Raw genomic sequence first — 57,671 nt, 5'->3', positions numbered from 1 at the left:
GAATTGGTTCCGCGCACGTTGGAGCAGGATGTGTTCAAACTGACAGAGAAAATCGCGGAACGAAAGTTGGAAGACGCCTTTCATATCTGGCATGATTTGCTGTTCCAGAAAGAAGAACCCGTGCGAATCTTGGCGCTGGTCATTCGTCAATTCCGCCTGATGTTTCAAGTGAAGACGTTGGCGGGAAAAGGGATGAGTGAACGTGAGATGGCGCAACAGCTGAAAGTGCACCCCTATCCGGTGAAATTGGCTTCGCGCCAAGCGAGGGCTTTCAGTGAAAAGCAGTTGCGTTCTTTGCTAGCGATGGCCATTGCGGCTGACCAGGAGATCAAATCGGGAAAAGTGGACAAGGAATTGGCTGTCGAACGATTGCTGTTCCGATTGCATATGTCCGCTTGAAAGGAGCAATCAATGATGCAAGACCAACAACGACAAGCTTTGCGCAAACGGCAATGGCTGTATCTCAACGGACTGCTTGTTGCCGTGTTACTTTTGTTGGGACTGTTGCTGGCGTTCAATGTCACCGCCCCGCAGTTTTTCTTAGTGGTGGGGTTGCTCTTTTTGGTGACGCCTGTCAGCATCTGGGTGTTTAAAGAAAGCAACCCCTTGTTGCGAGCGCTCCCCGGCATGGGAGAATTGTCACAATATGAACATGAGAAGCTGGGGGAAAGCTGGGGGAATTATCAGTTCTCCACTGCTTTGTTGCAAACGGCCTGTAGTTTGTTTTTCTTTGTACAGGCCTTCATCCGCGAAGGAGGGGCCCCATTTCGCGAAGGGATACCGATTTGGTATTTCATTGTCGTTCCGGTGATCATACTTTTGATTATCAACTTAAACCATCGCTCGCACATTAAGCGGATGGATGGGAAGACGCCGGAACAACTGCATACTTACGCTGAAGAAAAAAAGTTATTTTCCATTGTGTTTGCATCCGTGACCTTGGGGATGACATTGATCGGCACCTGTGTGGTCATGTTATTAAGTTGATGTTAAATACAAAAAGCCCGGCTCGCTATTTGCAAGCCGGGCTTTTTACGAATCAATCCTGTTCTTCTTCAACAGGGTGTTTCATGATACGGCGGGTGGCTTCATAAGCGGAGGTGAAGGAAAGCTCGGACAGTTGCCCTTTTCCTTGACACCAGTCACCTGCAAAATAAGCGTTGGCCAGGCTGTGGAATTTGACCGGCATCAGCCGCTGGTCATCAATGCATTTGATTTCCTGTACCGTCGCTTTTTTGGACACGCGTTTAGCTACAAGACGGTCGCGCCAGCCGGGGAAGTGCTTGTCATAAATGGATTCGATGATGGCTACTTTCTCATCGGCTTTGTTTTGGGCGATCTCCTCATCATTCAGATAGGCGACAGCTTGCATCAATTGTCCGCCCTCAGGTACACAGGTCGTGTCATAGTATGAAATGTCTGTGATGAATACCTTTTGCGCTTTTTGATAAATGTAAGTAAACGGGCTGGAAATCCGTTCGGAAAGGCCGACGTCGTACACGACCACACTGGTGGGGGAGTAACGAACATATTCTTCGAAATACTTTTGCAAAGGCGTTTCCGCAAACAATTGGCTACATTCTTTGGGCGGTATGCAGAATAGATAATGATCTGCGGTGTACACCGTGTCTTCTTTGCCGTAGATGGCTGTGATTTCCTTGCCGTCCAAGTCGATCCGGCTCACTTTTTCTTTGGTGATGATGCGTCCGCCGTTTTTTTCGATGATGTCGGCGAAAGCCTGCACGATCGCTTGCCAGCCGCCGCCGATGTAAGAAACGGCCCGTTGGGTCGCGAACAGGCGCCGGTAGTAATCGAAAAACAACGTCGAAGGAATGCGTTCCGGTTCATTGGTGAAAAAGTTGGATGAAGCGATGGTCAAAAGCAAATCGCGGACTTGTGGCGTTTCTTTTTGTAAATACTCACCAATAGGGATGCCTTCTTCTCCGCGATTGATGGAGGACATTGTTTTGAACACTTCATAAGCAAACCGCAATTTGTTTTGTGAATCCAGCACTTTGGTACGGTAAAGCCCTTCCAATGTTGCCGGCATCGGCGTTGTATACGATCCCATGTCATAAAAGGCTTTGGATGGGGAAAAATCTTTCCAATCGACATTCAATCCAATTTCATGTTCAAATTTGCGCAAAATGGACTTGTCGCGGGCGTAAATGGCATGCGCTCCAAAGTTGAAATTAAATCCTTTCAACGGAATGGTAATCGCCCGGCCACCCAATTTGGGCGCTTTTTCCAACAAGGTCACATCGTATCCATTGTGTGCGAGCCGAGCGGCGGCGCTTAAGCCGGCCAAACCTCCACCCACCACAATCGCTTTTTCAGACACGTAGAAACACTCTCCTCCAGTAAACGGTTACAAAGCGGAAAAAATTGAGATATCGATCACTTTCCTATTTTATCAAGTTTAAAACACTTAGAGTAGGCTTTTATTTGAGTTCGGAAATTTCTTGCTAGTGCGTTTGATTTCCGGTCCGGAAGGGATGTTGATAAGGATGTGAAGAAGGGGTACATTAGGGCGTGATGGATAAACAAATGGAGTTATATGGAAGACAAGGGAAGGGATACGATGAAGAGAAAATTGGTGAGTGCTTGTTTTGCCGGTATCCATTGCCGGTATGATGGCAAGCACAATCGGGTGGAGCAGATTCAGGAACTCATTAAGCGGGGGGAGGCGGTGCCCGTCTGTCCTGAGCAGCTCGGCGGGTTGTCCACTCCACGCAAACCAGCGGAAATCGTTGGTGGTGATGGGCATGATGTGTTGGATGGAAAGGCAAAAGTGGTCACCGTGGACGGAGAAGATGTGACCGAAGCGTTTGTGCGGGGAGCTTATGAGGCGTTACGCGTAGCCCAAATGCTGGGGGTGGAGGAGGCGATCTTGAAAGAGAAAAGCCCCTCATGCGGCAATTGCATCGTATATGACGGCACCTTTCAAGGCGTGAAGAAAGCAGGACAAGGAGTGACAGCGGCATTGCTTAAGCGCCACGGGATTAACGTCGTGTCTGAGGAGGAGTGGAAACAAGAGTCATAAGCAAGCTTTAATGGAAAACGCGTCCCGCGACATTATGGCGTCTTGCAAAAAAAATGGGCCCCCCGAAGAAGGAGGGCTTACCTTGTCAGGCTGTGGGCGAGGGGACGTTTTTCTGCCCAAGCTGTTCTTTGATCTTTTTATATTGGAACAGCATGGCGACGCGCCACGGCAACAACATGCCAAAGGCGAGAATGAAGAAAACGCCGCCTGTCTGGAAGATGCTGATATGATGTTCGATGTAGTTGTGCAAGGCGAGGCGCACCACAAACAATCCGCTCAAAATGACGACGAAGGTGCGAGACTGCTTCAGGTAGATGTCGTCCCCTTTAATTTCAAATGCGGATGTTTTGATGAGCGGCAACGAGAAGAACAAGGCTCCCGCCAAAAAGGACAGGATCGCCCACGAGAGAGGGATGCGGCATTCTGGAAACACGAACATCAGGAAACCGGTGCTCATCCCCAGGGGCGGTATGATGATTTTTTTTGCTGAGGTCGGCTTTTTGGAAGCTCTCAACCGCATGATAAAAAAAGTCGAAGCCATGGCGAACCCAATGATCGGCGCGATGGTTGTGAGTTGAATCGGTAAAATTTGTCCCATATCCGTCCCTCCTGATTCTAGAAAAAAACTAGCACATTCCCGGCCCTTTGTAAATAAGGGCTCGCTTGACTTTTTGGCAATATTGAAGCAAAATGAATATCATTAAGTATCCTATGCGAATGGGAAAATTTTCATACTGGCACAACGGCGATGATAAAGGAGAGTAGTATAGGAGCGGCCGCATAAGAGAGTTGGCGGGAGGTGCGAGCCAACCGGTCCCCCATATGAATGGGCTTTGGAGCCGTTTTCCTGAACGCGGGGGCATATGATAGATTCCGTCAGTAAGGAAACCCGGGTTATTCCGTTATGAATGAATGAGGTGTGCCCGAAGTATATGTTTTTCGGGCAAATAAGGGTGGTACCGCGAGTTCAAGCTCGTCCCTTACGGGGGCGGGCTTTTTTATTTTCTCAAAAGGAGTGTGTCAAGATGGAACGCGTATTATCAGGCATCCAACCGACTGGCGCCGTGACCCTGGGGAACTATATCGGGGCGATGCAACGGTTTGTCCAAATGCAGGAGGAGGCCGACTGTTATTTCTGTGTGGTGAATATGCACGCCCTCACCATTCCGCAAGACCCCGAATTGCTGAAGCAAAGAACCATTGATTTGGTGGCTATTTATCTGGCGACCGGGCTTGATCCGGCCAAGTCCACCATATTTGTCCAATCTCAGGTTCCAGCCCATGCAGAAGCGGCTTGGTTGTTGCAATGCGTTGCCCGCGTCGGCGAACTGAATCGGATGGTGCAATTTAAAGAGAAGGGCAAAGGGTCCGAATCCGTTTTGGCTGGACTTTACACCTATCCCGTTCTGATGGCGGCTGACATTTTGCTTTACAACCCCAAGCGGGTGCCGGTCGGTGAAGACCAAAAACAACACTTGGAATTAACGCGCGAAATTGCTGAGCGTTTCAACCGTGATTACGCGGAGATTTTCACGTTGCCCGAACCGTACATCGGCGAAGTGGGTGCCCGGATTATGGGGCTGGACAATCCGACCAAAAAGATGAGCAAAAGCGCCGATAGTGAGTTCAACTATATCACACTGCTGGATGAACCGAAGAAGATTGAGAAAAAGCTGAAGCGCGCCGTAACCGATTCAGAGAATGTCATCCGCTTCGATCCGGTTGCGAAGCCAGGGATCAGCAACTTGCTCAACATCTACAGCAGCCTGTCAGGCAAGTCGATCAAAGAATTAGAGAAACAGTATGAAGGATTGGGGTATGGTCAGTTTAAGAAGGATCTGGTAGAAGTGACGATCGATCATCTCGCGCCGATCCAGTCTCGTTTCCATGAAATCCGCAACTCCGGCGAAGTGGAGCAAGTGCTAAAACAAGGCCGGGAGAAGGCGGCGGCGGTGGCTGATGAAACATTAAAACGCATCAAAGACGCCATGGGCATTATCTAAATGAAAAGATCTCGTCCCAAAACCTGGGGCGAGATCTTTTTAAATAAAAGCGACCCAACAAAGCGGGTCGTTCATAAGCTGCATTACGCTTGCAATGCTTGCAGTTTTTTTACGAGGCGGGATTTTTTGCGAGCTGCAGCGTTCTTATGGATCAGGCCTTTGGTTACGGCTTTGTCCAAAGTGCGAGCAGCCTCTTTGTACAGAACGGTTGCTTTTTCGTTGTCTTGTTGTTCAACGGCAACCAAGAACTTTTTCACAGCCGTACGCATAGCAGACTTTTGGGAAGCGTTGCGCTGACGGCGAATTTCGTTGGTTTTAGCGCGTTTGATTGCGGACTTAATGTTAGCCAATACATTCACCTCCTGTGGGATTCTGATCTCCGCATCCCATTTATGCAACATGCAATATTCTAGCATGAGCTATGGCAAAAAGCAATAACACAAGCCAGAGGAATAAATAAATCAACAAAAAGCAAACTATTAGCGGATTGTCGGGGAGGTGTCCCGAACAAAGGTGGCATCCACCCATGGATGCAACGGGGAGGAAGATTCATTCATGAACGCAGAGCGCACTGAACACCAAATCGATTTGTCTGGCTACTCCATCCGCACAGACCTTGCACGGGAAGCGCATCAGATGGCGGTAGATGAGCGGGGGGGCACAAGCGACATCCCCGGCGTACGGATTGAAGAGAACACCGAAGAAGGCATCACCACCAGCTGGATCTGGATCGATGACCAAGCGGGCAGTGAAGCGATCGGCAAAGTGCCTGGCACTTATCTGACGTTGGAAGTGCCGGCACTGAGAAGCAGAGATTCCATGCTGGAAAAGCGCGTAAGTGAACACTTTGCCCAGCAATTCAGCCGTTTTTTGGATGAGGTTGGCATTGGCCTTGACGACTCCGGCCTGATCGTCGGCCTCGGCAACTGGAATGTCACGGCTGATGCCCTCGGGCCGCTTGTGGTCAAACACACCCTCGTCACCCGCCACCTGTTTGAGCTGGCGCCAGAATCTGTCGCTGAAGGGTATCGGCCGATCAGCGCACTCTCGCCGGGCGTGCTGGGCATCACGGGGATCGAGACGAGCGAGATCGTGCGCGGCGTGGTGGAAAAGACGAAACCGGACTTCGTCATCGCCTTTGATTCATTGGCGTCAAGAGCGCTCAGCCGCGTGAACACCACCATCCAAGTAGCTGACACCGGTATACATCCTGGCTCAGGGGTGGGCAACAAGCGCAAAGCACTCACCAAAGAAACACTGGGTGTACCGGTGATTGCGATTGGAGTTCCGACAGTTATAATATTGCTGGTATGGAAACGATCCATTTATTCAAAAGGATTGCTAGGACGTTTCCTGTTCCCATCAAAAAACAGGTGTTAATAAAAGTTGGTTGAGTTGTTCAGTCAGAGGGATTTTAAAAACTAGTGACAGTTTACTTTGACATCATATAAATGCATTATATCAAGATGAAAAACTTAAAACTGATAAGTCTTTTATTGATTATGGGCCTGGCAAGGAGGTGCCGGGCTTTATTTTTTCAAATCGTTTTGATGGTACTTTTACATAATAGAGTATAAATTGCTTAAAATAGGATAAAATATATAATCTGTTTATAAAAAAATAAATTAAAAGATAGATAAAAATAATTGATTTATTATTTATAACTTATTAAATTATATATTGTGGTTGTGACTATTTTGTGTCACGAAACAACTAGCATGTGAAGAAAGAAGGGATATGTTTGCAATTTTTTTATGCTGAACGATACGCGCGAATTCGTAGCATTGTATCGATTACCATTGCATTGACATTGATCTTCACTCTCTGGCCACAAGCAACATTTGATGTATTGGCTGCTCCCGCACCCAAGCCAGTTGAATTGGAACACATGCGGACTGCCACTTCCAAAACTTATATATCTCCAGACAAAAAGACATATACTTTGGAAGAATATTTGGAACCTATTCACTATAAAAAGGGAGATAAATGGGTAGAAATTGATAACGAGATAAAAGAGATAAAAGAAGTCAAATTCAAAAAAGCGGCCGCCGCAGATGATGCTGAACTTTCCCTCGCAAATGGAGGAAACCAATTTCAAGTGGGGTTTGCTCCACGTAGCCGGGGCAAGAAAGTTGTTCGTTTGCAATTGGGACAAGCCCACATCGATTTCGGGTTGGTTGATGGTGCCAATGTAGCTGCGAAAAAAGATAAGAACAAAGTGACATATCCCTCGGTTTATCCATATACGGATCTGAGCTATTATGTCACCAATACAGGTTTTAAAGAAGCCTGGGTGTTGCAAAAATATACTGGACAGTCTACTTATACATTATCTTTAAAAACGAAAAATGTGGATGTCAAACAAGAGAAAGACGGTTCCCTTTCATTTTTGGACAACAAGGGTAACACGGTGTTCGCCATTCCTCGACCTTTCATGGTGGATGCCAATGACGAACAGTCCTTTGGTGCCCGGTATGAATTGCGTAAGGAGAAAAACCAAACATTTATAGATTTGAAAGTGGATACCGCTTGGTTAAAGGATGAAAAGCGGGCATATCCAGTAGTGATCGATCCATCTGTTTCGGTGCAAGGTGCACTTAAGACATACGATGCCACAGTCACAAATTCCACTAATGGTAAAAATGTTAACTTTGGCACTTCTTCATATTTGCTCACAGGAACCTATACTGATCCGACTTATGGTACGGGAGAATATCGTTCGTATCTCAAGTTCGCATTATCTCCATTATTGAGTGGGGCTAATATTTCTTCAGCGACGCTTACATTGCATCAATACGCAACCACTCATGCAGAGCAAGTCAATGTTTATCCAGTCACCTCGGATTGGAACTCAACTGATATCAAGGGAAGCAACCAACCGTCATCTGGTACAACACCTATCTCCACGAAATCGGTTGGAGCTGTGGGAGCTTATGATTTTGATATCACTTCACTAACAAAACAATGGTATGCAGGCACCAGCTCCAACTATGGTGTGATGTTACGCCTGAATTCGGAAAGCAATAACCGAAAAGGATTCCGTTCCAGTGACTATCTCGACCCTGATCCAAACAACTCGCAAAAGCCCAAGCTGACCATTACTTATACCATTGATCCGATAGGTGTAGAAAGTTTCTGGACGACGGCTGCCTCTAATGTGAATACTTATAACGGTAACTATTATTTGCAAGATACGGATGTCAGTATCAATGGTCGCGGTCCAAGTTTGTCAGTGGAACGAGCTTATAACAGCCGTTCAAACAAAAGTGGTATTTTTGGCTATGGTTGGATTTCCAATCTAGAACAAAGTCTATCCATGGATTCCGATGGTCCTGTCGCTTATACTGATGCCGATGGCACCACACATACGTTTATACCGGAATATGGATCGGGCGGAGTATCAACGGGTACGTATAAAGCGCCTGATGGAGTCAACTTGGAATTAGTGAAAAACAGTAACGGTACCTTTACCCTGATCACATCGGATCAGACAAAATACAATTTTAACTCAGCCAAAAAGTTGGCCTCGATTGTTGATAGTAACAATAACACGACAACGATCGCTTATACCGATAACCTGCCCACATCCATTACTGATGCGTCAGGTAGACAAATCACACTGGCTTATGATACCAACAACCGAGTCAGCAAAGTGACTGATCCAGCGAACCGCTCAGTGGAGTACACCTATGACGCGAACGGCAATTTGACTGGCATCACACACAAGGATGCAACAGGTTCGGTGGTGTCAACAGAGGCATATGGCTATGATGATAACCACAATTTGATATCGATCACCGATCCAAACAATCATACGAAAACAATCAGTTATGATACGGACAGTGACCGGGTGAATGCTGTTTCTTATCCCATCACAGTGAATGGTGCGAAACAAACGGCGAAAACAACATTTAGTTATGATGCAGTCAACAACACCACCACTGTCACTGATCCAAAAGGAACGAAAACGATTTATACTCATAACGCGTATGGAAACGTGATCCAATCGACGGAAGATCCGACTGGATTCAATATTAAGAACACGTTTGAATATGACGACAAAAACCAATTGATCAGCCAAAAAGACGGAAACGCCAACGCCGCCAACGGCACGGCCACTTACAATTATTCGTATGATGAGAAAGGAAATCTAACCAGCATTAGTACGCCGCTCAACAACACGAGCAGCACCACTTATGACAGCAAGAACAATCCGGTGACGGAAACGGATGCCAACGGTAACACCACAACCAATGAATATGATGACAAAAATAATTTGACGGCTTCCACTGACCCAGTCGAAAAATCAACTGCGACCAAATACAATGCCTATGGCAACGTCTTGTCCGAAACATCGGCGATGAGCCCAGGCAACAATTTGGCTATCAATGGAAGTTTTGAATTGGATCGCAACAGTGATAATTGGCCGGACAATTGGAGCAAAGTGCCGAGTGGATCAGTTGATATCTCTTGGGATAGCACGGGCCTTACAACTGATGGTATCACTTTGGGGAATAAAAGCATCAAAATTTCCAATGTCTCTGGGGCTACGGCCATTGCCAGTGATAAAGTTGCTTATGATCCCAATAAAACCTATGTACTGAGTGGATATGTAAAAACGAGTGGTGCCCAGGGACGAGGTAGCATCTATGCGTTTGCGTTCAACTCTAAAACTGGAGCGTCCACAGCTATCGCGGGTGCCGGCATTACAGGTACGCAAGAAGCAACCCGTATCCACTTGTCTCTCGATCCGGGAACATTGACAGGATATGACCAGTTGCAAATACGCGGGTATATCAGCGGAATCAATGGTCAATATGGTGGAACGTACTGGTTTGATGGCTTGCAAATCGAAGAAGGGCATTACGGTGCCTATAACGTATTGGAAAACAGCGACTTTGAACGGGATCTCGATCCCGCTGGCGACAATATTCCAGATCGCTGGTATTTGCAAGGAGACACAGCGGCAGGGGACGGCCTAGATACCACAGAAACATATAGTGGTGCACGTTCAGTGAAGCTGGTTGGGGATTCGGCAAAATACAAAACGGTGTACCAAGATGTCAACTTAAAGGGTGGAGCGGGTTCGATCTTAACTGTATCCGGCTTTTCCAAAACGGAAAATCCGAACCCAAATGGCATTTACGGATACATTATCAATACCTATGATTCCAGTGTGGGAACTGATGTAGTGGAGAAGTTTACATTTAACTTTGATCGCTCAAAGTCTCACGATTGGCAACATATTGCCAGCGAGATAAAAACGACCAAATCCTTCGATCGAATCAGGGTGTACTATGAGTACAGCAATCAAACGGGAACAGCTTGGTTTGATACCGCCAAAGTGGTACCAGATGCCATTACCACCTACCATGGCTATGACAGCAACAACAACTATGAAACGTCAACTACCGATCCTGAGCAACGGGTCACACAACGCACTTATGATACGGTTGGCAACACGACCAGTGAAAAGGTTGGATTGGACACGACGCAGTTCACTTACGATGCGCTGGATCGCCTGACCAAGGTGACTGATGCGAAAAATCACACCACCGAATACCAATACGATGCGGCGGGCAACAAAACCAAGGTCATCAACGCCAAAAACAAGGAAACGACCTATACCTACAACGAATTAAATCAAATAAAAAGTGTTACCGACGCTAATAACAAAACGACAACGTATGACTACGATCTGAATGGAAATCAAACCAAGATCACTTATCCGAACGGTAACATTGTTTCGTACAGCTACGACAGTGTCAACCGAAAAGATGCTATTTCCTACAATGGTACGCAAACATACACTTTTAACTATGATGCCAACAACAACGTCACTAATGAAACCGATGTGGCTAGCGGCATTTCGACTGATTATGCTTATGATGCTGACAACCGCCTGAAACAAGTGAAAGAGCCAAATGGCAATCTAACGGATTATACCTATGATGCCAATGGAAACATCACCCAACAAAAGCTGTCCGCTGGATCTACAGAGATTACACAAGGCTATGGGTATAATGGGAACAATCAACTAACCAAAATCACATCCAATGGTACCAACCAAGCATGGTTCAACTATAACGAGCAAGACCAAGTGGCTCGCCGTAAAACGGCTGACGGCAACATGACCTTCAACCGGTATAATGGTGCGGGAGATTTGATAGCACGTGACATTTTTGACAAAAACGGAAACCAGATTGACAGCTTTACCTATACTTACGATAACAAAGGAAATATTACATCGGTCACGTCCAAAGCGGGCACGACCTCGTATGTGTACGATGAACTGGATCAATTGACCAAAGAAACTCGTCCAGATGGCACGACTTATGAATACACCTATGATGCTGTGGGTAATCGTCTGACCAAAAAAGTAACGTCCCCAAACGGAACGGCGACGACTACCACTTATGCTTATGATGATGCAGATCAGCTTACTTCCGTCAACGGCACAACCTATACCTACGACGCTATCGGCAATTTGCTAAGCGATGGCAACAAGACGTATGTCTATGACGCGGAGAACCGATTGACCGCAGTCAAAGACAGCGCAGGTAATACGATCGCTTCGTTCACCTACCGTGCGGATGGCATGCGGAGGACGAAAACGACGGCATCGGGTACCATTACGTTCCATTATGATCAAAACAACAATGTGGCGTATGAAACAGATCAAAGTGGAGCGATTGTAGCGAGCTACACCTATGGTCCAGAGAATGAACCTGTTAGCATGTCCCGTGGTGGAAAGACGTATTTCTATCAGTTGAACGGGCATGGGGATGTGGTAGCACTCACGGATCAAACAGGTGCTGTTGTAAACACTTATACCTATGATGCATTTGGTACCCTCGCCAACCAAACGGGTACGGTTGAAAATCCCTATACCTATGCCGGTTATCGGTATGACAAGGAAACGGGATTGTATTACTTGCAAAGCAGGTACTATAATCCAGAGACGGGAAGATTTTTGACGAGGGATACATTTGAGGGGACGGAAAATGATCCGTTTAGTCTGAATAAATATACTTACGCCTATAATAATCCAATCAATTTGGTCGATTCAAACGGAAAGAATCCCCTTATTCCATGGATTATTCGGGCGGCAACTCAGATTTTACGATGGTTAGGGGTATCGCTGCGTGTTTCCAAGCATTTGGGTCAAAGAGCATATCAAAGGAAGATTGGTCCAAGAGAAATTGCTAATACTGTAAAATACGGAAAGAAATATTATGATCCAAAAGAAAAATCGATTGTTTATTGGCGTAAGGGTATAGCGGTTTGTAGAAAAGGGAGTACGTTAACAACTTGTTACCGTCAACCTAAACCCAAAAGCCGTTGGAAATAATGTAGCTTCTGCCTATCTAGAAATGACCCCTTGAACGTATTAACGATCAAGGGGATTTTTTTATCGTGCTAAGCTACAGGTAAAAAACACTAGATTGTGTGGATATGTTAATGTGATTAGTTTTTCTATTTTTCTTTAATAATTGATTCGTAAGGATGATATTGGATTACATATGTGTTAGTTAGTTCTGCGCTTAATTTTTTTGTTAAGTTTTCACCACTTGCATTTAACCATTCTGAAAAAGATTGTGTTATTCCGTTGTAATTATGAGATGCTAGATGGTTACTAAAAGTACTGTTCCATTCATATAGTTCTGCTTTTAGTTCTTCTGATATTGGAAGTTCATCAAGATCTAAGTTTGCTTTACATTTATTACACCAAATCGGATCAGCAGATACTTCTGCTTCAACAAGTATTTCAAAGGTTTCATCACAGAAACACACATCTTTCATTGTAAATTGCCTCCAGCTATTAGGTGCTTAATCATTATCCATTAGATTTTACTAATATAAAATAAATTCTGCAACAAAATCGGAATATACTATTCTTGTTAATTTAGTAAATTGAATTATAAAATAAAGGTGCATTTTAAGGATTTATGCCTGTCTCATTTTTTTCCTTCAATCTACCCGCTTGTTTTGCCGGCAATGGAGGTTATATCATTGGACTGGATCCGTTTATTTATCGGTGTTTTAATAATTACTTGGCTTATTTATCGATGTTTTTTCAAAAAAATTCGTACTTTCAATGATATCTTAGAACGATCCCATAATTATGAGTTTCTTCTTCGAAATAAGAAATTAGCCATTCAAATATTGCAGGCGGGTTTGCAACGGGATGTACATGAGTTGGAGCGGGCAGTATTAAATTACAATATAGGAAGGCTTTATTATGATAAGGGGGAAATAGATCAGGCCATCGGTTATTTTGATAAAGCCTATCCTATTTTGATTCAGGCGGAAGGGATAAAGGTGAAAGATCAATTTATCAAAGTTATCAAGGCATATTTGCAAAAAGGGATGAATGACAAAGCAAATGAGGTTTATCAATATTGTATGAGACATTCTTTATCTAAACGAAGATATCAAAGACTGAGAAAGAAATATCCGCAGTTATTTGAAGGCCAAGGATGAAAAATGTGTAATGGGTGTCTTGTTGAACGTCCCATGATTGTGCAGCTCCATCGGGCGTCAAAGTAAAATTGAATGCCTTTTAATAAGGTGGTATGGTACAGTACTTGCCACCTTATTAAACAAAGGGGATTTAAGACGATGATCAATGAACTGAAAGAGAAGTTTAATGATAACTACCGAAAGGTAATTCTGTTTCTTTTTTATTAATTATATTTTCATGTCATTTGTTTTGTTGTGTATATATTTTAATAGTATCGAATATGCGTTACTTTTATGCTTGATTAATGGGATAAATATTGTTTGGCTTGAACATAAGTGGAAGGTAAACGTTAAACTAAAAGGGACGATCTATAGAAGGTTTGTAGATTATTATCCTTTATGTTTTATTTATATAATTATTTTCGTATTTTTAACTGCAGAGTATTTGGAGTCAACGACTAAGGGAGAAAAAGAAAATGAGTAGAAAAGAAAAAATAGAAGTAAATGTAAGTGCAATAGGATGTGTGCTAGTAGCAGGATTATTATTTATTTTAACGGATTATGTTCATGATGAGCTAAAGTCGTTATTACAAGTAGGGTTTGTTTGGGTTGTTCCATGGGTACCGTATCTGGTTAAATTTTTATTTTCACAGAATAAAAAGGATTATTTATCGAGGAACAAAAAGTTGTTTTTAGGTTTTTTTATATTCGACTGTGTGCTTAGTGTTTTGGCGTATAAATATATGCCTATTTCATATTGATGCTCATGCAAAAAGGGATATGCTCTTTGAGTATATTCCTTTTCATTATAGGAAGGGGAATGAAGAGCGGGATATTCCCTATAGACGTAAATAAAGGTGATCAAGGGCTTAAGCCCGATTTGTTAGGTGTGGAGGAAGAATTTATCCTGCATGAAATGGATGAAAGAGGAGAAGAGAATACCATGTTGGAAGTAGCACTTGCAATTGTGGTCATTATATTAACGCAAGAGCTCGTTTATGCGACTTTGTTTAGAGATTCCGATTTTTACATCGATGTTAGTTGATATGTTTATGGACATGATGAAAACGATCTCCGAACATCGTTATGCTATTGCTATGCTTTATTTATTTTTATTTGTGGGAGGAATTTTGTTAAGTTCCATGGTTATTATTTGCGAAATAGTAGGTGTATCTAGATTGAAAAAAATCATTCATTTGTTTATTAACACTAAACAAGGGGATGAGACAAATGGGAGAAAGCCGTATACTTGAAGCTTTAAAGCGTTCGCTTTATAAAGGGATGATTGTTTCTGTTTATTCCGATCGGAATCAGCCGGGAAATTTCTCTGCTGGATTTATAGATGCGATCTCCGATGAGCAGTTTGTTATGAAACATGTAACTCCTGAGGGCACAAATGATGGTTATATCATAAGAAGAATCGAAGATGTCTTCAGAGTAGATGTTCATGGAGAGTATGAACAAAGGATGGAACTACTGTACACGCTTCAAAAGCAGAGGCATGAGGATTTCTTAAATGGTGCAGCCTCCAGTGAGTAGATATAATAATCCATTAGATTTTACTGGAGCGTTGATAAATAGGCCAGTAGCTTCATAATCGTTTTCTGCTTTGCTTCTCATGTCTATCAGCCCTATGGAATGGCTATCGTCTGGATAGGAAATAATGTTGATCAGAAGTGGAAAGGGCTGACATGACCATGACTGATTACAACATTAGAATAGTCCATGCAAAGAACAAGTTGTCATCTGTTGAGATTGAGCGCAGGGTGGATGATTTCCAAAAAGTTTTTATCCAGGTCGCTTCCAGGTATTACAGCCAGAAGGCGAAAAATCAGCTGGAAAGGGGAGAAGATTAAATCTCTCCTTTTTTCTTTGTTTGCGCCCGTGTTCTCAATCGATGTATAATACCAGCAATAATATGACAGTAGGATAGAAAAGGAGATAGACAGAATGGGGGAAAAGCTACGAGTTGCTTTGTTTATGAGGGCGAGTACGAACAAGCAAACTAGCCAGGGGAAAAAGAAAGCAGCTTCCAGGACTGGGAAAATGTCCGCCAGACCCATTTCAGATGAGAATGATCTGCCCCTGCAAAAAGAGAAATGCATGGAATATATCGCAAATAAGCCCGATTGGATATTTACAGGGCTGGAGTATGTGGAGGCGGGTGTGTCTGGGTTTCACACACATGTCAGCAAGAGAACGGGTTTAAATCGGGCGTTTGAGGATGCCAAAAAAGGCTTGTATGACATTTTGTTGGTGTACAAGCTGGACCGAATCGGCAGACGATCTACCGAAAGTTTAAACCATGCTATCCGGTTTCTGCGGCATTGCCGCATATGGGTCGTGGACAAGGACAGGGAGTTTACCAATAACGGAGATGCGGATGAGATTTTAAACTTCATTGAGTTTTGGTCAGCCAAGAAAGCGTCCATGGACACCAAAGTGCGTGTTACTGACATGATGAAATTGATTCACAAGGAAGGGTTTTGGACTGGGGGCAACCCACCCTATGGCTATATCAATCATCCTGAAATGTCCAATATGTTGCAGATCAATCCCAAAGAGGCGGAAGTGGTGAAAGAAATATATCGGCTTTACACCTCTGAAGGGTATGGCATGTTAAAAATCGCGGGTATTTTAAACGAAAAAGGGTTAAAAACGAGAACCGGCAGAGAGTGGAAAGCAGAAGGGATTCGTAAAATTCTCCGCAACACCATTTACAAGGGGTATTTATCCTATGGAAAAACCAAAAAAGTAGAAGGAGAGTTTGGTTCCTATCAAAAGTACACCAAAGAAGGAGAAGAGCTTGTATCCGAGCGGTACTGGGCAGAGTATGAGATTGTTCCTGCCGAGGTGTGGGAGAGAGCACAGAAAATGAAAAAAGCCCGGGTAGATGTCGCGTCACATTTTGGTGGTAACACTCCCGTCAGAAAAGGAACGGGCAAAGGCCTGCTCGTGGGTGTGTTAACTTGTGAATGTGGGAGCAGCATGACTTATGGCAGCCGGAGGGACTGGCTTGACCATAAGAGAACCAAAAGAGGCGAATTGTATGGCATTTACAGGTGCCTGAAAAGGCTTAAAGCAGGGGTTCAGGCATGCGGAGCAAAGAAAGGTTCACACAGGGCGGAGAAGATCGAGTCTGCGGTGATTGAGAAAGTAAAAGAATATCTGAAGGAAATGGTAAACTCCAATGTGTTGGTGGAGATTCAAAAACAGACTTTAAACGCCTCCAAGGAGATTGAAGAGAAGCTAGCACAGTCGAAGCAAGACATGGAGCAATGGCAAAGGGCAAAAGAAAACGCCAATAACCATCTGTTGAAGATTTTGATGGGTGAGGAATCCCCTTTTTCTGAAGCCCAGCTTAAGGAGTTGTATGAGAAAGCTGTAAAAGAGTTGGAAAGCGCGCAAAGGCTGTATGAAGAGATGAAGGCACTGAAAGATGCCAATGGGCTTTCAGAGATTGACGTGCTCAAGTTGCAAGATCTGTTGTTGGATTGGGGAGCGCTGTTTGACCAAGCCACCACGGAAGAAAAAAGACAAATGTTGGGGAGCATTGTGGATTATGTTACGGTCCGCGAGGAGACGATAGAGGTAGCGATTCACTTTGATGTGGTCAAGTTTTTTGAGGCGGTGAGTTGCGCACGAGAAACGGCTGCGGCGTTTGCTCATGCCGGCACAGATTCATACCGGCAAAATAATGGCAGTAGGAGTTCCTACGGTAGTTGATGCAGTGACCATCGCCCATGACACGATCGATTATGTATTGTCCCATTTGGGACGGGAAATGCATGGGGTGCGCGGCAATCCGCTGGACCCGCATAACCGGCCGAGTGTGCGGGACTTGCAAAACTACCAAGTACCGCCGGAAACGCAGACGCGCATGATGGGGATGTTTGGATCGCTTGATCCCGAAGACAAGCGGCAACTGATTCACGAGGTGTTGTCACCGCTCGGGCAAAATCTGATCGTCACCCCAAAAGAAGTGGATTCTTTCATCGGTAACATGGCCAAGCTGTTGGCAAACGGATTAAACTGCGCCTTGCACGGGGCGGTGACCATGGATAACGTTGCTTCGCATGTGAGTTGAGCGTGGCAATGTGGAAGATGGGTCATGAACGGCTGTTTTGCGCCGGCATGGCCCTTTTCTTTTTGCCGAAGGATGGCGCTCTCTTTTCTATCAGCCTTTGAAATGAAGCGTGCTAGGTTCTACTTCGATTTCGTCTCTCATAAGTTGTGGAAGAGATGAATTGATAGAAGGTGGACCTGGTGAAAAAACGGTATCACAGCTTTATCACCGTCAACATGTCGCAACCCAGGACGAGGCAGACGTTCGTCCTGCTCTGTTTGGCTGTCGCCTTTACTTTCGCTTTGGCGGGAGCGCTTGCCATGGGACAAGCCAAAAGCCGATTGGCTTCTGCAGAATTTAGCCGCATCACCTCCCATATCTCGTCCAAAACGCTGTTGATGGCGATGAGTGAAAATATCCCGTATCTGCAAGAAAAGATGCAGGAAGCCGGAATGGAAGAGATCGCGTCTCGAATGGCTTTGGAATTAGCTACTAGCATTGATCTGAGAGACCCGCGCACGTATTTGGGAAAGGAGCTTCCCATGTATGACTTGTTTGACAGTGAAATCGATGTGGCGAGCAGCGATTTTGATTACACCTCGATTCCGATTGAATCCCCGCCGCCTCCGGAATTGGAGCAAGAGATCATCAAAGCGATGGAAGACCCTGATGAAGATGTGAATGAACGTCCCACCGGTTCGATCAAAAATAAACAAGTGTTGATTTACAATACGCATTTTTGGGAGTCTTATCTTCCGGAGTTAGGAAAGAAAGATCCCCGCTTGGCTTCGGACGTACGCAAAAATATTACCACTGTATCCAAGCATATGGCCAACCAACTGGAGAGGATGGGCGTAGGGGCGGTAACTGTCAATCGAAAATACACATGGAATTCCGGTGCGTATGTTCAATCGCGAAAAATGGTGAAGGAAGCCATGGCGCAACATGAGGATGTCACTTATTTGATTGACTTACATCGTGATGCCCAACGGCGCCCCAAAACGACCAAAGTGGTGAATGGGAAAGCTTATGCCCGGCTCGCTTTTGTGGTGGGCAGGGAAAGCAAGAACTATGAAGAAAATCTGCGGCTGGCGCGCGAGTTGTACAAACGGCTGAACGAGGTGGTTCCCGGAATTTGCAGCACGGTGATTATTAAAAAGCGCGAAAAAGGGAACAACGGAGAGTATAACCAATCGTTGTCACCCAACAGCCTGCTCGTTGAGGTTGGGGGGGTGGATAATACGTTTGAAGAAGCGAACCGTTCGGTAGAGGTGTTGGCCCGCGTCATCGCGGAACGAATCGGCAAGGCCAAACCTGTCTCGAACGGGCGGTGAGGTGAGTGAAGTGCGCGTCATGCTGCAATGTTGTTGTCTCATCATCATGCTTATGGTTGGCATCGGTATCGGCATTAGCCATGCGGAAAAAAATATGCAGGCGATGCAAGGGACGGAGGGAGCGCCGCGTGCGATACAGATTACCCCAACAGCGCAGGGACGGATTGAAATCGCTGTTTTGGGGCAAACAGTAGAGACCGAACACCCCGCATCGGTGGCCACTCAGGAGAAAGTCGTTGCGCAGGTGCGGCAGGGCACCAATCTTATGGCGGCCATGGGCAATGAAGTAGGCGCGGGGATCAGGCAATTTACACGCGAATTGGCTGCGTGGATGTTTCGTTGGGCTGAGTGACAGCCTTATTTTTTTTGCCCGTTTATGGTTAACTGGTAGGTGAACAGGAAATGCATTGAAGAGCGGGGGGCAGATTGTTATAATTAAGCAATGCAGTCTTGCTATGCACGCAGGAGGGAAATGAACGGGAATGGATAAGAGAGAACGACAAGCAATCATCCGCAATTTTTCGATTATCGCACATATCGACCATGGCAAGTCCACCTTGGCCGACCGGATCCTTGAGAAGACCGGAGCACTTAGCGAGCGGGAAATGCAAGATCAGTTCTTGGACAAAATGGATTTGGAACGAGAACGCGGCATCACCATCAAATTGCAATCCGTGCGCCTGCCGTATAAGGCCAAAGACGGGAAAGAATACATTTTGAACCTGATTGACACACCGGGGCACGTGGACTTCACGTATGAAGTGTCCCGCAGTTTGCAGGCGTGCGAAGGAGCGCTCTTGGTGGTGGACGCATCCCAAGGCGTGGAAGCGCAAACGCTGGCCAACGTTTACCTGGCGTTGGAGAACGATCTGGAGATCATTCCCGTCATTAATAAAATCGACCTGCCCAGCGCAGACCCCGAACGGGTGAAGAAAGAAGTGGAAGACGTCATCGGTCTTGATGCCAGCGATGCAGTGCTCGCTTCGGCCAAAGCGGGGATCGGGATTGAGGAGATTTTGGAGCAGGTGGTGGAAAAGGTGCCCGCGCCAGAAGGCGATCCAGATGCTCCGCTCAGAGCCCTGATTTTTGACTCCGTTTACGATCCCTACAAAGGAGTTATCATCTACATGCGGGTGGTGGACGGTACGATCAAAAAAGGTATGCGCATGCGGATGATGGCCACGGAAAAGGAATACGACATCACCGAAGTGGGCGCGTTTGCTCCTCATCCGGTGATCATGAACGAGTTATCGGCGGGCGAGGTTGGCTTTGTGGTGGCTAACATCAAAAACGTACGCGACACCCGTGTCGGCGATACGATTACAGATGCCAACAATCCTGCCGATGAGCCTTTGCCCGGATACCGGCGGATCAATCCGATGGTATTTTGCGGGCTGTATCCAGTGGAGTCCTCAGCGTACGATGATCTGCGGGAGGCGTTAGAAAAGCTGGAACTAAACGATGCTTCACTCACCTATGAACCAGAGACGTCAACAGCGCTCGGCTTTGGTTTCCGTTGCGGATTTTTGGGGCTGTTGCACATGGAGATCATCCAGGAGCGGATCGAGCGGGAGTTCGGCATTCCATTGATTACGACTGCGCCGAGCGTAGTGTACAAAGTATATCAAACGGACGGCAAGGTGCTGGAGATTGAGAACCCGACCCTGATGCCGGAAATGCAGAAGATCGATCGCGTTGAAGAGCCTTATGTGAAAGCATCGATCATGGTGCCTAACGATTATGTCGGCACGGTGATGGAGATTTGCCAGAACAAGCGTGGCAACTACCTCGACATGAATTATCTTGATACCAACCGGGTGACGCTAACCTATGAATTGCCGTTGGCTGAAATCGTCTACGACTTCTTCGATCAATTGAAATCAAGCACCAAGGGATATGCCTCCTTCGATTATGAATTGATCGGTTATAAGGCTTCCAATTTGGTGAAGATGGATATTCTCTTAAATGGAGAAGTGGTGGATGCGCTGTCTTTCATCGTCCATCGTGATCGCGCATACCAACGCGGACGTGCGCTGACCGAGAAGTTGCGCAAACTGATTCCACGCCAGATGTTTGAAGTGCCGATCCAAGCGGCGATTGGCAACAAAGTCATCGCCAGGGAGACGATCAGCGCGATGCGCAAAAACGTGTTGGCCAAATGTTACGGTGGGGACATCAGCCGAAAACGGAAACTGCTGGAGAAGCAGAAGGAAGGGAAGAAGCGCATGAAAGCGGTGGGAAGTGTGGAAGTCCCACAAGAAGCGTTCATGGCGGTTCTCAAGATCGATGACAACAAGTGAGGGTAAGCCGCAGGCGGGAAATGAGTCCGCTTGCGGCTTTTTTGAGCAATCATTTCAATAAGGAGGAGAAACTTTATGGCTCCCCAAGCCGTCTATATACATGTCCCGTTTTGCACGCACAAGTGCCATTACTGCGATTTCACAGCCTATGCTGTGGGAGGACAACCTGTGGACGATTATGTGTCCGCACTGGATAAAGAGATGGCCCTGACAGTGGCCAACACCCCTCCGGGAATTATCCGGTCCATCTTCATCGGCGGAGGGACGCCAACGGTGTTGACGCCCAAACAGATGGAGCGCCTTTTGGCAAGTGTCCGGCGCCATTTTCCCAACTGGGATGAAAACATCGAATTTACCATTGAAGCCAATCCGGGAACAACCAGCCCTGAATTGCTTCGGGTGATGAGAGAAGGCGGGATTAACCGGATCAGCTTTGGTGCGCAAACGTTCCGTCCGGATTTGCTGGAACGAATCGGCCGGGTCCATGGGGTGGAAGAGATTAAACGCGGCGTGGAGTTGGCACGGCAGGCCGGCTATAATAATCTGTCGCTCGATTTGATGTTTGGTTTGCCAACGCAGACCGTCGATGACATGGAAACAACACTCAAAGAAGCGGTCGCATTGGCGCCAGAACACTTTTCTTGCTACAGCTTAAAAGTGGAAGAAGGGACATTGTTCCATCATTTACAAGAGCGCAAAGAGCTGCCGTTGCCATCGGAGGATGCGGAGTTGGCCATGTACCAATTGACCCGCTCCTATTTGGCCGAACAAGGGTATGCGCAGTATGAAGTGAGCAACTTTGCCAAACCAGGCTATGAAAGCCGCCACAATCGGACTTATTGGCTGAATGAAGAGTATTACGGCCTGGGAACAGGCGCGCACGGCTATGTGCTTAAACGGCGCCACGCCAATATCAAAGGTGTCAAAGAATATATTCAACGGTTGCAGGACAACCAACTTCCCATCCAAGAGAGTTATCAAGTGACTCGCGAGGAAGAGATGGAGAATTTCATGATCTTGGGCTTACGGTTGATGGAAGGAGTGAGCCGGGAGAAGTTTGCGCGCTTGTACGGGATGGAGTTGGAGCGAGCATTTGGCCAGGTTCTGACACCACTGATGAACAAAGGATTGCTTGAGCGGAGCGGAGATCGCTACCGTTTAACGGAAAAAGGATTGATTTTTGGCAATGAAGTGTTTGTCGACTTCATTGGTGGGATTGAATTATAAACGGATAGATTGACATCATTTCGCCCCTTTGGTAATTTAAAATTAGTATTTTAGCACTCGACCATAAGGAGTGCTAACAAAGGGGGGAGGCAGATGTTATCCGAGCGCCAAAAACGGATTCTCTGGGCTATTATTGATGATTACATTATCTCAGCAGAACCTGTCGGCTCACGTACCGTTTCCAAAAAGAAAGGGGTCAATGTGAGTGCGGCGACCATCCGCAATGAGATGGCCGATTTGGAAGAGATGGGTTTTTTGGAGCAACCACATACATCTGCCGGTCGCATACCTTCGCAGAAAGGGTATCGTTTCTATGTCGATCATCTGTTGAAACCATATATGTGGTCGAAAGATGATCTGATGGCATTGCATGATTTTTATGCTTATAAAGTGGATCATGTGGAGCAAGCCATTAAGCACATGAATTCCATTCTCGCTTACTTGACCAATTGCATGACATTTATCCTGGGCCCCAACTTGTCAGAGAGTCGGCTTAAGCACCTGCACATCATACCACTGTACGACAGGCTGGCGGTGTCCATCTTGGTGACTGATACGGGCCATGTGTATCAACAACGGCTCTTGTTGCCAGAGGACATTCCATGGTCGACGCTGGAGAAGTTGGTTAATCTCCTGAATCACCGCTTAAGCGGTGCCTTGATCTCTCGTTTGGATCAGATCGTGGCGCAAGAGTTGACGGATGAATTGCAACGGCATGTCGATCACTTTGAGAAGTTGTCTGACCTCACCAATCAACTATTGCACACGGAACAGGAAGACCGGGTTTACACGAGCGGGACGACGCGCATCTTGGAACAGCCAGAGTTTCGCGATGTGGATAAAATGAAGTCGATCTTGGATCTCGTGGAAGCCAACGATGGGTTAGTTCAACTGTTGAAGCATAAGACGGACGGGGTGCAAGTGCGAATTGGTTATGAGAATGATTTGAAAGCTGTGCAAGATTGTAGCGTTATCTCCGCTTCTTATATGATAAACGGCAAACCGGTTGGAACCATCGGGGTGCTCGGCCCGACTCGGATGGATTACGGGCGCGTCATTGGAATTCTTGATTTTTTGGCAAAAGATTTCTCCAGACGGTTGAGCACGCTCTATGAAAAAGAATAAACTAAGCATATTAGGATGCATCACGCGTATAAGGGGTTGCCAAAAGTGACGCCCCCTGCGCCAAAGTGAAAGGAAGGAGAAATCCGGTGCCGGATAAAGTCCACTTACACCAAGACGAAGAAAAACCGTTCCTGTCAGCGCTTCAAGCTAATGCCCAAGCTGTAAAATCTGTCTCGCAAGCGGTTGCGCCCACGCTGGGCCCCAAAGGTCTTGACACGATGCTTGTCAATTCCAAAAATGAAGTGGTTGTGACCAATGACGGGGTGACCATCTTAGATCGGATGGCGATTAATCATCCAGCAGCCAAAATGATCGTCAATGTGGCCAAAGCGCAACAGGCCGAAGTGGGTGACGGAACGACAACCGCCACCCTGCTTGCGTCCGCGCTTGTTGATGAAGGGCTGAAGCAGGTATTGCGGGGCGTCCCTGTGACTAAAGTGATTACCGGGATTCAGCGCGGAACCCGCTTCGCCCTGATTAAGATGCAGGAACGGGCCCGCATGATTTATGAGATGGATGACGAATGGTTGCAACGGATCGCGTTCACCGCTAGCCGCGAAAATGAGGACATCACTTTGGCCGTCATGGAAGCGGCGCATTTGATGGGGCGCGAGAAGTTGTTGGAAAAAGGATTTAAACTATCCAGTTGCGTGGTTGCCCATCCACGCATCGAAAGTAAGGTGTTCGCTGGGATCGTTGTCAGCAAACCGCGGATGAATTCCCAGATGCCGCGGACACGGCAAAACGCGCGGGTGTTGGTGCTGGCCGACGCATTGGAGCCGGAGGCATTCTCTGACGATGTGCGGACGGATGAAGCGTTCAGCCGCAAGGAACGCCTGCGGGAAGAATTTTATGTCATGCTGGAGCACTTGATTCATTTAAATGTAGGCCTTATCGTTACGGAAGGGGCCGTCGATCCCCATGCGGAAGAAGTTCTTGCAGACGCGGGAGTGATCGTGGCGGCCGAGGTGGCGAAAGAAGAGCTGAACAAAGTGTCTGAATATACTGGAGCACGCCAAATCAAACGGAGCGGTCTGAAGAAAAGTCCGGAGGAGATTGAAGCCCTGCTCGGTCTATGCACTGAAGTGGAAGATGATGAAGCGCTGTCCAGAATCCGTATCAGCGGCGGACAAGGTACTCCGTTCGCCACGATATTGGTCGGAGCAGCGACAGATGAAGTGGTCGAAGAACGCGAACGGATTTGCAAAGATGCAGCTTCTGCGGTGCAAGCGGCCATTCATGGTGGATTTGTCCCGGGCGGCGGTGCCGTGGAATTGGCGATTGCCCGGGATGTTGAGCATTTCCGTAACACAGTGCAGGGGATGGAACGGTTTGGCGTGTCGGCGGTGTCCGAAGCGTTGCAACGCCCGATGAGCCAGGTCGTCGCCAACGCTGGGTTTAACCCCTTGGAAAAAATCGAGGCAGTCAAAGCGTTGCAATTGAAACGCCAGTCTGATTCCTTGGGAATCGATTGCGATCGGGGGATCGTTGCGGATATGATTGAGATGGGGGTAGTCGACCCTCTTCCGGTCAAAGCGCATGCGCTTAAAACGGCTGGCGAAGTGGCTGTTGCGATTTTGCGCATCCACACGATCGTGCAAATGAAAGAAGACCCTGTTTTCTAACATAGGAGGACCTGTCAATGATGAAGCATGAAAATGAAGAGCTTCAGCATCCAACTGGAAGCCAGGAACCCTCGAATGAAGGTCCATTCGAGGAGCAGGAAAGTATACATACCGGCGCCGAGGCATCCTCGCCCGAAAAATCCCTTGAGCAAGAGCTGGAAGAGGCCAAGTTGCTGGCGGAGAAATGGAAAAGCCAAGCGGAACAACACCGTGAGCTTTATCTGCGCGCTCTCGCCGACTTGGAGAATTTCCGCCGCCGCGCCCGCAAGGATAAGGAAGATGCCGTGAAATACGCGGTGGTTCCTTTCTTGGAAAGTATCTTGCCTGTACTTGACAACTTTGAACGCGCCTTGGATGCGGCCGATCAAAGTAAAGACGCGAAAATGTTGCAAGAAGGAATTGAGATGGTATATCGTCAATTCTTAAATGTTCTGTCCGAAGCCGGTTTGACGATGATCGAAACTGAAGGAAAGCCATTCAACCCGCATGAACATAACGCGGTCATGCAAGTCGAGGCGGAGCATTTGGCGCCGGGTATGATTGTAGAGGAGCTGCAAGCGGGTTACCGTTATAAAGACCGTGTGATCCGCCCGTCAATGGTTAAAGTGAGCCAATAAAAATACTACTTACGCAAAGGTTGAAGTAGGAGGTTAACAGTCAATGGGTAAAGTGATTGGAATTGACTTAGGGACAACCAACTCATGTGTAGCATTTATGGACGGCAATGAAGCTGTCGTCATCCCAAACGCAGAAGGCGGACGAACCACCCCTTCAGTGGTTGGGTTTTCCAAAACGGGTGAACGGTTGGTAGGGGAAGCCGCCAAGCGCCAAGCTATTACCAATCCAGAGAAAACCATCATTTCTATCAAACGCTATATCGGTACGAACCACAAAGTGGACATTGATGATAAATCATACAGCCCACAAGAGATTTCCGCAATGATTTTGCAAAAGCTGAAAGCTGATGCGGAAGCTTACCTGGGCGAACCGGTGACGCAAGCGGTCATTACCGTTCCAGCTTACTTCAACGACAGCCAGCGTCAGGCGACCAAAGATGCAGGTCGGATCGCTGGTTTGGAAGTACTGCGTATCATCAACGAGCCGACAGCAGCGGCGTTGGCATACGGTATGGAAAAGACGGAAGACCAAAAAATTCTTGTCTTCGACTTGGGTGGCGGTACCTTCGACGTATCGATTCTGGAACTGGGCGATGGCGTGTTTGAAGTGTTGTCGACCAGCGGGGACAACCAATTGGGTGGTGACGATTTTGACCAAGTCATCATCGATTACCTCGTACAAGAGTTCAAAAAGGAAAACGGCATTGACATCAGCCATGACAAAATGGCAATGCAACGCCTGAAAGACGCAGCGGAAAAAGCGAAAAAAGACTTGTCCGGTGTGTTGACCACAACCATCTCCCTGCCGTTTTTGACCGCTGACGCGACCGGTCCGAAACACTTGGAAGTTTCATTGACTCGCGCTAAATTTGAAGAATTGAGCGCTGATCTGATTGAACGTACCATGGTTCCAACCCGTCAAGCATTGAGCGATGCCGGACTCACACCAAACGACATTGACAGAGTGATTCTGGTTGGTGGATCGACTCGGATTCCTGCCGTGCAAGAAGCGATCAAACGCCTGATCGGTAAAGAGCCGAGCAAAGGGGTAAACCCGGATGAGGTCGTAGCGATGGGTGCAGCGATCCAAGGTGGTGTCTTGTCCGGTGACGTGAAAGACATCGTTCTGTTGGACGTAACTCCGCTGTCACTCGGGATCGAAACCTTGGGCGGCGTATTCACCAAATTGATCGAGCGTAACACGACGATCCCGACCGAGAAATCGCAAATTTTCTCCACCGCGGCTGATAACCAAACTTCCGTGGACATTCACGTTCTGCAAGGTGAACGTCCAATGGCAGCTGACAACAAGCCGCTCGGCCGGTTCCAGCTGACTGACATTCCGCCGGCACCACGCGGTGTTCCGCAAATCGAAGTGACCTTCAAAATCGACGCCAACGGGATTGTGCACGTTTCGGCAAAAGACAAAGCAACAGGTAAAAGCCAAGCGATCACGATCCAATCTTCGGGCGGTTTGAGCGATGAAGAGATCGAACGCATGGTGAAAGAAGCGGAATTGCACGCTGAAGAAGACAAAAAGCGCCAAGAGGCAGTCGAGCTTCGCAACAAAGCGGATCAACTGATCTTCACCACTGAGAAAACGATCAAAGATCTCGGCGACAAAGTGGGAGCAGCTGAACTGGAGCAAGCAAACAAAGCGAAAGATGACCTGAAAAAAGCTCTTGAAGACAATAATCAAGAAGAAATCAAAAAAGGTATTGAAGTCTTGGAGCAAGCTGTGCAACAATTATCTGTAAAACTGTATGAAAAAATGCAACAAGAAGCAAACCAAGGCACAGGAGCACAAGCTTCTGCAAGCAAAAAAGACGACAATGTCGTCGACGCCGAGTACGAAGAAGTGAAAGACGAAGAGAAATAAAGAGGAGAAGGGAAGAGTTCTCCTCGACTGGAAAGTCAATGTCGAGGCTCTGCCTTGGCTTGGCTTTCCATTTTTTGTGGATATCGTAGTTTAGATGGGTTGAGGTAGAAGAGGAGGTGACCCGGTGAGCAAACGTGACTTTTATGAAGTTCTGGGTGTTAGCCGCAATGCTTCTGATGATGAGATTCGCAAGGCCTACCGAAAATTGGCACGCAAGTATCACCCAGACGTGAACAAAGATACGGATGCAGAACAAAAGTTTAAAGAAGTGAAAGAAGCATATGAAGTATTGAGCGATCCGCAGAAAAAAGCAAATTACGATCGCTACGGTCATGCTGATCCCACCGGTGGTTTCGGCGGCGGTGGCGGTGCGGGTGCCGGATTTGACGCTGACTTTGGGTTTGGGGACATTTTTGATATGTTTTTTGGTGGAGGAAGACGCAATAATCCCAATGCCCCACGTCAAGGCGCTGATCTGGAATACCGCCTGCAGATCGAATTCAAAGATGCCGTTTACGGTAAAACAGTGGATGTCGTCATTCCGCGTACCGAAACATGCGATCAGTGCCACGGTTCGGGAGCCAAGCCGGGAACCAAGCCGGAAACCTGTTCCGTCTGTCAAGGAAGCGGACAAACCGAAGTGGTGCAAAACACACCATTCGGCCGCGTAGTCAATCGCCGAATCTGCCACGCTTGTAATGGGACGGGCCAATTGATCCGGGAGAAGTGCACCAATTGTTCCGGCCAAGGGCAAGTGAAGAAGAAGAAAAAGATCAACGTCAAAATTCCGGCTGGTATCCATGAAGGGGCGCAATTGCGGGTAAGCGGTGAAGGCGAACCGGGAGTGAACGGTGGACCGCCGGGGGACCTCTACATCACGATTTATGTCAAACCGCATGAGTTTTTCAAGCGGGATGGCGATGATCTGACATGCGAACTGCCAATCACCTTCGGCCAAGCTGCTTTGGGCGATGAGGTGATCGTGCCGACCTTGAACGGGCGTGCACGCTTGAAGGTTCCGGCGGGTACGCAGACCGGTACGGAGTTCCGCCTGCAAGGAAAAGGGGTACCGCGTTTACGCGGATATGGCGAAGGCGATCTGCGCGTCAAAGTGCGCGTAGTCACACCAACCAAGCTGACCGAAGAGCAGAAAGAAGCCCTGCGCAAGTTCAGCCGGCTTTGCGGTGAATACATCAACCAAGAGCAGTCCAACAACTTCTTCGATAAGATGAAACAAGCGTTTCGCGGCGAATAATGAAGGTAAACGGGCATCTTTGCCCGTTTTTCTTTATCATGTGGAGGGATTGAGTTGAATTGGATCGAGATATGTGTCCATACCAGCCAAGAGGCGACGGAGGCGGTTAGCTATATTTTGCAAGACCTCGGCGGCGATGGGGTTTCCATCGAAGACCCTGAAGTGCTTCACCGCGAGTGGGACAACTGGTATGGGGAGATCATTGAATTGTCTCCAGACGATTATCCGCAAGAGGGTGTGCGCGTGAAAGCCTATCTATCATCGTTGGTTTGCCCGGATGCGGACGCATTTGTCGCGCAGGTGAAACAACGGTTAGAGGATTTACGCTCTGCTGGATTCGATGTGGGACCAGCCGCTGTCACGACACAAGAAGTGAATGAATCCGCGTGGGCGGATGAATGGAAAAAATATTACAAGCCAATCCGGGTGACCGACCGCATTGTTATCAAACCCCATTGGGAAACCCATGAACCGACATCCGCGGATGAGCATGTCATCGAGCTTGATCCTGGTATGGCATTCGGCACCGGTACCCACCCGACTACTGTTCTGTCCATCTGTTTGCTGGAGAAATACCTTCAGCCGCAACAGCGAGTTATTGACGTGGGATGCGGAAGTGGGGTGTTGAGCATTGTTGCGGGTAAACTGGGAGCCGGACCGGTTATGGCCTTGGATTTGGATCCGGTGGCGGTGGAAAAAGCGCAGGAGAACATCGCCATCAACGGATTGTCGGCACAAGTGACCGCTAAAGAGGGGGATTTGCTCAAGGGCGTGGCCGATACGGCTGAAGTAGTAGTAGCCAACATCCTGGCGGAAATCATATTGAAGTTTGTTCATGATTTACCGCGTGTTTTGGTTCCTGGCGGAGTGTTTATCGCTTCCGGTATTATTGAGGAGAAACGGGAACTCGTGGAAGAAGCGCTCACCATGATGGGACTTGAAGTAATGGAAACCATTCACCAAGATGGCTGGGTAGCCATTGCGGCAAAAAAATGGTAGACTGGTAGGAGTGTCAAATGCAAAGATATTTCATTGCTCAAGAACAAATCGTGGAGACATCCATTCGACTGGTCGGAGATGATGTCCATCACATAAAAAACGTGATGCGCAACAAACCGGGTGACCGAATCATCTGTTGCGCTGGACAGGGCTTAGACTATCTGGCGGAGATTGAATCCATCGATGGTGACCAGATCATAGCCCGTATCGTTGAGCGGACGCCTTCGCGGGGAGAGCCCCGGACGAAAGTCCTGATTGCACAATCCTTGCCCAAAGGGGACAAGTTGGAGTGGATTTTGCAAAAAGGAACGGAGTTGGGTGCTTCCGCCTTTTTGCCGTTTTCGTCGGAGCGGAGTATTGTGAAAATCGACGCTCGCAAAATCGGCAAGAAACGGGAACGGTGGGAGCGGATCGTGAAAGAGGCAGCTGAACAAGCCCATCGGGGCAAGCTGCCGACAGTGGCCACCCCAATGTCCTGGAAAGCGCTCTTGCAAGAAATCGGGAATCGGGAATGCGCATGGATTGCGTATGAAAAAGGAGGTCTCCCCTTGGCCGAAGCGATGGCCTCAGCCAAGGATGAGATCTTGTTGATCGTGGGCCCGGAAGGTGGGTTTACGGAGTCGGAGATCGAGGAAGCGAAGGAGGCCGGCGCAGTGCCGATCTCGCTTGGTTCACGTATATTGCGAACAGAGACGGCGCCGCTGATGGCGCTATCGTGCATCTTGTTCGCAAGGCAAGATTTAGGGGGTGAATAACATGAGAACAGTTGCGTTTCACACGTTGGGATGCAAAGTGAACGCATATGAGACAGAAGCGATCTGGCAACTGTTTATGAAAGCGGGTTATACCCGGGTGGATTTTGAAGACAAGGCAGATGTGTATCTCATCAACACATGCACGGTGACCAACACAGGCGACAAAAAGAGCCGGCAAGTGATTCGCCGTGCGATTCGACGTAACCCGGACGCCGTGATCGCTGTGACCGGTTGTTACGCGCAAACGTCGCCTGCGGAAGTGGCGGCGATCCCAGGGGTGGACATCGTGGTTGGCACCCAGGGGCGCGACAAGCTGACAGAGTATGTAGAGCAGTATTTGGCTCAGCGCCAGCCGATCAATGCGGTTGGCAATATCATGAAACAGCGCGAGTATGAAGAGCTGGATGTGCCCGACTTTGCTGATCGGACCCGCGCATCGCTGAAAATCCAAGAAGGGTGCAACAACTTCTGCACATTCTGCATCATCCCGTGGGCGAAAGGTCTTTCCCGTAGCCGCAAACCGGAAAACGTCTTGAACCAAGCCCGCCAGCTTGTGGCTGCCGGTTATAAGGAAATTGTTTTGACCGGGATTCACACGGGCGGATATGGCGAGGACTTTGAAAACTACAAGTTGGCCGACCTGCTCTGGGATTTGGACAAAATCGAGGGGCTTAATCGGGTGCGGATCAGTTCGATTGAAGCGAGCCAGATCGATGAGCGCGTGATCGAAGTGTTGAATGCGTCTGAAAAAATGTGCCGCCACTTGCACATTCCTCTCCAAGCTGGGGATGACGAAGTGTTGAAGCGGATGAGACGCAAATACACGACAGCGGAATTCAAAGAGAAGATCATGCAATTGCATGAGGCGATGCCCAATTTGGCCATCACCACTGACATGATTGTAGGTTTCCCAGGCGAGACCGAAGAGCAGTTTAATAATGGCTATCGTTTCGTCGAAGAGCTGAAACTGTATCAAATGCACGTCTTCCCTTACTCCAAACGGACAGGGACGCCTGCTGCGCGCATGCCGGATCAAGTGCCGGAAGAAGTAAAACATGAGCGCGTTCGCAAATTGATCGAGCTTTCGGAACGCTTGACGGTGACATACGCGCAAAAATTTGTCGGCGATGTGCTGGAAGTGATTCCGGAGCGTCCATACAAAGAAGACCCGACGAGTGGGTTGTATATGGGGTATTCCGATAATTATCTGCAAGTGGCGTTCCCGGCGACGGAAGAGATGGTGGGGAAAGTATGCCGCGTGCGGATCGATAAGGTTGCATCGCCTGAATATTGCCTGGGCACATTTGTCCGCGTAGTTGATGATGTGCCACGGCCAGCGCGTGTCGGTTAATGCCAGTCAAGAGGAACAGCCGTGAAGCTCCCAAGTTTGGGAGTCCGGCTGTTTTTTTGCATCGGCAAGTCGGCATACCCAAAGACAACACCGCGAGGCGCTGAATCTTGTGCCGGTTCCTTGACTGTGCTATGATCGCTGATGCATGGTGGCGGCAACATTGAGTGACACGCCTTCAACCAGAAGGAAAGGGAGGACGCAAATGAAAGAGATTTCGGCAGGTGGCGTGGTCTATCGCGAACGGCCCCACGGGTTGGAAGTCCTGATGATTGAAGACCGGTTTGGCCGTTGGACCCTGCCCAAAGGCAAAAAAGAAGCCGGAGAGACGGATGAAGAGACTGCTTTGCGGGAAATTCTTGAAGAGACGGGTATCGAAGGGAAGATTGTTTCTTTCTTGCAAACGATTACATATGCTTACACGCATGAAGAGCATGGCACCGTGGAAAAAACGGTTCATTACTATCTCGTTCGAGCCATTTCGGGCGAAGAAACCCCACAATTGGCGGAAATTAACGGCGTTGTTTGGTGCTCGCTCGCGGAGGCATGGGAGAAACAAACGACAATGGGTTACGATAACAATGATGAAGTACTCAAATTGGCTCTGGACAAACTGGAATCAATGAGAAAGGATGGAGAGCAAGGATGAACGCTAAAGAGTTGGCAGCGATGATTGACCATACGTTGCTGAAGGCAGATGCGACCAAAGAGCAAGTGACCCGGTTGTGCCAAGAGGCAAAAGAGCACGGTTTCGCTTCGGTATGTGTCAATCCATATTGGGTCAAAGAAGCGGCGTCCCGCTTGGCAGGCAGTGATGTGGCTGTTTGCACGGTGGTAGGTTTTCCACTGGGGGCGACGACGCCTGAAACCAAAGCGTTTGAAACCAAAAACGCCGTGCAAAATGGGGCGAGCGAAATTGATATGGTCATCAATGTAGGCGCACTCAAATCGGGCGATGTGAAAGCAGTAAAGGAAGATATCCGTGCCGTGGTTGAGGCGGCCGATGGTGCGTTGGTTAAAGTGATTCTGGAAACAGGGCTTTTGACAGAGGAAGAGATTGTGGCTGCGTGTGAGCAAGCCAAAGCGGCGGGGGCCCACTTTGTGAAAACTTCCACCGGTTTTGGCAAAGGAGGCGCCACCGTTGAAGCTGTTCGCCTGATGCGGCAAACGGTGGGTTCGGATTTGGGAGTGAAAGCTTCCGGAGGCGTGCGTGATAAAGAGACAGCGTGGCAAATGATTCAGGCCGGCGCCAACCGCATCGGCGCCAGCGCCAGTGTCGCTATTGTCAGTGGCGGTAAAGGCACGAATGCTTATTGACGCCGTGTAGCGGGGACAGCAGTTGCTTTTTTCCACGCCGTCGATTCATCGGGTACCAAGCGGGAAATGAATGACGCGAATTCATGGCAAAACGGCATCACGGCAATGGAGCAAATGATGTTGAACAGGGTTTGAATGTGTGCCACTTGTGTTGCCGGATCTGAGGACAGATAGGGACTGATTTCGCTGATGAACGGAATCAGAGGGGTGAAAATGGCTGTTCCGGCTACATTGAGCAATAAATGGGCGAGCGCGACTTGCTTGGATGCGATATTTGCTCCCACCGATGCGATCATCGCCGTGACGCAAGTCCCGACATTGCTGCCGAACACCACTGCGATTGCAAAGGGAAGGGTGATAACCCCCGTGGCGTAAAATCCCATTGCGATCGCGATGCATGCGCTACTGCTATGGATCAGCGCGGTCAAGAGCATTCCGACAAGCAATCCGCTGACGATGGGATTGCCGCTGTGTTGGATGAACCACTCCACCCAGCCCATTTCTCTCAAAGGATCGTTAATCGTTTGCATTAAGTGGATGCCCCAGAAGATCGCCCCAAAACCGATCAGGACTTTTCCTATGAGACGCAAGGTGTCATGCTGAAACACGCGCAGGATGAGGCCGATGATCATAAGCGGAACCGCGAAATCCTCAATTTTTAGTGTCAACAGCTGTGTGGTAACGGTCGTGCCGATATTGCTGCCCAGAATGATGCCGATGGAGTGGGCAAAAGATAGAATGCCTGCATTAACAAACCCGATCGTAAGCACAGTGACTGCGGTGCTGCTTTGCAGGCAGGCGGTGGTGGCGATCCCGGTGGCAAATCCGCGGATCGGGGTGCGGGTGAAACGGAGCAAGATGTGGTGCAATCTTTCGCGGGCGAGAGCTTCCAACCCCGTCCGCATCCACCCCAAACCATATAGAAAAATGGTTAAGCCGATAAAAAACGGCAGGATAATCGCAGTCCAAACCATGGCGCACCTCCTTGTCCTTTTCACATGTATATGGTGGACAGGGAGGGGGAATGACCAGTAAAATGAAAATAAGCCCTTAGACAAGGGCAACCAAGCTGTGGACAATTCCCGATGAGCGAGATTTTTGAAAACTTCAGTGACTGGAAGGATTCGATCAAGTTGTCGCCGTAGAGCTGTCATTCTGGTGATGGCAAGGACTTGCCCGTTGCCGGCGTTCGGCGGAGTCACTGACTGTGTGATTAGACTCAAAAATCGGCTCCGGGCCATGTTGTCTGCCAGCTTCAAACCCTTGAACCGGATCATCATCCCATGCAACGTGTGCAGGAAGGGAGATTCACCGCTTGGTGTGCTTCGGGAATTTTGGGAGATAGGGTGGGCTTTCAAGCTCACTGAAATCAGGATGGTACAACTCTGGAAATCCGGGCAGGGCGCGAGCTTGTTCAGGACGATTAGAGGAGCGGGGCTCTGTCGCGCCGAAAATGTGCCAAGTTCCAGTGTCCAAATCTTCTGCCAACCGTGGCGCGGTGAATTGGGTGAATAAATCGTCAGCTTCGTGCTCGGCCTCTAGATTACTGAGCGGGTTTTCTTTTTTTTTGTATATGGAGGCGAGTTCTTCTTTGACGATTTTGCGAATCATTCGCGTCAGGTGTGATGCGCGAGTGGAAGATGGTTGTGACATGGCCTGCGTCTCCTTCCTGTGCAAGAGTGTTATATCATATGTTCTTGGGAAAAATGGGTGAATGATCAGGTGTGTTTTTCCAGTGGAGGTTAACAGATGGAACAGTGCATTTTTTGTCAAATCGTCGAAGGGAAAATCCCATCCAAAAAAGTGTATGAGGATGAGCATGTGCTGGCGTTTCACGATATTTCGCCAGTTGCGCCAACGCATGTGCTAGTTATTCCTAAGCGCCACATCGCCTCGCTGATGGAAATTGCGCCGGAGGACCATGTCCTGCTGGGGAAAATTTTCTCAGCTGTTCAGACGGTTTCCCGTGAATTGGGGCTTGCTGAGAAGGGCTTCCGTGTAGTAAATAATATAGGGGAAGATGGTGGACAAACCGTCCATCACATTCATTTTCATGTGATTGGTGGCAGAACTTTGACTTGGCCGCCAGGCTGATTTTGACAGAAGCCGGCATGCTAAGTTATAATAAAAGTTGACTGCTTACATTCCAACGGTTTTGTCAGGGTTTCTGCTCTGAAGTTGGGCATCGTTGGCAATTTCACATTTGCAGGTGTTGTTGGTGCTGATCCTCCTGAGGGGATGAGGCCGCTAACTGCGTGGAAATGTGTGGGTCTTTTCCTTGAGTTAGGTTGCCCGCCCAAGCGGCCTAACGGACCCGTGGAGGGAGGGAATAGCATGGTTGAAACCCGAGTGCGTAAAAATGAATCGCTGGATGCCGCTTTGCGTCGTTTTAAGCGTGATGTCGCAAGAGCAGGCGTTTTAAGAGATGTGAGAGATCGCGAACGCTATGAAAAGCCCAGCGTGCGCCGTAAGAAAAAAGCGGAAGCCAACGCTCGCAAAAGAAAGCGTAGCAGGTAGTGAGGTGTCAACAGTTGAGTCTTTCAACCCAATTGGATCAAGATATGAAGTTGGCTCTCAAAAATAAAGACAAAGGCAAGCTCTCCACCATCCGCATGCTCAAAGCGGCGTTGAAAAAAGTGGAGATCGACAAACGCCGTCCGCTCACCGATGACGAAATCCTTGACGTCATCACGAAACAAGTGAAACAACGGCGGGATTCCATCGCAGAATATGAAAAAGCCGGGCGTGACGAGTTAGCCGCAAAAGAAAAAGAAGAGATGGTTATCCTGGAATCATACTTACCTGAACAATTGAGTGAAGAGGAAGTTCGCGCAATTGTGGCTGAGGCCGTGAAGCAAGTCGGCGCTTCATCCAAAGCGGATATGGGTAAAGTGATGGGTGCCATCATGCCTAAAGTGAAAGGACGCGCGGATGGCCGTTTGGTCAACCGTTTGGTGTCGGAGGCTTTGGGTTCGTAACAGCGTGTCCATGACACGCTGTTTTTTTATAACAAGCGAAGGGAGTAAGAACACAGATGGCAGAATTCGCTCAGTTGTTGACTCATCCCGTCGTCATGACGTTGCTCTTATCGGTTGGTTTGATTGGCTTGACCGTCGAATTGCTGTCCCCCGGCTTGATTTTCCCCGGACTTGTTGGTGGCTTAATGTTCTTTGCCTATTTTTGGGCTGTCTGGATGGCGGAGCCCATGGGCTGGCAGCCACCAAGCCTATTCGTGCTCGGGATCGTGCTGTTGATTCTGGAGATGCTGTTGCCCACGCTCGGGATTATGGGGGCTTTGGGGAGCATTGCTCTCATCGCCTCCTTGGTGATGACTGCCTCCAGCTTGTGGGTGGTGGGATGTGGCTTTTTGTTGGCTTTGGTTGTGATTTGGATCCTGTTTAAATTCTTTGGTCTGAAGATCGGTTGGAATAAGTTAGTGCTGCGAGACGAACAAACTAATGAGGCGGGCTATGTGTCCGCGGAAGACCGAAAGTGGCTCTTGGGGAAGGAGGGAATTGCTATCACCCCGCTTCGTCCGTCCGGATACGCCCAGTTTGGCGAACGCAAAGAAGATGTTGTGAGTGAAGGCGATATCATTCCCAAGGGAGCCAAAGTGAAAGTGATTGCGGTCGATGGCATGCGAGTAGTCGTCCGAAAATATGTTGCAGATGAATAAAAATCGGGTATGTATAAAGTGTTGCATCTCCGTGTTTGAAAGCTAAAAGGAGTGATTATATGGAAACAAGCATCATTGGATTTGGATTTATTGTCATCCTCGTGATTATTGGATTGTCTATCCTCTTTTCTTTTGTGCCGGTCATGTTGTGGATCAGCGCAATGGCTTCCGGCGTATATGTGGGGCTTACCACATTGATCGCGATGCGGTTACGCCGTATTGTCCCTGCCCGCATTGTTAATCCGCTCATTAAAGCGCGCAAGGCGGGGTTGACCGTTGATTTGTCACAGTTGGAAACACACTATCTGGCAGGAGGGAATGTGGACCGCGTGGTGGATGCCCTGATTGCGGCGCAGCGGGCCAACATTGACCTCGTGTTCGAACGGGCTGCGGCAATTGACCTTGCCGGACGGGATGTGTTGGAAGCAGTACAAATGAGCGTTAATCCCAAGGTGATTGAAACCCCGGTTGTTTCGGCGGTGTGTAAAGACGGGATCGAGGTAAAAGTGATTGCACGGGTTACAGTTCGCGCCAATATCGATCGCCTGGTCGGGGGAGCGGGGGAAGAAACCATTATCGCGCGCGTCGGCGAAGGGATCGTTACCACCAACGGTTCGGCAGACAGTCACAAAGAAGTGCTTGAAAATCCTGACATGATTTCCAACATGGTTTTGTCCAAAGGGTTAGATGCAGGCACTGCTTTTGAAATTTTGTCCATTGATATCGCCGATGTCGATATCGGGGAAAATATCGGGGCGAAGTTGCAGATCGACCAAGCGGAAGCCGATAAGAAGATTGCGCAGGCCAAAGCCGAGGAGCGCCGTGCCATGGCCGTTGCACTTGAACAAGAGATGAAAGCCAAGGTGCAAGAGATGCAAGCTAAAGTGATCGAGGCGGAAGCGCAAGTGCCACTGGCGCTGTCAGAGTCGCTCCGGTCGGGCAAAATGGGTTTCATGGATTATTATGCGTTGCAAAACATTGAAGCCGACACCAAAATGCGCCGTTCCATCAGTCAAGATCAAGCACAGGATGGCGAATCATGAGGAACAAGGAACGGAACGGGTTGAAAGTGGATGAAGCGCGGCAAGAGGTAACAACCCCGCCGAAGAAGCTTCCTTTATTGGGAGCCCACTCGTTAAAACAGGCGTTTGTCATCAAAGAAATCCTCGATCGGCCGCGTGCTCTGCGTCCATATCGGCGATTTGGGTTGTTTCGGTAAGCTTGGAAACAATTATCCCTGTTAGTCCCATCTTCTTCTTTTCATACTAAGTGTACCAACATGAAGGAGGTGGGGAGGATGGCCCGATCCAATCGTAACCGCTTATTGGTGCCGGGTGCGGCTCAGGTGCTCAACCAATTTAAAGAAGAGATTGCGGCTGAGTTTGGGGTGAATCTAGGGTCAGACACGACGTCCCGTGCAAACGGCTCAGTCGGTGGAGAGATCACCAAGCGCTTGATATCTCAAGCACAACAAGATATGAAAATCTAATACGTTGGTGCAAGCGGCACAACTTTGGTTGTGCCGCTTTTTACTTTTCATAAACGAAGCCAACCAGGCATAAGAGTTAGCAAGAAGAAGAAAAGGGTGCAAACATATATGCGCAAATGGGCATCTGATTTTTTCGACTTGCCGGCGGATGTGACGCAAGAACTGCCGCGTGTAGAAATGTTGGGAAGCTCCCAATGTCTTGTGGAGAACATTCGCGATGTGGAGCGGTTTGAGCCCCAGCAATTGACGTTGAAGCTCACGCAAGGGCGGCTGTCAATCCGCGGCCAAAGTCTGAACATTAAAACGATAACGCCTGGCATGATATTGATCGAAGGCCAGATACATTCATTGAGTTATGAGGAGTAAGGGGCGAGCACATGTGCAATCCATCTACGGAAAAGTGGAATTGGTCTGCAAAGGGGAACGGTTACTCGATTGGATAAACCAAGCTGTGCAAGCACAAATCCCATTGGAACACATACGCTGGGAAGACAGTGGAACCATCCGCCTCACTGTCCCCCTGCCGCATTTTTTTCGCCTGTACGCCTTGGGCCGGCAAACGGGGGTTCGGATGCGCATGGTGCGGAAAGAAGGGGTGCCGTTTCTATGGAAGCGGGCGAAGCGAAGGAAATTTTTCTTCATCGGCATTCCTCTTTTTTTCTTGATGTTGGTGACGTTGAGTTCATTCATCTGGAATGTTCAGATTGAGGGCACTGAACGCATTCAAGCGCAACATGTACAAGCACTCTTGAAACGGGAAGGGGTATATCGCGGTCAGTGGAAAGGAAACCTTCCAGACCGCGAACAGGTGCAACACCAATTGCTCATGCAGTTGCCGCAGGCAGCTTGGATTGGCATGCGCGTAGAAGGGACACGCGTGGTAGTTACCGTGGTCGAAAAAAAAGAAGTGGGTCGGCCGGGGGGAGACGAAGCCGGGGCGGGCCCCGTTCATTTGGTATCAACCAAAAATGCGCTCATATACGATATGCAGGTCATCCGTGGAAATCCCCAAGTAGAAGTGAATGATGTGGTCAAAAAGGGGCAAATTTTGGTATCCGGCATCTATGGTAATCAAGATGACCCCAAATCGGGAAAAATAGTGGGAGCCCAAGGTAAAGTGTGGGGGGAAGTGTGGTACGAATCAGATGTGTCCGTGCCGCTTGAACGTAAGCGCAAAGTGTATACGGGTGCAAAGGTGAAACGGAAGCGCCCCTACCTGTTTGGCTGGGTGATTCCAAATCCATGGGGGGAACCGGTGGGTTTCGCCAAACACGAGACAAAGGAGCGCGCTTATGCCCTGTACGTCGGGAAATGGCCCTTGCCGGTTGGATATATAGAAGAAGAAATCATGGAAGTCGAATGGGTGGAGGAGAAGTGGGAACCGAAGCAAGCGATTCAGCTTGGACGCGCGAGGGCCAGCGACGAAATGCGGCAAAAATTGGGGCGGGACGGACGGATTCTTGGGGAAAAAGTTTTGCACACTCGCGTGGAGAATGGTAAAGTTTATTTGAAAGTACACTTTGATGTGATTGAGGATATCGTTAAAAAACAACCGATTCTGCAAGGAGAATGAGCCATTGCAAAATCATGAAACCACAGTGAAAATCAGAGTGCGGGATACCGCGGAAGCGCTTAGCCTGTTTGGGCCACAAGATGCGCATTTGAAGCAGATTGAAGCCAACACCAACGCAAAGATCCATTCACGCGGCGAAGAGATTGTGATCCAAGGGCCGAAGGAAGAAACGGACGTCTTGGAGCCGTTGTTCAACGTTTTGTTGAAGCTGATCCGCAAAGGAATGACTTTGACTGACCGGGATGTCATTTATGCCCACCGTTTGGCCAAGCAAGGCATGGTTGACGACTTGTTGGATCTGTTTCAAGAAGAAGTCGGCGTCACGCAAAAAGGGAAAGCGGTGCGTGTCAAATCCATCGGACAGCGCCATTATGTTTCCGCCATCAAAAAGTCGGACATCGTGTTTGGTGTCGGACCTGCGGGGACAGGTAAAACCTTTTTGGCTGTCGTGATGGCGGTGTCGGCATTAAAGTCACATATGGTGAAGAAAATCGTCCTCACCCGCCCGGCGGTGGAAGCAGGTGAAAACTTAGGGTTTTTGCCCGGTGATTTGCAAGAGAAAGTGGATCCGTACCTCCGTCCGCTTTATGATAGCTTATACACCATGTTGGGTACCGAACAAGTGAGCAAGATGATGGAACGAGGTCTGATCGAGGTTGCTCCGTTGGCGTATATGCGGGGAAGAACGCTTGAAGATTCGTTTGTCATTTTGGATGAAGCGCAGAACACTACGCCGGAACAGATGAAGATGTTCTTGACCCGTCTGGGCTTCGGTTCCAAAATGGTGATAACGGGGGATGTGACCCAAGTGGATTTGCCCAGAGGAAAGCAGTCGGGTCTGAAAGAAGCCGAGCGTATTTTGGCTAGGGTACCCGAAATTAAGTTCATCCATCTGGGGCAGGAAGATGTTGTGCGCCACACGTTGGTGCAGAAGATTATTGATGCATACGAGCTTGATGAAAATCAGGAATAAGAGATAAGGAGCCGGTTCAACGATGAAAGAGAAAAAGGAACCGTCATCCACAGGCGCGCTGTCATGGTTCACTGACAGATGGAAAACGAGCATACGCATGCATTTGTTGTTATACGCGATCTTTGGGATCGCGTTCTATTTATTGCTCATAAAACATATTTTACCTGAGCGGGTAGAGATTCAAACGGGCATGGTGAGTCCGGAAACCATCGTCTCTCCAGTGACTAAGATTGACATGACGGCTACCGAAGAAGCCAAGAAACAGGCGGCAGAGAAGGTGGATCGGGTTTATGCCAAGGATGATCGGTTGACCAATCAACAGATAGACAAGATTGACCGTTTTTTCGCGGATATCCGCAAAATCCTTTCCGATGACGGCCTGTCCCAAGCCCAAAAGGAAAAACAAGTGAAGACGGTGTTGAATGAAACGATCTCGGATGATTTTCCAGAGTCCTTCTACCATACGCTGTCCACCTTGTCTCCTGAAGCATTGACGGGTGTACGTTTGAAAGCGCGTGAAATCGTTCATGACATTTTGGAAAAAGGTGTTCGCCAATCTGAATTGAAGGAGAAGCGCGAATCCGTCGACGACAAGATTTTGGCTACGATGATTGAAAATTCATTGGACTCCAAGGCGCGGGTCGTCCTTAGGGAGATTGCCAAAAAAAGCATTGTGGCCAACGAATTTTACGATGAGAAGCAGACGGAACAACTGCGCGATGCGGCCAGAGAGGCTGTTCGGCCGATCCCGATCAACAAGGGACAAATTATCGTCGCGTTGGGTGAAGTGGTTACAGAAGACCAATACCGCAAGCTGGAGGAGTTGGGGTTGCTACGCAAGGACAGCAATTTTTTGCCCCACTTGGGCTTAGGCCTGCTGGTGATTTCCTTGTTAAGTGCCCTGTTCTTCTACATTCGCCGTTTTCACCGCTCCGTATTCCGGAACAACGCAAGGCTAGTTCTGTTGTTCAGTGTGTTGTTGTTAACCCTTGTGGGGATGAAGTTTATCGCCTTTGGGCAAAATTTGGAATGGAGTATGATTGGCTATCTGGCTCCGATCGGTTTGGGAACCATGTTGATCACCCTGCTTTTAAATATGGAGCTCGCCATCGTCTGTGCCATGCTGTTGGCTGTGGCCGCAAGCATGATATTTAATGGAGAGAACCATTTGTTGTTCGATTTCCGGTATGGATTGGTCTCTTTGATCAGCGGTACCGCCGCGGCGTTCGCTTTGACTGATATGCGCAAGCGTGGCGCCATATTGAAGGCGGGGGCGGTTGCAGCCGTGGCGAGTATGTTTCCGATTACCGCTTTGCATTTTATGTTGCCTTCAGAGGGGACCTGGACGGTTCTACTCCAATCGCTGGCTTTTGGCGTGCTCTCTGGGTTGTTTTCAGCCGTGTTGACAATGGGCTTTTTGCCCTACTTTGAAACGGTGTTCGGCATCCTGTCTCCCATGCGCTTGATCGAACTCAGTAATCCAAACCATCCGTTGCTGCGGGAGTTGTTAATCAAAACCCCGGGTACCTATCATCATTCAATCATGGTTGGTAATTTGTCTGAGGCGGCTGCGGAAGCGATCGGGGCAGATGGGTTGTTGGCCCGCGTGGGTTCGTATTACCATGATATCGGGAAAACGAAGAGGCCGCAGTTTTTCATTGAAAACCAACTGAAACGCTTAAATCCCCATGACAAGATTTCACCTAACTTGTCCAAAACGATCATCATTTCCCATGCGCGGGATGGTGTAGAGATTTTGAAGCAACATAAAATCCCCAAGCAGATCCAGGATATCGCGGCACAGCACCATGGGACGACCTTGATCAAATACTTCTACTACAAAGCATTGCAGCAGGAAAGAGATGGCGATCAGGTGCGTCAAGAAGATTACCGCTATCCAGGACCGAAAGCACAGTTTAAAGAAGCGGCGATCGTGGGGATTTGCGATTGCGTCGAAGCGGCGGTTCGTTCGTTGCAGCGGCCGACGCCGTCGCGCATTCAAAACATGGTTCACAAGATCATCCGGGATCGCTTGGAAGATGGACAATTCAACGAATGTGATTTAACCTTGAAAGAGTTGGAAATCATTGCTAACTCGATTTGTGAGACCCTGCAAGGCATTTTCCATTCACGAATCGAATATCCGGAAGAACCCGTCAAAGGAGCAAAACAAGGATGAAGTGTAAGATCGAGCTAAATGTGGAAATAACATTGACACCAGATGAACAACATGCGATCAACTGGGTGGAAGCCGCGCTCAATCGGGCGGCAGAGGTGGAAGAACTGCCGCCCGTCGAAGTCTCGGTAACCATTGTGGATAATGAACGCATTCATCAATTAAACAGAGAATATCGCGATGTGGACAGACCGACGGATGTCCTCTCCTTTCCGTTGTGGGAGCCGGATGAGGAATGGGTGATCGATGAGGAAGAAGAGCGAGTGGCACTCGGCGATATTGTGATCTCCCTTCCCAAAGCCAAGGAGCAGGCTGAAGCGTATGGCCACTCCCTGGACCGTGAAGTAGGTTTTTTGGCTGTCCATGGCTTTTTACATCTGCTTGGCTATGACCATGAGACCAAAGAAGAAGAGAAAGAAATGTTTGCGAAACAGGAGGAGATTTTAAGCCTGGTTGGTCTCCATAGATAGGAGGCAAGCTTGTGTGGGTGACAAAACTGATTAAAAGCTTCATTTATGCGTTGGAGGGATTAAAATATACGATCGGTACCCAGCGCAACATGCGGATTCATTATATCGCGGCTTTAATCGTCTTATTGCTCGCCATGTACCTCCCGATGAGCAAAGTGGAAGTCTTGGTTTTATTTGTTACGATCATCTTGGTGCTGTTCGCCGAATTGATCAATACGGCGATTGAAGCGTTGGTTGATCTGGTGACTGAAGAGTATCACCCATTGGCTAAAGTGGCCAAGGATGTGGCGGCCGGCGCTGTTTTGCTGACGGCAGGCTTGGCTGTGATCGTGGGCTTTAGCGTGTTTTATCCCTATCTTCAGTCGTTGTTTTTTTCGCTTAAGACGTCGGAAACGGCGTCCTATCCCGCCAATATGGGATTAGCAGTTATTATTGTATTTAATTTCTTTTTGACGATGTTTCTCAAAGGGTGGTTGCACCGTGTGGATTTGGCTGGTTGGGAACCCAGTATGATCACGTCGCTCTCTTTTTGCGTGGCCGCTTTAATCATTGCGGTGACAGGGAACCTCTACATCGGGTTATTGGCTCTGTTGCTTTTGGGGATGGTGATGGGCGTCCGTTTGCGGGATCAAGTGAACCGCAAGCCCATCCTGCTCGGCGCGGCCTTGGGAACCATCGTGGCCGGAATAGGGGTGCAATTCTTGTAATGCTCCCCTTTTTTTTTCTATAATAATGGAACCCTGTTTAGCATGTGATTGTTGTTTAAGGAGAAGAGGATGGAAATGGAAAAGTTGATCGAAGCTGCAAAATCGGCAAGGCAGCGGGCGTATGTGCCCTATTCTCAGTTTCCCGTCGGTGCGGCTTTACTGACGGCGGATGGGAAGATCATCGCCGGCTGCAACATAGAAAATGCGTCCTATGGATTAAGTAACTGCGCGGAGCGGACAGCGCTGTTCAAGGCTGTGTCGGAGGGGTACCGAGCGTTGGAAGGGATTGCGATTATCGCCGACACCCCGGGGCCGGTTTCCCCTTGTGGAGCTTGCCGTCAAGTCATGGCGGAGTTGTGCCCGCCTGATATGAAAGTGTGGCTTGCCAACATGAAGGGAGAAACCATGGTGACGACAGTGGGTGAGTTGTTGCCGGGAGCGTTTGGAAAGGAAGATTTAGATGGCCATGGACAATAATTACCGCTCGGGATTTGTAGCATTGATCGGTCGCCCAAATGTGGGCAAATCCACGCTGATGAACCATGTGGTGGGGCAAAAGATCGCCATCATGTCAGATAAACCACAGACGACTCGCAACAAAATTCGTGGGGTGTATACCGATGAGAGAGGGCAGGTCGTCTTTTTAGACACGCCGGGAATTCATAAGCCACATTCCAAATTAGGGGAGTTTTTGGTCAAGACAGCCCGGGATGCCCTCGATGAAGTGGATTTGGTGTTGTTTTTGATTGATGCCGCGGATGGGTATGGGCCAGGGGATCGCTATATCATGGAAAATCTGCGCAATGTGAAAACCCCTGTGTTTTTGGTCGTCAACAAGATTGACCAAGTTCATCCTGATGAGTTATTACCGCTGATCGACCGTTATCGTAAGGAATATCCGTTCAACGAGGTCGTGCCGATTTCGGCGTTGCAGGGTAACAATACCTCTACGTTGATGGATTTGTTGATAAGCCATTTGCCGGAGGGCCCGCAATATTATCCCGCTGACCAAGTGACGGATCACCCAGAGCGGTTCATTGTCGGGGAATTGATTCGTGAAAAAGTGTTGGAGATGACTCGCGAGGAAATTCCCCATTCGGTGGCAGTGGTGATTGAGGAGATGAAGCGGCGTGAAGACAAAGACATTGTCGACGTCCGCGCGGTCATTTATACCGAGCGTCCTTCCCAAAAGGGGATTTTGATCGGAAAGAAAGGCTCATTGCTGAAGGAAGTGGGGAAACGGGCCCGCGAAGAGATGGAGCGATTGCTTGGAACCCGTATCTTCCTCGATCTGTGGGTGAAAGTGAAGAAGGATTGGCGCAATGAGGAGATGATGTTGCGGCAATTCGGATACCGCGAAGAAGAGTAATACCAATTTTTCCATCTAATACTCCTCGCCTTTCTAGTTCATCCTAAGTTTGTGTATCGCACAGCCGAAAGGATGATGCTAGTTGCGAAATCTGGCCTGGAATATCTTTCAGCGAACGGGAAGCGTTGACGCTTACCTGTTGTACAGAGATTTGGCAGTGCCCCAGCAAACGGACGGAAATGACCGCCCGGAAGAGGACGAGGAGGACGGTTAGGAGAAAGGGCGATTCGCTTGTTGAACAAATTTGAAGGGATTGTCCTGAAGGCTCGGGATTATGGGGAAAGCCATCAGATAGTGACGGTGTTCACTGAGTTTTTGGGCAAAGTGGCCTTGATGGCCCGCGGGTCCAAAAAAACGAAGAGCCGTTTCAGCGCCGTGACCGAGCCTTTCACCGTCGCCCATTTCGTCAGTTTCGGCGGCGGTGGCATCGTTTCCTTGTCTCAAGCGGATCTGTTGGATTCGCATCATGGGATCCGTTCTGATTTATTGCTTACTACATATGGAGCATATTGGTTTGAATTAATTGATAAAAGTTTGGCGGAGAAAGAACCGCATCCTGCTTTTTACCGCCTTCTGAAAACCATGCTGACCCGGCTGGAACAAGGGACCGACCCTGAAATTTTGACCAGGGTCATCGAGTTGAGAATACTTTCTCTCGCCGGAAGTGCACCCGTGTTGGATCATTGCACGCATTGCCTTCAAGATGCGCGTCCGGTTCGGTTTAGTGTGACCCAGGGCGGCTTTTTGTGCGAAGCATGCGCCCATCTTGATCCACGCGGGCTTTCGGTATCGCCAGCAGTAGCCCGCATCTTACCGCTGTTGGGCCGCCTTGCCCCCGAACGAATGGGCGAAGTGTCGGTCAAAGCAGAAACAAATGAACAGCTGGAGACGTTGCTCCGCGCGTTTATGCAAGAGCATCTGCCTTGGGAGTGCAAATCGCACGCTTTGCTTGACAGCATACGCAAAACTTGGGCTGGCGGATGATTGACAACGGCTTTTGGTTTTGTTATATTTTTTGCCATGAAACGCTTGCTTGTGATATAGAAGCAAGCCGCAGGCTAGATCAATGCGAGTGTGCGTGAAGAAGGAAAAGGAGTAGCCAAGACGGCCGTGCAAAGCGAACCGGGGAGGGTGGAAGCCTGGTGACGGTGCTTGGTGAAGGGCAGTTCCGGAGCGCACCATACTGAGAGCGGGCTGGCGATACGTTGTCAGCCAAATAGGGTGGAACCGCGGGAAATAACCTCTCGTCCCTATGGCAAACACTTCTTTTGTCATTGGACGAGAGGTTTTTTAGTGTTTAAAAAGACGTGGGGGGTTGTGTATTTCATGAATATGCAACAAATGATCAAACAGTTGCAGGAATTCTGGTCGTCACAAGGTTGCGTCCTCGTGCAACCATACGACACGGAAAAAGGGGCTGGCACGCTGAATCCGATGACGTTTTTGCGCGCGCTCGGCCCGGAGCCATGGAAAGCGGCGTATGTGGAGCCTTCGCGCCGTCCAGCTGACGGGCGCTATGGCGAAAATCCCAACCGGTTGTATCAACACCATCAATTTCAAGTCATTTTAAAGCCGGTGCCAGAGAATATCCAGGAAATTTATTTGGACAGCTTGAAGGCACTGGGGCTTGATCCGCTTCAGCATGACATCCGCTTTGTGGAAGATAACTGGGAAAATCCCACTTTTGGTGCCGCGGGATTGGGCTGGGAAGTATGGGTTGATGGAATGGAAGCAACCCAGTTCACCTATTTCCAACAAGTGGGGAGCATGGATGTAGAGCCGGTGTCGGTGGAGTTGACCTACGGTCTGGAGCGACTGGCACTCTACATACAAGACAAAGAGAATGTGTATGAGCTTGAATGGGTGGATGGCGTAAAGTATGGTGATGTTTTCCAGCAACCCGAATACGAGCATTCCAAATACACATTTGAAATCTCGGATAAAGAATGGCTGTTCCAATTGTTTGACCAGTATGAGCGTGAGGCGAAGAGAGCGTTGGAAGAGAATTTGGTTTTCCCGGCATATGATTATGCGCTGAAATGTTCCCATACCTTTAACCTGCTCGATGCACGGGGAGCGATCAGTGTGACCGAACGCACCGGTTACATTGGCCGGGTACGCAACCTATCACGCCGCATCGCCCGCGCGTACATTGAAGAACGTGAAAAACTGGGCTTCCCATTATTGAAAGACAAGGGAGGGGAATCGAAATGAGCGAACGGGATTTGCTATTGGAAATTGGTTGTGAAGAGGTGCCGGCGCGGTTCATTGACGGGGCGGTACAGCAACTGGGAGATAAGTTGTCCGCTTGGTTGACAGAAAATCGCATTCAGCATGGAGCAGTGAAAACCTATGCGACACCGCGGCGCCTGACGGTGCTTATCCACGCTGTGGCTGAGAAGCAAGCCGACAAGGAAGAAGAAGTGAGAGGCCCAGCAGCGCGGATTGCTAAGACCCCGGACGGAGGCTGGAGCAAAGCGGCGGAAGGATTTGCGCGCAAAAACGGGTTGACCGTCGACCAGCTCACGTTGAAAGAAGTGAAGGGTGAGACTTATGTGTTCGCCCAATTGCATCAGCCAGGTGAAGAGACGGTTGCCCAGCTGCTAAAGGGGTTGCCGGAAGTGATCTCCAGTTTGCACTTCCCAAAAACCATGCGGTGGAATGACCGCACCCGATTCATTCGCCCGGTGCGCTGGTTGGTCTGCTTGTTTGGAGAAGAAGTGGTGCCAGTGGAATGGGCGGGGTTAAAGGCTGGCAATCTCACCCGTGGACATCGTTTCTTAGGACAGGAAATTGCGCTCTCCACACCGGAGCGCTATGTAGAGGACTTGCGCGGCCAATATGTGCTCGCCGACGTCGAAGAACGCCGCAACTTGATTTTGAGCCAATTGCGGCAACTGGAGGAGACGCACAACTGGAAAATCCCCGTTGATGAGGGTCTGTTGGACGAAGTGACGCATCTGGTGGAATACCCGACTGCGTTTTATGGCACATTCTCCGCAGAGTACTTAGCAGTGCCTCGTGAAGTGCTGATTACTACCATGCGCGAACATCAGCGGTATTTCCCGGTGGAAGACCGATCCGGCCAATTGCTTCCATTCTTCGTGGCTGTTCGCAACGGTGACAGCAACGGGTTGGAGAATGTGGCCAAAGGGAATGAAAAAGTATTGCGCGCGCGGCTGGCCGATGCCCGCTTCTTCTACGATGAAGATTTGAAATTGCCGATAGAAGAGGCCAATGCGAAGCTGGCCAACATCGTCTACCAAGAAGAGTTGGGTAGCGTCGGTGACCGGATCGGACGGATTGGAGAGGTGGCTCGGATTTTAGCCGAACAAGGGGGCTTGCCAGTCGACCGATCCAAACTGGATCGCGCTGCCGCGATTTGCAAATTTGACCTGGCTACGCAAATGGTCGGGGAATTCCCGGAATTGGAAGGCATCATGGGCAGCCATTATGCATTGGCGCATGGAGAAGACGCGGAAGTGGCAAAAGCGATTCATGAACACTACCTGCCCCGTTTTTCAGGAGATGACGTGCCGCAGCATCTGCTCGGCGGATTGATCGGTTTGGCAGACAAAATGGATGCCATCGCCGCTAGCTTTGGTATCGGCATCCAGCCGACAGGTTCGCAAGACCCCTATGGCCTGCGTAGAAAAGCGGCCGGCATCGTGCAGATTCTGCTGAGCCCCTCCTTCCAGTCGCTTTCGCTCACTGCGTTGATCAAAGCGGCGGTGGATCAGTTGGCGCAGGCTGGTCTTCTCAAAGTAGAACGCCTTGAGGTAGAACGGGATTTGCTCCAATTCTTCGCTTTGCGCCTGAAAGCCGTCATGCAAGAGATGGAGATTCGCTATGATGTGATCGAGGCGGTGTTAGGAGGAGAACTGTCGTATCCAGCGTTTATCATCCGCAAAGCGCAAGTACTGATGGATCAGTTGGATCGAGATGCGTTCAAATTGGAAGTGGAAGGTTTCACCCGCGTTGCCAATTTGGCGGCCAAAGCAGACGATACAGCGGTGACGGCCGACTTGTTCGCTGATCCGGCTGAACACAGCTTATATGAAGCCCTTAACCGCGCCAAAACGGAGTGGGAGCGGGCCAAAGAGAACGATGATCCCAGCGCTCTCTACCACGCCCTGATAATCATGGTGCCGGAAATCCATCAATATTTCGATCAGGTCATGGTCATGGTTGATGATGAAACGGTGAGAAAAAACCGCTTGGCCCTGTTAAGGGAAATCACGTCGTTGACAAGCGCATTTGCCGCGTTTGAACATGTGGTTTTCCCTTCCTGATTTGTATGCAAAACGCAAGCTTTCACTCGCTTGCGTTTTATTTACAATGTGGATTCCCATCACTCGCTGTGAAGGAGGAAGAGGACGTTGTTTTATTTTCAGGTAAATGAACAGCTTTCATTAAAGTTGCCCACACAAGCAGATCGGGAAGAGTTATACGCGGTCGTCGATCAAAATCGCTTCCATTTGCGTCCTTGGCTGCCTTGGGTGGATGATATGAAATCACCCGACGACTATGAATCCATCATAAAAAATTGGTTGAACCAGTACGCTGACAATCAAGGATTCCAAGCAGCGATGGTGCTTAAAGGCCATATTGTCGGCATGATTGGTTTCCATCAGTTAAACTGGCTCAACCGTCAGGGGGAGATCGGTTACTGGCTTGCTGCCGATCAGCAAGGAAAAGGGCTGGCAAGCGCTGCAGTCCGGGCGCTTCTTGCAATTGGCTTTGAGCATTATGGTCTCAATCGCATCGAGATTCGGGTGGCAGCCCCCAACCATCGAAGCAGGGCGATCCCAGAACGATTGGGATTTCGTCAGGAAGGGATATTGAAGGAAGCTGCCCATCTGTATGGGCGATTTGAGGACATCGTCATATACGGGATGACAGCGACGGATTATCATCAGGGAGTTGGAAGGGAAGGCACCGGTTGTAACATAAAATAAAAGATTTAAAATAAGATGTGGAACCATTATGTATGCTGATTAGCCATGGAATGGGAAGTAGTGATGGATGCGGACGGATAGGGTTTTACACGCTATCCGCTTCTGTCTGCATCGATGAAAGGCAACAATCGGCATCGTTTTTGAAACCATTAGATATATGCCAAATATTGGGAGAGTGTGATACCCGATCATGCCAAGAAAAAAAGAGACAACACCAAAGAAACCGCATCCGCATGAGCAAGAGTTGAGCCAAATGTTAAGTGAGACTTGGGTTAATCTCGCCCGCACCAGTGTCGAACAAATCGGACGCACACCGACATTGGAAGAATGGCAGGGCATCATGCAAGTCTCCCTCGCCATCGCGGGAGAACGCGCCAGTGACGAACTGGCTGGCAAGCAAGTGACCGATTGCAAAATCAAAGTGAAAAAAGCGCCCAAATCGGCCAAATCAGATCAAATTCAACCGGGTGACATCGTGGCAATACCGCTGTTGGACGGTAAGCTGACCGGATACGGCATGATTGTCCGCGGTGGGAAGCCGGATGAGCCTTGGTACCTCGAATATTATGATCTGTTCAGCAAAAGAGCGATGACCTTGGCCACCTTCAAGAAGAAAGAGAAAAAACAAATATTTACTTTGTGTACGGAGGCGGCGCCGATTCTGACTGGCGCTTGGAAACGGATCGGCAAAATGCCGTTTGATGAGGCCGCCTATCAACTGCCTGATTTTTATGGATACGACATCACGTTTTTTGGGAACAGCCGTTTATATTATATCAGCCGTGGGGCGGCCAATTCGCCGGATGCCAGGGAATACGGCGTCTCCAAAGAGGAGGCAGAAGCAGTGCGCAATCCAGACGGCATCCATTCACGACAGCAAGTGGAATCCTGGTTGTATGAGGTATTCGTAAGTGCCAATCAATAAAGCAATCGAGGCCGGAGGGAAAACGCTCTTTCCCCATGGCCTCGGCATAAAGATCATACCTATTATGTCCGTTTTAATTCATGAAGTGTGGCCAACGATTGCTGTAGCGATTCTTTTCCGCCGACCGCCAGTACAATGGGGAGAGAGGGGTCGACTTGCTCAGCGAAATCGATCAATTCATCGTAGGCAGATTCGGGAAATGGGATGTGACGGGTGGAAGGGGTGTCTCCCCAACTGAGCGCATAACCCAACCGTACCAGTCCGATGCGTTCTTTGCACAGTTCATGGAAACGAAGCCAATGGTTTGGAGCGTGCAAAATCTCTTGTTCGGTGGCTCCGGCAAAAAGGCTCCGGGAGCGGTGCATATAAGTGAGCGCATTGGACGTAATCCGGGCATGAGCCGTGTCAAAACAGATCTGCACGGGGGCTTGCTCGGTTAATTGCAAAAGATGGCGGGGAGTTCGCAGAACTGGGTAAAGCATGGAATGACCTGGTTCAAAATAAGTATCTCCGCCCATCGGAGCATTTTCGATGAACAACTCAATGTTGGCCGCCTTGCCGATTTCGTGCAGTTGGTTGAGTTGTGCGGCGATGCGCTTTACCAACTCGCTTTTCATTTCTTGCAATGAATGGAAATCGGTTGGGTGATCATCCATGTATTCAAAGATCGCACCGAGTGGCACCGGAGCGGCGTGACATACCAAACGGGGTTTTTCCAAGTTTAGCTGGGCGATGAGCGCAATCCAATGTTTCCATTCTTCCAATGGAAAAGAGGAGGTGCCCAATCCCAGAGAAACAGGAGCTCTGAAGGCGACCGGTGTGAGCTTTGACAGTTGCAGCAGCTCCGATAGCTCGGTGGCTGAATAGGTATCGCTGGGGAGTTGCAATTCAATCTGCTGGCAGCCGGCGTCCGCCGTTTGGCGCAACGCGTGAAAGTGAATAGGACAATATGCGGCAATCGGATTGGTGAACAGCATGTTATTCATCTCCTATGATTAGTTAGAATCCATGTCCAATACTTCATTAGATTTTTGCAATCTAGTTGCTTATAGCGTAACCTATGAGCCAAAAAATTGCAGTGGTAAAAACAGAATCATTTAGTATATACTATATCTAGATTATCATAAAATAGTATGTCATATTAAAATGAGATATTTTGCTCCACCAGGAGGTGTAAGCGTATCGAACTGACGAAACGCCAAGAAAAAATCCTTGAGATCGTAAAGGCGGAAGGCCCGATCACAGGTGAACAAATCGCGGAAAAGCTCAAGTTGACTCGAGCGACATTAAGGCCTGACTTGGCCATCCTGACCATGGCTGGTCTGTTGGACGCCCGGCCTCGCGTTGGCTATTTCTATTCCGGAAAAACGACAAACCAACTGCTGGGTGAACATATCCGCAATTTATCTGTGCGAGATTATAAGTCCCTGCCAGTCGTGGTTCGGGAGGAAACATCCATTTACGACGCGATTTGCACGATGTTTTTGGAGGATGTGGGTTCCCTGATTGTGACCAAAAATGAGGGACAATTGGTTGGCGTCGTTTCCCGCAAAGACCTGTTGCAAGCTGCAATGGGTAAGCAAGAACTGCGTTCGATGCCTGTTGGCGTCATCATGACGCGCATGCCGAATATCGTCACGTGCACGCCCGACGACACGCTCTATTATGCGGCGGTACAGATGATGCGGCATGAAGTTGATTCACTTCCTGTCGTGCGCCCGTTCCAAGATCGTCCCCAGGAGATGGAAGTGGTCGGTCGGATCAGTAAAACTACCTTAGTGAAAGCATTTGTCGAACTAGGACAACCGTAACCCGGTTGAAGGAGGGAAGCCCAATTCATGATTGAACATCAACCTGTCGTTTATGTGGTGTCTGACTCTGTAGGTGAGACGGCGGAGTTTGTGGTGCGGGCGGCATCCATCCAATTCAATGGAGCGTCCCTGGACATTCGCCGCATTCCTTACGTCTCCGATAAAGAAACCATCAAAGAAACGGTGCAAGCCGCCAAAGAGGAAAATGCCCTGATCGCGTTTACATTAGTGTTGCCAGAATTGCAACAGCTATTGATTGAAGAGGCTGAACGGAAAGATGTGCCGTATGTGGACATCATGGGGCCGATGATCCGCGGCATGTCTCGCCTGTACCAAATGCAACCGCGCCAGGAACCGGGCTTGATCCACAAGCTGGATGAAGATTATTTCCGCAAAGTGGAAGCGATCGAGTTCGCTGTCAAATATGATGACGGAAAAGACCCGCGCGGCGTGCTGGGGGCGGATGTGGTGTTAATCGGGGTGTCACGCACTTCCAAAACCCCATTATCCATGTACTTGGCGCACAAACGGTTGAAAGTGGCCAATGTGCCCCTTGTGCCAGAAGTAGAACCACCTGAAGAATTGTTTGAGATTCCGGTGAACCGATGCATCGGTTTGACGATTGATCCGCAACAATTGAATAATATCCGCCAAGAACGCTTGAAGTCACTGGGCTTGGCCACAGGCGCCAACTATGCGAGCATGGAACGGATCATCTATGAGCTGGAATACGCGGATCGCGTAATTCGGCGGCTCGGATGTCCAGTGATCGACGTTTCCAACAAAGCGGTAGAAGAAACAGCGAACATGATTTTGGATATGCTCAAAAAGGGGGGCACTCCGGCATGACTGTGAAAACCATCTATTCATTTGCAGAAGGGAAGGCCGAGTGGAAAGAATTACTAGGGGGGAAGGGAGCCAATCTTGCGGAGATGACGCGGGTGGGGCTCCCCGTGCCACCCGGATTCACGATTACCACTGAAGCTTGTCGCCGTTTTTTTGCTGAAGGCGAACAACTCCCGGAGCAAGTTGCGCGTGAACTGCGGGAAGCGTTGGACGATTTGCAAGAACAGACTGGAAAGGGGCTGGGTAACCCCGACGCTCCTCTGCTGTTATCCGTACGGTCGGGCGCGGTGCATTCGATGCCAGGCATGATGGATACGATCTTGAATCTGGGCTTGAATGACGACACGGTGGAAGGATTGGCCAAGCAGACCGGCAATCCCCGTTTTGCGTATGATTGTTACCGCCGTTTGATCCAGATGTTCGGCAATGTGGTGTTGGGGCTTGATCATTTCCACTTTGAGCAGATCATGGAGCGGCACAAGCAGGTTGCGGGTTTGCGCTTGGATACCGAGCTTTCCGCCAAGCATCTGCAAGCGATCATCGAAGAGTATCAAGGGTTTATCTTGGAAAAGTCAAAACGGCCATTTCCGCAAAATCCGCTGGAACAATTGCGGCAGGCGGTGGAAGCCGTATTCCTCTCCTGGAATAACGCTCGCGCCCGTGTTTATCGCAAGATTCACCGCATCCCGGATGATTTGGGGACGGCGGTCAATGTGCAGGCGATGGTGTTTGGCAATCGCGGCAATGATTCCGGAACCGGGGTGGCCTTTACACGCAATCCCGCGACGGGTGAGCAAAAATTGTATGGGGAGTTTCTCTTGAACGCTCAAGGCGAAGATGTGGTGGCGGGTATTCGTACGCCGCGGCCGATTGGGGAGCTGGCTGAGAGCATGCCAGAAGTGTATGAGGAACTCATGATGATTGCAAAGCGGTTGGAACTGCATTATAAAGATATGCAGGATATCGAATTCACGGTTGAACAAGGCAAGCTGTATATCTTGCAAACGAGAAACGGCAAACGAACCGCCCAAGCCGCGGTCAAAATCGCTGTTGACCTCGTAAATGAAAACGTTATCACCCGGGAAGAGGCCTTGATGCGTATTGAACCGGAAATGATTGAACGGTTGCTTCATCGCCAATTTGCGGAACTGGGCGAACGCAAACCTTGGGTTAAAGGTTTGCCGGCTTCGCCTGGAGCGGCGACGGGCCGTATCGTTTTCAGCGCTGACGATGCTGAGCGTTGGGCGAAAGCGGGTGAAGCGGTAATTCTGGTGCGACCGGAAACGACACCGGACGACATCCACGGCATTCTTGCCGCCAAAGGGATTCTTACCAGCCGGGGAGGCATGACCAGCCATGCCGCCGTTGTCGCCAGGGGCATGGGCAAGGCGTGCATTTGCGGATGTGAGGAGTTGCGCATCGATGGTAAGCGAAAACAGGTAACCGCAGCTGGACAAACCTTGCATGAAGGGGATCGCATCTCCATCGACGGTGGCACGGGGATGGTCTATCTTGGTGAGTTGCCGCTGATCGAACCGATGTTGTCAGCTGAATGTGAGGAATTGCTTGCATGGGCGGACGAGGTGAGACGCTTGCAGGTACGCACCAATGCCGATACACCGGAAGACGCCAAGAAAGCGCGTGCGTTTGGTGCGGAAGGTATAGGTTTGTGCCGAACCGAACATATGTTCATGGATGCAGGCCGTTTGCCTGTCATGCAAAAGATGATTATGGCTGAGACGCTTGCGGAGCGCAAGGAGGCCCTGGAAGAGCTTTTACCGATGCAGAAGGAAGATTTCGTCGGGTTGTTCCGCGCGATGGAAGGGTTGCCCGTCACCATCCGATTGTTGGACCCTCCGTTGCATGAGTTTGTGCCAGACTTGGAAGAGCTAGTGGTATCACAGGCTAAGCGTGAGAGCATGGGTGATGTGGACCCGCAACAGCGGAAACAACAAGAGCAATGGATCAAAAAAGTGCGGGCATTAAGTGAAGCCAATCCGATGCTGGGACACCGCGGTTGCCGTTTGGCTTTGACTTACCCGGAAATCGCTGAGATGCAGGTGGAAGCGATTGGTTTGGCAGCATCCGAATGCCTGTCTCAAGGTATTCCGGTACAGGTGGAGATCATGGTTCCGCTGGTCGGCCATGTAAATGAGCTGAAGCGATTGCGCCAGATCATTGAAGGAGTACTGGCACGGCATAAGGCGGCAAATGGTTCATCTATCGCTTTTCGGGTGGGAACGATGATCGAGGTGCCACGGGCGGCGTTGACCGCTGATGAGATTGCCGCTGAAGCCGACTTTTTCTCCTTCGGTACCAACGATTTAACGCAGATGACATTTGGTTATAGCCGTGATGATGCGGAAGGAAAATTCCTGCATGCTTATGTGGAAGAAAAAATCTTGCCAGAGAATCCGTTTATGGTGCTGGACCGTGACGGGGTAGGCAAGCTGATCCGTTGGGCAGCCGAGCAAGGGCGGAAAACCAACCCGCAATTAAAGTTGGGCATTTGTGGAGAGCATGGTGGCGAACAAAAATCGATTCAGTTTTGCCATGAAGTGGGGCTCGACTATGTGAGTTGTTCTCCATACCGCGTACCGTTGGCTCGACTCGCCGCCGCGCAAGCAGAGATTGCACGACGTAGCCAGTAGGGAATCGTCTGTTTTAAGGACAGATAGATGGGACAAGGTCTCAGCAGCGCCAGGCATTTTGCGATGTCCAAGATTTACCCGGAAAATTCCGGGTATTTTTTGTTGAAATGGTTCTATGATAGAAGTAAGATAAAAAGTTAAGGGGTAGGAAATGCCATAACTCGACAACAAATTACAAAATCCGTCAATTGTAAAAAAAGGTTAACAGAAGGAGAACCTATATTTATGTAGAATAGGAGGATAGGATAAGTAAGTGCCAAGGATTGATCAGTAAATATTACCAATTGAATTTGAGGCTTACTGAGAAGGACTTTGACGAATGTTGGCGAATAGATAACATTCGTTCCGCACATCACACTCCTATTTACATCTATCGGAAATGTACAGAAAGCAGTGATTCTGTATGGGGGGACGAATCCCTGACGAAGTGATTGACCAAGTACGACGGCATTTTGATATAGTAGACATTGTTCAACAGTATGTATCTCTTAAGAAAAGTGGCCGCAATTATTTCGGATTATGTCCATTTCACTCTGAAAAATCGCCCTCATTTTCTGTAGCGCCCGATAAACAGATTTATTATTGTTTTGGTTGCGGTGCCGGTGGAGACACCATTAAGTTTGTCATGGATGTCGAACAGCTCACCTTCGCAGAAGCCATTCGCCATTTGGCCGATCAGGCGGGTATCCAC

Annotated in this window: 56 protein-coding genes, 2 pseudogenes and 1 other annotated feature (2 of these 59 cut by a window edge); of the genes and pseudogenes, 51 read left to right on the top strand and 7 right to left on the bottom strand. The window is 48.9% G+C overall.

Features of this window, described 5'->3' with window-relative positions:
- On the top strand, positions 1-399 hold the end of the coding sequence (gene holA, locus EDC32_RS12320) for a DNA polymerase III subunit delta (protein WP_158283360.1). Its footprint begins 624 nt before the window's first position; 399 of the gene's 1,023 nt are visible here — the last part of the coding sequence; its start codon lies beyond the left edge, outside the window; the stop codon is at positions 397-399.
- A gap of 12 nt (positions 400-411) precedes the next feature.
- Positions 412-987 (top strand): hypothetical protein, encoded by a 576-nt coding sequence (locus EDC32_RS12315; protein ID WP_211341930.1) that lies wholly within the window; start codon positions 412-414, stop codon positions 985-987.
- A 52-nt stretch (positions 988-1,039) separates the two neighbouring features.
- Here the strand turns inward: EDC32_RS12315 and EDC32_RS12310 are convergent, their stop codons facing one another.
- Positions 1,040-2,341: a phytoene desaturase family protein gene (locus EDC32_RS12310; RefSeq protein WP_132222573.1), complete on the bottom strand. Its 1,302-nt coding sequence runs from the start codon at positions 2,339-2,341 to the stop codon at positions 1,040-1,042.
- Positions 2,342-2,581: 240 nt separating this feature from the next.
- Between EDC32_RS12310 and EDC32_RS12305 the strand changes: the two genes are divergently transcribed.
- Positions 2,582-3,043, top strand: a complete 462-nt coding sequence (locus tag EDC32_RS12305; RefSeq protein WP_132222571.1) for a 2-thiouracil desulfurase family protein — start codon at positions 2,582-2,584, stop codon at positions 3,041-3,043.
- 85 nt (positions 3,044-3,128) lie between these two features.
- On the opposite strand, the gene EDC32_RS12300 is transcribed toward EDC32_RS12305, so the two are convergent.
- Positions 3,129-3,641: a CcdC family protein gene (locus tag EDC32_RS12300; protein ID WP_246026941.1), complete on the bottom strand. Its 513-nt coding sequence runs from the start codon at positions 3,639-3,641 to the stop codon at positions 3,129-3,131.
- 141 nt (positions 3,642-3,782) lie between these two features.
- Positions 3,783-4,027 (top strand) — a binding site (T-box leader).
- 41 nt (positions 4,028-4,068) lie between these two features.
- On the opposite strand from EDC32_RS12300, the gene trpS reads away from it, so the two are divergent.
- The gene (trpS, locus tag EDC32_RS12295) at positions 4,069-5,046 is read left to right on the top strand and encodes a tryptophan--tRNA ligase (protein ID WP_132222569.1); all 978 of its coding nucleotides are present in this window, start codon (positions 4,069-4,071) and stop codon (positions 5,044-5,046) included.
- 83 nt (positions 5,047-5,129) lie between these two features.
- On the opposite strand, the gene rpsT is transcribed toward trpS, so the two are convergent.
- Entirely contained in the window at positions 5,130-5,396 is a 267-nt protein-coding gene (gene rpsT / locus EDC32_RS12290) for a 30S ribosomal protein S20 (RefSeq protein ID WP_022736683.1), read from the bottom strand.
- 205 nt (positions 5,397-5,601) lie between these two features.
- Here rpsT and gpr point away from each other — a divergent pair.
- Both gpr and EDC32_RS12280 read left to right on the top strand, forming a co-directional pair.
- A pseudogene (gene gpr / locus EDC32_RS12285) lies at positions 5,602-6,345 on the top strand (GPR endopeptidase); the annotation flags it as partial.
- A gap of 442 nt (positions 6,346-6,787) precedes the next feature.
- On the top strand, positions 6,788-12,397 hold the full coding sequence (locus tag EDC32_RS12280) for a DNRLRE domain-containing protein (RefSeq protein WP_132222565.1): 5,610 nt from the start codon (positions 6,788-6,790) through the stop codon (positions 12,395-12,397).
- 125 nt (positions 12,398-12,522) lie between these two features.
- On the opposite strand, the gene EDC32_RS12275 is transcribed toward EDC32_RS12280, so the two are convergent.
- On the bottom strand, positions 12,523-12,849 hold the full coding sequence (locus EDC32_RS12275) for a hypothetical protein (protein ID WP_022736680.1): 327 nt from the start codon (positions 12,847-12,849) through the stop codon (positions 12,523-12,525).
- Between the two features lie 210 nt (positions 12,850-13,059).
- On the opposite strand from EDC32_RS12275, the gene EDC32_RS12270 reads away from it, so the two are divergent.
- The 20 genes and pseudogenes from EDC32_RS12270 (at position 13,060) to deoC (ending at position 33,356) form a co-directional block, all read left to right on the top strand.
- Positions 13,060-13,530, top strand: a complete 471-nt coding sequence (locus EDC32_RS12270) for a tol-pal system YbgF family protein (RefSeq protein WP_022736679.1) — start codon at positions 13,060-13,062, stop codon at positions 13,528-13,530.
- Between the two features lie 455 nt (positions 13,531-13,985).
- Complete coding sequence (locus EDC32_RS12265) at positions 13,986-14,270, top strand: hypothetical protein (RefSeq protein ID WP_022736678.1); 285 nt, start codon at positions 13,986-13,988, stop codon at positions 14,268-14,270.
- A gap of 59 nt (positions 14,271-14,329) precedes the next feature.
- Positions 14,330-14,554, top strand: coding sequence for a hypothetical protein (locus tag EDC32_RS12260; RefSeq protein ID WP_132222563.1), 225 nt, complete (start codon positions 14,330-14,332; stop codon positions 14,552-14,554).
- Between the two features lie 185 nt (positions 14,555-14,739).
- Positions 14,740-15,048 carry a hypothetical protein gene (locus tag EDC32_RS12255; RefSeq protein WP_054095966.1) on the top strand — a complete coding sequence of 103 codons (309 nt, stop codon included), beginning with the start codon at positions 14,740-14,742 and terminating at the stop codon, positions 15,046-15,048.
- A gap of 411 nt (positions 15,049-15,459) precedes the next feature.
- Positions 15,460-17,235 (top strand): recombinase family protein, encoded by a 1,776-nt coding sequence (locus EDC32_RS12250; RefSeq protein WP_054095967.1) that lies wholly within the window; start codon positions 15,460-15,462, stop codon positions 17,233-17,235.
- Positions 17,204-17,596 (top strand): annotated as a pseudogene (locus EDC32_RS12245) (GPR endopeptidase); the annotation flags it as partial. The gene EDC32_RS12250 and the pseudogene EDC32_RS12245, both read left to right, overlap by 32 nt.
- A 179-nt stretch (positions 17,597-17,775) precedes the next feature.
- Positions 17,776-18,909 (top strand): stage II sporulation protein P, encoded by a 1,134-nt coding sequence (gene spoIIP, locus EDC32_RS12240; RefSeq protein WP_132222559.1) that lies wholly within the window; start codon positions 17,776-17,778, stop codon positions 18,907-18,909.
- Between the two features lies 1 nt (position 18,910).
- Positions 18,911-19,261 carry a DUF3679 domain-containing protein gene (locus tag EDC32_RS12235; RefSeq protein ID WP_132222557.1) on the top strand — a complete coding sequence of 117 codons (351 nt, stop codon included), beginning with the start codon at positions 18,911-18,913 and terminating at the stop codon, positions 19,259-19,261.
- A 130-nt stretch (positions 19,262-19,391) separates the two neighbouring features.
- The gene (lepA, locus tag EDC32_RS12230) at positions 19,392-21,209 is read left to right on the top strand and encodes a translation elongation factor 4 (RefSeq protein WP_132222555.1); all 1,818 of its coding nucleotides are present in this window, start codon (positions 19,392-19,394) and stop codon (positions 21,207-21,209) included.
- A 75-nt stretch (positions 21,210-21,284) separates the two neighbouring features.
- Complete coding sequence (hemW, locus tag EDC32_RS12225) at positions 21,285-22,436, top strand: radical SAM family heme chaperone HemW (RefSeq protein ID WP_132222553.1); 1,152 nt, start codon at positions 21,285-21,287, stop codon at positions 22,434-22,436.
- Between the two features lie 93 nt (positions 22,437-22,529).
- Positions 22,530-23,561, top strand: a complete 1,032-nt coding sequence (gene hrcA / locus EDC32_RS12220) for a heat-inducible transcriptional repressor HrcA (protein WP_106341466.1) — start codon at positions 22,530-22,532, stop codon at positions 23,559-23,561.
- 86 nt (positions 23,562-23,647) lie between these two features.
- The gene (locus EDC32_RS12215) at positions 23,648-25,186 is read left to right on the top strand and encodes a TCP-1/cpn60 chaperonin family protein (RefSeq protein WP_132222551.1); all 1,539 of its coding nucleotides are present in this window, start codon (positions 23,648-23,650) and stop codon (positions 25,184-25,186) included.
- Positions 25,187-25,203: 17 nt separating this feature from the next.
- Positions 25,204-25,803: a nucleotide exchange factor GrpE gene (gene grpE, locus EDC32_RS12210; protein ID WP_246026939.1), complete on the top strand. Its 600-nt coding sequence runs from the start codon at positions 25,204-25,206 to the stop codon at positions 25,801-25,803.
- 43 nt (positions 25,804-25,846) lie between these two features.
- Positions 25,847-27,682 (top strand): molecular chaperone DnaK, encoded by a 1,836-nt coding sequence (dnaK, locus tag EDC32_RS12205; protein ID WP_132222549.1) that lies wholly within the window; start codon positions 25,847-25,849, stop codon positions 27,680-27,682.
- A 124-nt stretch (positions 27,683-27,806) separates the two neighbouring features.
- Positions 27,807-28,937 (top strand): molecular chaperone DnaJ, encoded by a 1,131-nt coding sequence (dnaJ, locus tag EDC32_RS12200; RefSeq protein WP_022736664.1) that lies wholly within the window; start codon positions 27,807-27,809, stop codon positions 28,935-28,937.
- Between the two features lie 54 nt (positions 28,938-28,991).
- The gene (gene prmA / locus EDC32_RS12195; RefSeq protein ID WP_132222548.1) at positions 28,992-29,936 is read left to right on the top strand and encodes a 50S ribosomal protein L11 methyltransferase; all 945 of its coding nucleotides are present in this window, start codon (positions 28,992-28,994) and stop codon (positions 29,934-29,936) included.
- A 17-nt stretch (positions 29,937-29,953) separates the two neighbouring features.
- On the top strand, positions 29,954-30,691 hold the full coding sequence (locus tag EDC32_RS12190) for a 16S rRNA (uracil(1498)-N(3))-methyltransferase (protein ID WP_132222546.1): 738 nt from the start codon (positions 29,954-29,956) through the stop codon (positions 30,689-30,691).
- Between the two features lies 1 nt (position 30,692).
- The gene (gene mtaB, locus EDC32_RS12185; protein WP_132222544.1) at positions 30,693-32,042 is read left to right on the top strand and encodes a tRNA (N(6)-L-threonylcarbamoyladenosine(37)-C(2))-methylthiotransferase MtaB; all 1,350 of its coding nucleotides are present in this window, start codon (positions 30,693-30,695) and stop codon (positions 32,040-32,042) included.
- A gap of 202 nt (positions 32,043-32,244) precedes the next feature.
- Positions 32,245-32,688 carry an NUDIX hydrolase gene (locus EDC32_RS12180; RefSeq protein ID WP_132222542.1) on the top strand — a complete coding sequence of 148 codons (444 nt, stop codon included), beginning with the start codon at positions 32,245-32,247 and terminating at the stop codon, positions 32,686-32,688.
- Entirely contained in the window at positions 32,685-33,356 is a 672-nt protein-coding gene (deoC, locus tag EDC32_RS12175) for a deoxyribose-phosphate aldolase (RefSeq protein ID WP_132222540.1), read from the top strand. The genes EDC32_RS12180 and deoC overlap by 4 nt, the downstream gene beginning before the upstream one ends.
- Here the strand turns inward: deoC and EDC32_RS12170 are convergent.
- On the bottom strand, positions 33,350-34,330 hold the full coding sequence (locus EDC32_RS12170; RefSeq protein WP_132222538.1) for a Na/Pi cotransporter family protein: 981 nt from the start codon (positions 34,328-34,330) through the stop codon (positions 33,350-33,352). The two genes, deoC and EDC32_RS12170, sit on opposite strands and share 7 nt — an antisense overlap.
- Before the next feature lie 334 nt (positions 34,331-34,664).
- Positions 34,665-35,009 carry a hypothetical protein gene (locus EDC32_RS12165; protein WP_132222536.1) on the bottom strand — a complete coding sequence of 115 codons (345 nt, stop codon included), beginning with the start codon at positions 35,007-35,009 and terminating at the stop codon, positions 34,665-34,667.
- A 96-nt stretch (positions 35,010-35,105) separates the two neighbouring features.
- On the opposite strand from EDC32_RS12165, the gene EDC32_RS12160 reads away from it, so the two are divergent.
- The 21 genes from EDC32_RS12160 to EDC32_RS12060 all read left to right on the top strand — a co-directional run bounded on the left by EDC32_RS12160 (position 35,106) and on the right by EDC32_RS12060 (position 51,672).
- Positions 35,106-35,450, top strand: coding sequence for a histidine triad nucleotide-binding protein (locus EDC32_RS12160; RefSeq protein WP_132222534.1), 345 nt, complete (start codon positions 35,106-35,108; stop codon positions 35,448-35,450).
- Between the two features lie 240 nt (positions 35,451-35,690).
- Positions 35,691-35,873, top strand: a complete 183-nt coding sequence (gene rpsU, locus EDC32_RS12155; RefSeq protein WP_022736655.1) for a 30S ribosomal protein S21 — start codon at positions 35,691-35,693, stop codon at positions 35,871-35,873.
- Between the two features lie 14 nt (positions 35,874-35,887).
- Complete coding sequence (locus EDC32_RS12150) at positions 35,888-36,334, top strand: GatB/YqeY domain-containing protein (RefSeq protein ID WP_022736654.1); 447 nt, start codon at positions 35,888-35,890, stop codon at positions 36,332-36,334.
- Positions 36,335-36,390: 56 nt separating this feature from the next.
- Positions 36,391-37,032 carry an NfeD family protein gene (locus EDC32_RS12145; RefSeq protein WP_132222532.1) on the top strand — a complete coding sequence of 214 codons (642 nt, stop codon included), beginning with the start codon at positions 36,391-36,393 and terminating at the stop codon, positions 37,030-37,032.
- Positions 37,033-37,091: 59 nt separating this feature from the next.
- Positions 37,092-38,075 carry a flotillin-like protein FloA gene (gene floA, locus EDC32_RS12140; RefSeq protein WP_132222530.1) on the top strand — a complete coding sequence of 328 codons (984 nt, stop codon included), beginning with the start codon at positions 37,092-37,094 and terminating at the stop codon, positions 38,073-38,075.
- A complete protein-coding gene (locus tag EDC32_RS12135; protein ID WP_132222528.1) occupies positions 38,072-38,251 on the top strand; it encodes a hypothetical protein in 180 nt (59 codons plus the stop codon). The genes floA and EDC32_RS12135 overlap by 4 nt, the downstream gene beginning before the upstream one ends.
- Before the next feature lie 78 nt (positions 38,252-38,329).
- The gene (locus EDC32_RS12130) at positions 38,330-38,521 is read left to right on the top strand and encodes an alpha/beta-type small acid-soluble spore protein (protein ID WP_022736650.1); all 192 of its coding nucleotides are present in this window, start codon (positions 38,330-38,332) and stop codon (positions 38,519-38,521) included.
- A gap of 108 nt (positions 38,522-38,629) precedes the next feature.
- Positions 38,630-38,887, top strand: coding sequence for a sporulation protein YqfC (yqfC, locus tag EDC32_RS12125; protein WP_035951802.1), 258 nt, complete (start codon positions 38,630-38,632; stop codon positions 38,885-38,887).
- A gap of 13 nt (positions 38,888-38,900) precedes the next feature.
- A complete protein-coding gene (gene yqfD, locus EDC32_RS12120; protein WP_158283359.1) occupies positions 38,901-40,094 on the top strand; it encodes a sporulation protein YqfD in 1,194 nt (397 codons plus the stop codon).
- 4 nt (positions 40,095-40,098) lie between these two features.
- The gene (locus EDC32_RS12115; protein WP_132222524.1) at positions 40,099-41,067 is read left to right on the top strand and encodes a PhoH family protein; all 969 of its coding nucleotides are present in this window, start codon (positions 40,099-40,101) and stop codon (positions 41,065-41,067) included.
- 22 nt (positions 41,068-41,089) lie between these two features.
- The gene (locus EDC32_RS12110; protein ID WP_132222522.1) at positions 41,090-43,246 is read left to right on the top strand and encodes an HD family phosphohydrolase; all 2,157 of its coding nucleotides are present in this window, start codon (positions 41,090-41,092) and stop codon (positions 43,244-43,246) included.
- On the top strand, positions 43,243-43,713 hold the full coding sequence (gene ybeY, locus EDC32_RS12105; protein WP_132222520.1) for an rRNA maturation RNase YbeY: 471 nt from the start codon (positions 43,243-43,245) through the stop codon (positions 43,711-43,713). Before EDC32_RS12110 ends, ybeY begins: the two co-directional genes overlap by 4 nt.
- A gap of 11 nt (positions 43,714-43,724) precedes the next feature.
- Positions 43,725-44,420, top strand: coding sequence for a diacylglycerol kinase (locus EDC32_RS12100; RefSeq protein WP_132222518.1), 696 nt, complete (start codon positions 43,725-43,727; stop codon positions 44,418-44,420).
- A 69-nt stretch (positions 44,421-44,489) separates the two neighbouring features.
- The gene (locus EDC32_RS12095; RefSeq protein WP_132222516.1) at positions 44,490-44,897 is read left to right on the top strand and encodes a cytidine deaminase; all 408 of its coding nucleotides are present in this window, start codon (positions 44,490-44,492) and stop codon (positions 44,895-44,897) included.
- Positions 44,887-45,789 (top strand): GTPase Era, encoded by a 903-nt coding sequence (gene era / locus EDC32_RS12090; protein WP_425460177.1) that lies wholly within the window; start codon positions 44,887-44,889, stop codon positions 45,787-45,789. The genes EDC32_RS12095 and era overlap by 11 nt, the downstream gene beginning before the upstream one ends.
- 82 nt (positions 45,790-45,871) lie before the next feature.
- Positions 45,872-46,003: a YqzL family protein gene (locus EDC32_RS12085; protein WP_132222512.1), complete on the top strand. Its 132-nt coding sequence runs from the start codon at positions 45,872-45,874 to the stop codon at positions 46,001-46,003.
- A 17-nt stretch (positions 46,004-46,020) separates the two neighbouring features.
- Entirely contained in the window at positions 46,021-46,773 is a 753-nt protein-coding gene (gene recO, locus EDC32_RS12080; protein ID WP_158283358.1) for a DNA repair protein RecO, read from the top strand.
- Between the two features lie 342 nt (positions 46,774-47,115).
- Positions 47,116-48,003: a glycine--tRNA ligase subunit alpha gene (gene glyQ, locus EDC32_RS12075; protein WP_029071852.1), complete on the top strand. Its 888-nt coding sequence runs from the start codon at positions 47,116-47,118 to the stop codon at positions 48,001-48,003.
- A complete protein-coding gene (gene glyS / locus EDC32_RS12070) occupies positions 48,000-50,081 on the top strand; it encodes a glycine--tRNA ligase subunit beta (protein ID WP_132222508.1) in 2,082 nt (693 codons plus the stop codon). The genes glyQ and glyS overlap by 4 nt, the downstream gene beginning before the upstream one ends.
- An 87-nt stretch (positions 50,082-50,168) precedes the next feature.
- Complete coding sequence (locus EDC32_RS12065; RefSeq protein WP_132222506.1) at positions 50,169-50,747, top strand: GNAT family N-acetyltransferase; 579 nt, start codon at positions 50,169-50,171, stop codon at positions 50,745-50,747.
- Between the two features lie 190 nt (positions 50,748-50,937).
- On the top strand, positions 50,938-51,672 hold the full coding sequence (locus tag EDC32_RS12060; RefSeq protein ID WP_132222504.1) for an Imm26 family immunity protein: 735 nt from the start codon (positions 50,938-50,940) through the stop codon (positions 51,670-51,672).
- A 62-nt stretch (positions 51,673-51,734) separates the two neighbouring features.
- Here EDC32_RS12060 and EDC32_RS12055 read toward each other — a convergent pair whose 3' ends face one another.
- Positions 51,735-52,649, bottom strand: coding sequence for an apurinic/apyrimidinic endonuclease family protein (locus tag EDC32_RS12055; protein ID WP_158283357.1), 915 nt, complete (start codon positions 52,647-52,649; stop codon positions 51,735-51,737).
- Positions 52,650-52,859: 210 nt separating this feature from the next.
- Between EDC32_RS12055 and ccpN the strand changes: the two genes are divergently transcribed.
- The 4 genes from ccpN to dnaG all read left to right on the top strand — a co-directional run.
- Complete coding sequence (ccpN, locus tag EDC32_RS12050) at positions 52,860-53,483, top strand: transcriptional regulator CcpN (protein ID WP_029071851.1); 624 nt, start codon at positions 52,860-52,862, stop codon at positions 53,481-53,483.
- 27 nt (positions 53,484-53,510) lie between these two features.
- Positions 53,511-54,332 (top strand): pyruvate, water dikinase regulatory protein, encoded by an 822-nt coding sequence (locus EDC32_RS12045; protein ID WP_132222500.1) that lies wholly within the window; start codon positions 53,511-53,513, stop codon positions 54,330-54,332.
- Complete coding sequence (gene ppdK, locus EDC32_RS12040) at positions 54,329-56,980, top strand: pyruvate, phosphate dikinase (RefSeq protein WP_132222498.1); 2,652 nt, start codon at positions 54,329-54,331, stop codon at positions 56,978-56,980. The genes EDC32_RS12045 and ppdK overlap by 4 nt, the downstream gene beginning before the upstream one ends.
- Before the next feature lie 403 nt (positions 56,981-57,383).
- Positions 57,384-57,671: the 5' portion of a DNA primase gene (gene dnaG, locus EDC32_RS12035; RefSeq protein WP_132222496.1), read on the top strand. The gene runs 1,551 nt beyond the window's last position; the window shows 288 of its 1,839 coding nt (coding positions 1-288); it begins with the start codon at positions 57,384-57,386; the stop codon falls past the right edge of the window.

It is taken from the genome of Laceyella sacchari, from assembly GCF_004343255.1.
Lineage (GTDB): Bacteria > Bacillota > Bacilli > Thermoactinomycetales > Thermoactinomycetaceae > Laceyella > Laceyella sacchari.
This window is presented reverse-complemented; position numbering and strand designations above follow the sequence as displayed.

What these genes read in the sequence shown, in the direction of transcription:
- ybeY (WP_132222520.1), top strand. Translation starts at nt 43,243, where the DNA reads ATGAAGTGTAAGATCGAGCTAAATGTGGAAATAACATTGACACCAGAT.
- EDC32_RS12130 (WP_022736650.1), top strand. Translation starts at nt 38,330, where the DNA reads ATGGCCCGATCCAATCGTAACCGCTTATTGGTGCCGGGTGCGGCTCAG.
- trpS (WP_132222569.1), top strand. Translation starts at nt 4,069, where the DNA reads ATGGAACGCGTATTATCAGGCATCCAACCGACTGGCGCCGTGACCCTG.
- EDC32_RS12305 (WP_132222571.1), top strand. Translation starts at nt 2,582, where the DNA reads ATGAAGAGAAAATTGGTGAGTGCTTGTTTTGCCGGTATCCATTGCCGG.
- dnaK (WP_132222549.1), top strand. Translation starts at nt 25,847, where the DNA reads ATGGGTAAAGTGATTGGAATTGACTTAGGGACAACCAACTCATGTGTA.
- yqfC (WP_035951802.1), top strand. Translation starts at nt 38,630, where the DNA reads ATGCGCAAATGGGCATCTGATTTTTTCGACTTGCCGGCGGATGTGACG.
- EDC32_RS12300 (WP_246026941.1), bottom strand. Translation starts at nt 3,641, where the DNA reads ATGGGACAAATTTTACCGATTCAACTCACAACCATCGCGCCGATCATT.
- hrcA (WP_106341466.1), top strand. Translation starts at nt 22,530, where the DNA reads ATGTTATCCGAGCGCCAAAAACGGATTCTCTGGGCTATTATTGATGAT.
- EDC32_RS12250 (WP_054095967.1), top strand. Translation starts at nt 15,460, where the DNA reads ATGGGGGAAAAGCTACGAGTTGCTTTGTTTATGAGGGCGAGTACGAAC.
- EDC32_RS12190 (WP_132222546.1), top strand. Translation starts at nt 29,954, where the DNA reads ATGCAAAGATATTTCATTGCTCAAGAACAAATCGTGGAGACATCCATT.
- EDC32_RS12060 (WP_132222504.1), top strand. Translation starts at nt 50,938, where the DNA reads ATGCCAAGAAAAAAAGAGACAACACCAAAGAAACCGCATCCGCATGAG.
- glyS (WP_132222508.1), top strand. Translation starts at nt 48,000, where the DNA reads ATGAGCGAACGGGATTTGCTATTGGAAATTGGTTGTGAAGAGGTGCCG.
- ppdK (WP_132222498.1), top strand. Translation starts at nt 54,329, where the DNA reads ATGACTGTGAAAACCATCTATTCATTTGCAGAAGGGAAGGCCGAGTGG.
- EDC32_RS12180 (WP_132222542.1), top strand. Translation starts at nt 32,245, where the DNA reads ATGAAAGAGATTTCGGCAGGTGGCGTGGTCTATCGCGAACGGCCCCAC.
- EDC32_RS12255 (WP_054095966.1), top strand. Translation starts at nt 14,740, where the DNA reads ATGGGAGAAAGCCGTATACTTGAAGCTTTAAAGCGTTCGCTTTATAAA.
- era (WP_425460177.1), top strand. Translation starts at nt 44,887, where the DNA reads ATGGACAATAATTACCGCTCGGGATTTGTAGCATTGATCGGTCGCCCA.
- EDC32_RS12135 (WP_132222528.1), top strand. Translation starts at nt 38,072, where the DNA reads ATGAGGAACAAGGAACGGAACGGGTTGAAAGTGGATGAAGCGCGGCAA.
- EDC32_RS12315 (WP_211341930.1), top strand. Translation starts at nt 412, where the DNA reads ATGATGCAAGACCAACAACGACAAGCTTTGCGCAAACGGCAATGGCTG.
- deoC (WP_132222540.1), top strand. Translation starts at nt 32,685, where the DNA reads ATGAACGCTAAAGAGTTGGCAGCGATGATTGACCATACGTTGCTGAAG.
- EDC32_RS12145 (WP_132222532.1), top strand. Translation starts at nt 36,391, where the DNA reads ATGGCAGAATTCGCTCAGTTGTTGACTCATCCCGTCGTCATGACGTTG.
- EDC32_RS12110 (WP_132222522.1), top strand. Translation starts at nt 41,090, where the DNA reads ATGAAAGAGAAAAAGGAACCGTCATCCACAGGCGCGCTGTCATGGTTC.
- rpsU (WP_022736655.1), top strand. Translation starts at nt 35,691, where the DNA reads ATGGTTGAAACCCGAGTGCGTAAAAATGAATCGCTGGATGCCGCTTTG.
- EDC32_RS12265 (WP_022736678.1), top strand. Translation starts at nt 13,986, where the DNA reads ATGAGTAGAAAAGAAAAAATAGAAGTAAATGTAAGTGCAATAGGATGT.
- EDC32_RS12095 (WP_132222516.1), top strand. Translation starts at nt 44,490, where the DNA reads ATGGAAATGGAAAAGTTGATCGAAGCTGCAAAATCGGCAAGGCAGCGG.
- glyQ (WP_029071852.1), top strand. Translation starts at nt 47,116, where the DNA reads ATGAATATGCAACAAATGATCAAACAGTTGCAGGAATTCTGGTCGTCA.
- floA (WP_132222530.1), top strand. Translation starts at nt 37,092, where the DNA reads ATGGAAACAAGCATCATTGGATTTGGATTTATTGTCATCCTCGTGATT.
- EDC32_RS12045 (WP_132222500.1), top strand. Translation starts at nt 53,511, where the DNA reads ATGATTGAACATCAACCTGTCGTTTATGTGGTGTCTGACTCTGTAGGT.
- mtaB (WP_132222544.1), top strand. Translation starts at nt 30,693, where the DNA reads ATGAGAACAGTTGCGTTTCACACGTTGGGATGCAAAGTGAACGCATAT.
- EDC32_RS12160 (WP_132222534.1), top strand. Translation starts at nt 35,106, where the DNA reads ATGGAACAGTGCATTTTTTGTCAAATCGTCGAAGGGAAAATCCCATCC.
- hemW (WP_132222553.1), top strand. Translation starts at nt 21,285, where the DNA reads ATGGCTCCCCAAGCCGTCTATATACATGTCCCGTTTTGCACGCACAAG.
- EDC32_RS12170 (WP_132222538.1), bottom strand. Translation starts at nt 34,330, where the DNA reads ATGGTTTGGACTGCGATTATCCTGCCGTTTTTTATCGGCTTAACCATT.
- EDC32_RS12260 (WP_132222563.1), top strand. Translation starts at nt 14,330, where the DNA reads ATGAAGAGCGGGATATTCCCTATAGACGTAAATAAAGGTGATCAAGGG.
- EDC32_RS12165 (WP_132222536.1), bottom strand. Translation starts at nt 35,009, where the DNA reads ATGTCACAACCATCTTCCACTCGCGCATCACACCTGACGCGAATGATT.
- EDC32_RS12055 (WP_158283357.1), bottom strand. Translation starts at nt 52,649, where the DNA reads ATGCTGTTCACCAATCCGATTGCCGCATATTGTCCTATTCACTTTCAC.
- grpE (WP_246026939.1), top strand. Translation starts at nt 25,204, where the DNA reads ATGATGAAGCATGAAAATGAAGAGCTTCAGCATCCAACTGGAAGCCAG.
- EDC32_RS12275 (WP_022736680.1), bottom strand. Translation starts at nt 12,849, where the DNA reads ATGAAAGATGTGTGTTTCTGTGATGAAACCTTTGAAATACTTGTTGAA.
- lepA (WP_132222555.1), top strand. Translation starts at nt 19,392, where the DNA reads ATGGATAAGAGAGAACGACAAGCAATCATCCGCAATTTTTCGATTATC.